The organism is Paenibacillus sp. J22TS3, from assembly GCF_018403205.1.
Lineage (GTDB): Bacteria > Bacillota > Bacilli > Paenibacillales > Paenibacillaceae > Fontibacillus > Fontibacillus tuaregi.
Genome location: NZ_BOSF01000013.1, coordinates 1 through 57,146, shown reverse-complemented (window position 1 = coordinate 57,146; position 57,146 = coordinate 1). Strand labels below are relative to the sequence as shown.

Here is a 57,146-nt window from a genome sequence, read left to right as displayed (position 1 = left end):
CCGGCTGTTCATCGACCACGGGATGGGGGTTGTCATTGGCGAAACTTGCGAAATCGGGGACGATGTGGTTATCTATCAGGGAGTTACCCTCGGAGGAAGCGGCAAGGAAAAAGGAAAGAGGCACCCGACTATTGGGAATAATGTGGTTATCGGTTCAGGGGCTAAAATTCTGGGTTCCTTTACTGTAGGGGACCAGAGCAATATTGGGGCCAATTCGGTTGTGCTTAAGGAAGTGCCTCCAAACAGTACGGTGGTAGGCATCCCGGGTAAAGTCGTCAAGCAGGGCGGCAAACGGATGGACCGCCTCAGCCATCAGCTTCCGGATCCGGTCGTTGATACGATGCGGGTGCTGCAGCGTGAGATTGAAGAGCTTCAAGAAGAGCTTAGAGAGCTCAAGAAGGAACGGGCTAAAGCGCAAGAGGAAGATAAGGTCCTTGTTCAGGGGGATAAAGGGTAACAGATCTATGTAAAACGAAACTGGAAACTGTAGAATTTACTGATCTTAGTGAGGAGGGCGAGTGATTCTAAAGAGCGGATAATCCACCTTTGTCTTTTGGAACGTCTGACTGAATATTTATTTTAAGCATTTAAAGACAATAGTGGTCGTTAGAATACTCGACATCACAACGCCCGAGAGGTGCAACTTTGATTAGTTTATTTTAAATAGAGACAGATTACGCCTGGCTCGTCCGGGCATATATGAGAGCGATGAAAGGATGTTAGTATGACACTTCACATCTACAACACACTAACCCGTAAGAAAGAGGAGTTCGTCAGTCAGGAGCCGGGAAAAGCGAAAGTTTACGTCTGCGGACCAACGGTATACGGGTATATCCATATCGGGAATGCACGGCCGATGATCTTCTTCGATGTTGTGCGGAGTTATCTGGAGAATCAGAAATATGACGTAAACTATGTCGTGAATTTTACCGATGTCGACGACAAGTTGATCCGCAAAGCCGAAGAGATGAAGACTACGGTTCCGGAGGTCGCGGAAACGTTCATTAAAGCGTATTATGAGGACCTCGATGGACTTGGCATCCCCCGTGCAACTTCCAACCCTAGGGTGACCGAGAACATGACGATCATCATCGACTTCATCAAAGAGCTGGAGCGTAAAGGCTATGCCTATGAGTCGGGCGGAGATGTCTTCTACCGTACTGGAAAATTTGAGGATTACGGTAAGCTGTCTCATCAGAATCTGGATGAGCTTCAGTACGGCATCCGCATTAATGTGGATGAGCGCAAGGAGAATCCGCAGGACTTCGTGCTCTGGAAAGCGGCAAAGCCTGGAGAGATCTACTGGTCCAGCCCTTGGGGAGACGGCAGACCGGGCTGGCATATCGAGTGCTCGGCCATGGCCCGTGATCTGTTGGGCGATACGCTGGATATTCACGGGGGTGGGCAGGATTTGCAGTTCCCACACCATGAATGTGAGGTGGCCCAATCCGAAGCGGTGACCGGCAAGCCGCTGGCTAAATACTGGATGCATAACGGGTTTATCAACATCAGTGGCGAAAAAATGTCGAAATCACTCGGCAATGGGGTTCTAGTCAAAGACCTTCGTAATATGTACAAGCGCGAAGCCATCCGTTACTTCATGCTTTCCAGCCACTACCGCAACCCGCTGAACTTCTCGGAGGAGACGATGGAGCAGGCGGAGAAAAGCGTGGAGCGGATTGCGAATGCGGTAGGGAATCTTAACCACCGGCTTCAAGCGGTGGGGGAAACAGGCGGAGAGGTTTCGCCGGAGCTGAAGGATAGACTCGTGGAGATTCGTCAATTGTTCCACGACAAAATGCAGGACGACTTCAACACGCCGGATGCAATTACGGCTGTCTTTGAATGGGTGAACGAAGTGAATGCGCTGCTGAAGCAGCCAGTAGTCAGCAGCGCTGATCTTCTGGCTGCCAAAGCGCTGTTCGATGAGATGAACGGGGTGCTGCGCATCTATACCGAGGAGAGCACCGAGCTTCCTTCGGAGGATATCGAGCGTCTCGTGGCCGAGCGAACCGAGGCCCGCAAGAACAAGAACTGGGCCCGGGCCGATGAGATTCGGGACCTGCTCGACGCACAGGGAATCGTGCTTGAGGATACCCCGCAGGGCATGCGGTGGCGGCGCAAATGACGGGGAACGATATGAACAGCGGCAGCTCTATGCCGCCGCTGTGGTTCCCGTATCCGTCATCCAAACCGGCCCGGCTGCTCCCTCCGCTGGCGCTCGCCTATATGGGCGACGCCATCTTTGAGGTCGCGGTCCGGCAGTATGTCATTTCGCGCCCGAACCTGCGCCCGCACCACCTTCACCAGCAGTCGACGAAGTTCGTCTCCGCCAAGGCCCAAGCCACGCTGCTCTCTCTGATCGAGCCGCAGCTTACCGAAATGGAGCACGATGTCGTGCGCCAGGGCCGCAACGCCAAGTCCGGCAGCGTCCCGAAGAACGCAAACGTGATCGATTACCGTCACGCCACCGCTTTGGAGGCGCTGATCGGTTATTTATACTACAATCATGAACAAGAACGAATGATATATCTGATTACACATGGCCTTGACCAGATGGTCTCCGCTCCAAAGTCCTAACCGGACAAGCTCGTCTGCGCGAACGTAAGCGATTCCCACAGGGAGAGCGGCTTACAGCACGAAGTAACACCACGAAGCACCAAAGCACCGCCTCAGTGCTTTGCGCCAAACGCAAGCGCATCCCGCAGGGAGAGCGGCTCGCAGCACGAAGTAACACTAAGAAGCATCAAAGCACCGCCTCAGTGCTCTGCACAAACGTAAAGCGCATCCCGCAGGGAGAGCGGCTCACAGCACGAAGTAACACCAAGAAGCACCAAGGCACCGCTCTAGTGCCCTGCACTAAACGCAAAGCGGATCCCATAGGGAGAGCGCTCGCAGCACAAAGTTACACCAAGAAGCATCAAAGCACCGCCTCAGTGCTCTGCGCCAAACCTAAGCGAATCCCGCAGGGAGAGCGGCTCACAGCACGAAGTAACACCAAGAAGCACCAAGGCACCGCTCTAGTGCCCTGCACTAAACGCAAAGCGGATCCCATAGGGAGAGCGCTCGCAGCACAAAGTAACACCAAGAAGCACCAAGGCACCGCTCTAGTGCCCTGCACTAAACGCAAAGCGAATCCCGTAGGGAGAGCGGCTCATAGCACAAAGTCACACCGTGAAGCATCAAAGCACCGCCTCAGTGCCTCGCGCCAAACGCAAAGCGAATCCCGCAGGGAGAGCGCTTCAAGCACAAAGTAACACCAAAAATGCGGCAAACGCAGTACCCACAGCCCAGGCAGGAGCGCACATGTAGAGCGGGCCCCAAAGGGGCGACAAGCGGCTAACCGCACGCTGCCCGCCCGGGAGCTCCACACCCTGCGCTCCCGCCAACGGAAACAGGCAACCAAACACCGCCGCAAGTCAAGCGGGTCCCGCAAGGGACGGCAAGCGCTCCTCCCACCCAGCTGCTAAACACCGCCTCTGCCCCAACACTCGTTATTCCAATTCCGGGTGTCCAGAGGGCGGAGCCCTTGGGGCCCTCCCTTAGGCAAGGGAGGGTTTGGGAGGGTTGTGAAAGGCTGGTTTGGGAGGGTTGTGAAAAAAAATTAAAGGGAGTCCGAGGCCCCCCTCGGAAAATCCTACTCTGGAGGATACACAGGTGGAAACTAACAACAACGAAGATTGGATTGGCGGCAAGCACTCCTTGCTTGAGGCACTGCGCGCCGGCCGTACGATAAACAAAATTTTGATAGCGGAAGGTGCGCAGAAGCATCTCACACAGCCTATTATCGCAGAAGCGAAAAAGAACGGGATCGTCGTTCAGCATGTCGACAAACGGAAGATTGATCAGCTGGTGCCTGATCTGCAGCACCAGGGCGTAGTGGCCCAAGTGGCCCCATACGCTTATGCGGAAGTGGAAGACCTGCTGGCCAGTGCGGCCGAGAAGGGGGAAGCCCCCTTTTTAGTTATACTTGACGAAATCGAGGACCCTCACAACCTGGGTTCTATTCTGCGGACGGCTGAATGCACCGGGGTTCACGGGGTGATTATTCCAAAGCGCCGCTCGGCATCCGTGACGTCTACGGTATCCAAAACCTCAGCTGGTGCGGTGGAGTATGTGCCGGTAGCCCGCGTGACCAATCTTGCCCAGACCATTGATCAGCTTAAGGAAGCGGGCGTATGGGTAGTCGGAACAGACGTAGGCGCACGTGAAGAAATCTATGATAACGGAGTATTCACCGGCCCGGTTGCCATTGTCATCGGGAACGAGAACAAAGGAATGGGCCGTCTGATCCGGGAGAAATGTGATGTCCTTCTAAAACTGCCGATGGTTGGCCGGCTTAATTCACTGAATGCTTCCGTTGCCGCGGGGGTCATTATGTACGAAACGCTCCGCAAACGGAAGCTTCAAGGATAGCCCTGTTATGGGGGAGATGCGGGATGTTCTCCTTGTGGATGGCTACAATATGATTGGAGATTGGCCGGAGCTGACCAAGCTCGCCAAGGTGGGACTTGAGGAAGCGAGGGACAGGCTTCTGGAGCGGTTAGCTGATTATCAGGCCTACAGCGGCCGGATGGTAATCGCGGTGTTTGACGCATACCGGGTGCCGGGCCTTGGGAAATCTTTTGCCCAGAACAAGGTTCAGGTTTATTTCACCCGGGAGAAAGAAACGGCGGATGAATGCATAGAGCGTTTGGTCCGCGAGCTCAGCCACCGCAGGCGCCAAATCTATGTTGCGACCAGTGACCTAGTAGAACAGCATGTGATCTTCGGGCAGGGCGCACTGCGTGTTCCTGCCAGGGAATTACTCACCCAGGTGGAAGAGAGTGAGCGGGAGATTCAGTCGAAAATTGCCGAGGATCGGCTTGGCTCAAGCCGAAATACGCTCGGTGGCAAGCTGACTCCCGAGATGAGAAAGATGTTTGAACGCTGGCGCAGAGAGTAAAAAGGCACATTTGCGATTTGCTTCCAAAAGCTCTTGACAAAGTTCGACTTTACAAATTTTAGGACTTATGTGGTTGACGCTGTTACATGCCATCATATATACTGATCGTATACTTGATTGAAGTAACGGGGCACTGTGCGTTGCAGCCGGAGGGATTGTGGTGAGTGTCGACCTCAAAGTAATGATTAAATTTGACTATGAGATTCAAAGCGATGAAGACATTGTTGAGGCAGTCCGGGAAGGCGATAGCGAAGCACTGGAGTACTTGATCAACAAGTATCGCAGTTTCGTCAGAGCCAAAGCGAGGTCCTATTTTCTGATTGGAGCTGACCGGGAAGATATCATTCAAGAAGGCATGATCGGTCTGTATAAGTCGATCAGGGATTTTAAGGGTGATAAGCTGGCTTCTTTTAAAGCATTTGCCGAGCTGTGCATTACCAGGCAGATCATCACGGCAATTAAGACGGCGACCCGTCAGAAGCATATTCCGCTGAATTCGTACGTTTCGCTGGACAAGCCCATTTATGATGAGGACTCCGACCGTACCCTTTTGGATGTTATATGCGGTTCACAGGTATCTGATCCCGAAGAACTCATTATCAATCAAGAAGAGTTCGTGGGCCTGGAAGACAAGATGTCCGAGATTCTCAGCGACCTGGAACGCAAAGTTCTGATGCTGTATTTGGACGGAAGATCTTATCAGGAAATTGCAGTGGATTTAAGACGGCATGTGAAATCAATTGATAATGCGCTCCAACGGGTCAAGCGTAAGCTTGAACGCTATTTGGAAGTACGAGATGGACTATAGAGAATGATGGTAGAGAAGAGACTCAAGAGGAGTCTTTTTTTCTTTTTATATCAATGATTCTAGTTTCTCCAGTAAATAGGGTAGGCTATGGATTCCTACATGTGGGAGAGGTTTAGAGCAGGGATGATGGGTCCATACTTAAACATAAATGTGAAGCAGCTTGGCAGTGGAAAAAGAATACATCGACAAGGGTCCCCGCACGGCCCAGAATAAGGCCATTCTTTCGTTGACATGGCTATACCCTTGTGATAAAGTGTTTTAGGTAGGCCGAATTTCGCGCTTGCTTTTTTTGAATTAAGGAGATTTAAGTATTTGCTTATTATTTCCTTAAGTTAAGATGAGCAGATGCGGACTTGGTCTCTCTGAACGGCTCGGTTAACTACCGAGATCAATATAGAGACTTCTGATAAGAAAGAATGTCTTCGGGAGGTGCACATCATGCGGGTAATTATCACGTTGGCTTGTACGAACTGCAAACAAAGAAACTACACGACAACGAAAAACAAGCGTAACCACCCCGACCGCATGGAGATGAAGAAGTATTGCAAGTTCTGCAACGAGCAAATTCCTCATCGCGAAACCAGATAGTCTTTGGAGGTGTAGGTGCGGATGAAACGTAGTTTCAAGTCGATGTTTTCTTTTTTCTCTGAAAGCTGGGCTGAGCTTAAAAAGGTTCGCTGGCCTAATCGTAAAGAGCTGACTAATTACACGCTGATTGTGCTCGGTACAATCGTAGTTGTCGCCATTTATTTTTGGGTTCTTGACATCGGCATCTCCGCTGTGATCAACGCGATTATTTAAGAAGGGTCCCAGGTGGCTTGATATGGAAAAAAGATGGTATGTTGTTCATACCTACTCCGGGTATGAGAATAAAGTCAAAGCCAATTTGGAAAAACGCGTTGAGTCTATGGGCATGGAAGACAAGATATTCCGGGTTCTTGTTCCGATGGAAGAAGAAATTGTAAACAAAGACGGTAAGAAGAAAACCGTTATGCGTAAGGTTTACCCTGGTTATGTCTTGGTGGAAATGATCCAGACTGACGATTCTTGGTATGTTGTCCGCAATACACCGGGAGTTACAGGTTTCGTCGGCTCGACAGGTTCCGGTTCCAAACCGACGCCTTTGCTTCCTGAAGAAGTGGAACAGATTCTGAACCACATGGGAATGGAAGAACCGAAGCCGGTAATTGAGTTTGAACTCAAGGAGTCTGTGCGTATTAAAGTTGGTCCTTTTGCTAATTTTGTTGGATCTGTAGAAGAAATTCTCACCGACAAGAGCAAGGTCAAGGTTCACGTCAACATGTTTGGACGGGAAACCCCGCTTGAGCTTGACTATACTCAAGTGGAGAAGATATAGGTTTCTTCTGGTTTTCTGTGGGAGGGATTATGTTCGGTAATCCCGGGTACCACTACTAGTGCAAGGAGGTGTTTTACATGGCTAAAAAGATCATTAAAGTTGTAAAACTGCAAATTCCTGCGGGGAAAGCGAATCCAGCACCTCCGGTAGGTCCAGCGCTGGGTCAAGCGGGTGTCAACATCATGGCATTCTGTAAAGAATTCAACGCTCGTACTGCCGATCAAGCTGGTTTGATCATTCCGGTTGAAATTTCGGTATTTGAAGATCGTTCTTTCACTTTCATTACCAAAACTCCACCGGCTGCAGTATTGCTTCGTGTAGCTGCTAAGATCGAGAAGGGTTCAGGTGAACCTAACAAGAAGAAAGTAGCAACTGTGACTCGTGCAACTGTACGTCAGATCGCAGAACAAAAAATGCCTGACCTTAACGCAGCATCCGTTGAAGCGGCAATGCTTATGGTTGAAGGTACTGCCCGCAGTATGGGTATCACTGTTCAAGACTAATCGTCTGAACGCACTGGACAGGTTGTCTGGTTAACAAGTGGGAGGAATATCCGCTAATACCACAAAGGAGGAAATTTAAATGGCTAAACACGGTAAGAAATACCTTGAAGCTGCCAAGCTGATTGACAGCGAAGCAACTTACGAGCCTGCTGAAGCCGTTGAGCTGGTTAAGAAGGCAGCTACTGCGAAATTCGACGAAACTGTTGAAGCTGCAGTACGTTTGGGTGTAGACCCTCGTAAACAAGACCAGGCTGTTCGTGGCGTTGTTGTACTGCCGCACGGTACTGGTAAAACTCAACGCGTTCTTGTATTCGCTAAAGGTGAGAAAGCAAAAGAAGCGGAAGCTGCTGGCGCTGACTATGTAGGCGATCAAGACGTAATCAACAAAATCCAACAAGGCTGGTTCGAGTTCGATGTTTGCGTAGCAACTCCGGATATGATGAGTGAAGTTGGTAAATTGGGTCGTCTTCTCGGGGGTAAAGGTTTGATGCCTAACCCTAAAGCCGGTACAGTTACGTTTGACGTAGCTAAAGCGGTTCAAGAAATCAAAGCGGGTAAAATTGAGTACCGTCTTGATAAAGCAGGTCAAATTCATGCACCAATCGGCAAAGTATCTTTTGATGCTGACAAGCTGAATGAGAATCTTAAGACTCTCATCGATGCATTGAACCGCGCTAAACCAGCGGCTGCTAAAGGCGTATACTTGAAGAATATCGCGATTTCTTCGACGATGGGACCAAGCGCCCGTGTAAACACTGCTGCTTACAGATAAGAAATGTTGCCTCTGGCAATAATTTCAGGGTTGACTCTTGAGACGACCCTCTGGTATAGTAAAGTGGTTGCACTACGCTTTAACTAAATTTGAATATGCTTACCGTAGACAGTAGGTGCCGCAAGGCTTAATTTCCTACCGAGGTGTTGTGATAGAAATTCGGAATTTGCAGTATTCTGTAAATGATGATTTATCAGGCCTTCGTGATTCTACGGAGGCTTTTTTAATGGTTTCAGACGGGTTTCTGTTAACTTAACAGCCTAGGTTCGAATCATTAAAAAATCTTCCTCATATATACGGCTGGCCCGTTATTGCAGGAGAGCACCGGTGTTTTTTGTACGGAATAAAGGCCGGCAGCTCAGAAAATCTATCAGGAGGTGTACAGTTTGGCAAATGCAAAAGTGATTCAAGCAAAACAAGATGCCGTTGATGTGGTAACTTCTAAACTGCGCGAAAGCGTAACAACTGTTGTTGCTGACTACCGCGGTCTGAATGTTGCTCAAGTGACTGAACTTCGTAAACAGCTTCGTGAAGCTGGGATCGAATTCCAAGTACTGAAGAACTCGCTCGTTCGCCGCGCAACTGCAGCTGCAGAATTGTCTGAACTTGATGAAGTTCTGACAGGTCCTACAGCAATCGCATTCAGCACGGACGATGCCGTAGCTCCAGCTAAAATTCTTAGTGATTTCGCTAAGAAGAATGATGCTTTGGAAATTAAGGGTGGCGTGGTTGAAGGCCGTGTAGTCGGCGTTGACCAAATCAAAGCTCTTGCGGATCTTCCATCCCGCGAAGGTCTCCTCTCTATGCTCCTCAGCGTACTTCAAGCTCCAGTTCGCAACTTCGCGCTTGCAGTTAAAGCCGTTGCGGAGAAAGAGGAAGGCGCTAGCGCGTAAGAGAATTCTTGATCCAGTGATCTGAATTAACAAAAACTATAAAATTATATAACGGAGGTTCTACCATGAGTAAAGAAACAATTTTGGAAGAAATCAAAGGTATGACTGTTCTTGAGCTTAACGATCTCGTTAAAGCAATCGAAGAAGAATTCGGCGTAACTGCAGCAGCTCCAGTAGTTGTAGCAGGTGGCGGCGCTGGCGAAGCAGCTGCTGAGCAATCCGAATTCGACGTAATTTTGACAAGCGCTGGCGCTTCCAAAATCAACGTAATCAAAGTGGTTCGCGAAATCACTGGCCTTGGCTTGAAAGAAGCAAAAGACCTGGTTGACAACGCACCAAAACCATTGAAAGAAAAAGTATCCAAAGAGGATGCTGAAGCGGTTAAAGCTAAATTGGAAGAAGCAGGCGCTTCTGTAGAAGTGAAGTAATTCTTCCTTACCGCGCAAACCCCTTGAAGAAATTCAAGGGGTTTGTTTTATATAAAGTGAGAGGGTCTTGTTCTTCTGAATGAAAGGATTCTGATCGAGGGAATCTAGGAAGAACTGATCCGAAATTTAAGGCTGGAGGGAAAGCATGCCCGATCATTATTATTCCAGTAAGCCGGAAACGGCGCATGACCGTAAAGTGTGGGAAGCCACGCTCCGGGGCAAGATCTTTAAATTTGTAAGCGATGCGGGTGTATTCTCTAAGCAAGGAGTAGACTTTGGAAGCCGTGTGCTGATTGAGGCTATGGAGATGCCGGAGAATGCACGTGTTTTGGATGTAGGTTGTGGATACGGCCCGATTGGGCTTGCCGCTGCAAGACTTGCTTCTAGAGGACAGGTAACCATGATTGACGTGAATGAGCGTGCAGTTGAGCTTGCCAAGGAGAACGCGGCGGGTAACGGCATTACGAATGTTACCATTCTGCAAAGTGATCTGTATCAAGAGCTGGGGGACCAGACCTTTGATGTAGTTCTGACGAATCCTCCGATCCGTGCAGGCAAGCAGACGGTACATGCTGTATTCGAGGGTGCGGCTGAGCGGCTTCATGAAGGCGGATCTCTCTGGGTGGTTATTCAGAAGAAGCAGGGGGCGCCATCGGCCAAGGAGAAGCTGGAGTCTTTGTTTGCCCAAGTGGACGAAGTGACAAAGGACAAGGGGTATCGGATTTTTAAAGCTACAAAATAAATCCGGAGAATTCTCGAAAAAAGTGAGGAAGGCTGTTGACTCGGGTCTTCTGGTGTGATATTATTATAAAATGTCAGTATTAGGATGCCCTACATGGCTTTAGCGCGCTGAAATGTCAAGCATAAATTCGCAAGCCGAGGTTTTCGAATCTCCTGCAAACGTATATTATGCCCAATTTTGGCAAATCTACTGAGTATGAGGACATCGACAGGAAAGGCACTAATAATGATGCTCTTTTTTCGATAGCATTCGATAAGGGCTTTTCTTTATTTGTGCGTGAATCCGTTTCTATGGACTTATTATATAGGGACAAACACGGGTTCGCAATGAAATTTTTAAGTGAGTAGACATGAGGGGTGAGTTTAAGTTGGCAGGACATCTTGTTCAATATGGTCGACGCACTCGGCGTAGTTATGCGCGAATTAACGAGGTACTCGAGGTTCCGAACCTGATTGAAATCCAACAAAAATCATATGAGTGGTTTTTGGAGGAAGGTCTTCGGGAAATGTTTCAGGACATCTCGCCGATCCAGGATTTTACCGGCAATTTGATTCTGGAATTTATCGACTACAGTCTTGGTGAACCAAAGTATACCGTGGACGATGCGAAAGAACGTGACGTTACGTATGCAGCACCACTTAGAGTAAAAGTCCGGCTCATTAATAAAGAAACCGGCGAAGTCAAAGAGCAGGAAGTGTTCATGGGGGATTTCCCGCTGATGACCGAAACCGGCACCTTCATTATCAATGGTGCAGAACGGGTTATTGTCAGCCAGTTGGTCCGCTCCCCTAGCGTCTATTTCAATACAAAAATAGATAAGAACGGTAAGAAGACTTACACGGCGACGGTAATTCCTAACCGCGGTGCGTGGCTCGAGCTTGAGACGGACGCGAAGGACATTATTTATGTCCGGATCGACCGCACACGCAAAATCCCGGTAACCGTGCTGCTTCGCGCACTCGGGTTCGGGACGGACGCTGAAATTCTGGATCTTCTCGGTAACGATGAATATATCCGCAATACACTCGACAAAGACAACACCGATTCTACTGAGAAAGCTCTCATTGAAATCTATGAGCGTCTTCGTCCGGGTGAGCCTCCTACACTGGATAATGCAAGAAGCTTGCTGGTTGCCCGCTTCTTCGATCCAAAACGCTATGATCTGGCGAATGTAGGTCGCTACAAAATCAACAAGAAGCTTCATATCAAGAACCGTTTGTTCAACCAGCGTCTTGCTGAATCCCTGATTGATACAACAACAGGTGAGATCATTGCAGAAGCGGGTCAAATGGTTGACCGTCGTTTGCTGGATGAGATTCTTAAGAATCTGGAAGAAGGCGTCGGCTTTAAGACTTACCATGTTGCTAATGGTGTTCTGGAGTCCGAGGATGTACCTCTTCAGACGATTGATGTATTCTCTCCGATTGAAGACGGCAAAGTAGTTAAAGTGATTGCAAACCGCAATATTGATAAATCGGTGAAGCATATTACTCCTGCTGATATTATCTCCTCAATCAGCTATTTCATTAATCTGCTGCACGGAATCGGAAGCACGGATGATATTGACCATCTGGGTAACCGTCGTCTGCGCTCTGTAGGTGAGCTGCTTCAGAACCAGTTCCGTATCGGTCTGTCCCGTATGGAACGTGTAGTTCGTGAGAGAATGTCGATTCAGGATGCCAATGTGATCACACCGCAGGCTTTGATCAATATTCGTCCGGTTATTGCCTCGATTAAAGAGTTCTTCGGCAGCTCCCAGTTGTCCCAGTTTATGGACCAGACGAACCCGCTTGCTGAGCTTACGCATAAGCGCCGTCTGTCTGCACTCGGACCTGGTGGTCTGACGCGGGAACGCGCGGGCATGGAAGTGCGTGACGTTCACCACTCTCACTATGGCCGTATGTGTCCAATCGAGACGCCGGAAGGACCGAACATCGGTCTGATCAACTCCTTGTCTACATTTGCCCGCATTAATGAGTATGGCTTTATCGAAGCTCCTTACCGCTGGGTTGATCCTAAGACAGGAAAAGTCACAGATCAAATCTCTTATCTGACTGCAGATGAAGAGGATAACTATGTTATCGCACAGGCGAACGTTGAACTGACCGAAGACGGATCATTCAAAGATGATATGGTTATCGTTCGTTACAACAAACAGTCCGATAACATCTTGACGATGCCTAGTGACCGCGTCGATTATATGGACATCTCTCCTAAACAGGTGGTGTCGGTTGCGACCGCTCTTATTCCGTTCCTGGAGAACGATGACTCCAACCGCGCACTCATGGGATCGAACATGCAGCGTCAGGCGGTACCGCTTCTGATTCCTAAAGCGCCTCTCGTAGGTACAGGGATGGAGCACAAGTCCGCTAAAGACTCCGGTGTATGTATTGTTTCCAAGTATGACGGGATTATCGAGCGTTCCGCAGCAAATGAAATTTGGCTGCGCCGTGTGGAAACTGTAGATGGCAAGGAAGTTAAAGGCGATCTTGTTAAATATAAATTACACAAATTTATGCGTTCGAACCAAGGAACATGCATCAACCAGCGTCCGATCGTTAAGAGAGGCGATATCGTCAAGAAGGGTGATATCCTGGCTGACGGTCCTTCCACAGAGATGGGCGAATTGGCACTGGGCCGCAATGTGGTCGTAGCCTTCATGACTTGGGAAGGTTACAACTATGAGGATGCGATTCTCCTTAGCGAGAAGCTCGTTAAGGAAGATGTATACACCTCCATCCACATTGAGGAGTATGAATCCGAGGCGCGTGATACGAAGCTTGGACCAGAAGAGATTACCCGTGACATCCCGAACGTCGGGGAAGAAGCGCTCAAGAATCTCGACGAGCGTGGAATTATCCGTGTGGGTGCCGAGATTGGAGCAGGCGACATTCTGGTTGGTAAAGTAACACCGAAAGGGGTTACCGAGCTGACTGCGGAGGAACGCCTCCTGCATGCGATCTTTGGTGAGAAGGCCCGCGAGGTTCGCGATACCTCCCTCCGTGTACCGCATGGTACGGATGGTATTGTCGTTGATGTTAAGGTGTTCACCCGTGAGAACGGCGATGAGCTGCCACCGGGTGTGAATCAGCTTGTTCGTGTATATATTGCCCAGAAACGTAAAATTTCCGAAGGTGACAAGATGGCCGGCCGACATGGTAACAAGGGTGTCGTTGCACGGATTCTGCCTGAGGAAGATATGCCGTTCCTGCCTGATGGCACACCGGTACAAGTCGTGCTCAACCCGCTTGGGGTACCATCGCGGATGAACATCGGACAGGTGCTGGAGATTCATTTGGGTATGGCCGCCATGCGTTTGGGTATCCATGTTGCCACTCCGGTATTTGATGGCGCGAACGAGTATGACGTGTTCGATACGATGGAAGAAGCGGGAATGCAGCGTAACGGTAAGACTGTGCTTTATGACGGACGTACTGGGGACCGTTTCGAGCGTGAAGTAACTGTAGGTGTCATGCATATGATCAAGCTGGCGCACATGGTTGATGATAAAATCCATGCCCGTTCTACGGGACCATACTCTCTCGTTACTCAACAGCCGCTGGGTGGTAAAGCCCAATTCGGTGGACAGCGTTTCGGGGAGATGGAGGTTTGGGCGCTCGAGGCCTATGGTGCTGCGTATACCCTGCAGGAAATTCTGACCGTCAAATCCGATGACGTGGTAGGCCGCGTGAAGACCTATGAGTCCATTGTCAAAGGCGAGAACGTGCCGGAACCGGGCGTACCTGAATCCTTCAAAGTTCTGATTAAGGAACTGCAAAGTTTGGGTATGGACGTTAAAATCCTGAGTGAGAACGAAGAAGAAATTGAAATGAGAGAAATTGACGATGATGAGGACACCGCAGGCGACAAACTTAGTTTGAACCTGGAAGGCTCCGAAGTCGGCGTAGAATAGAAGTACAAATCAGGATTTGGTTAAGGAGGGATGCTCTTTGTTGGACGTCAACAATTTCGAGTTTATGAAAATTGGGCTTGCTTCCCCAGATAAAATTCGTTCTTGGTCCCGCGGAGAAGTGAAGAAACCGGAGACGATTAACTATCGTACGCTGAAGCCGGAGAAAGAAGGGCTCTTCTGCGAGAAAATTTTCGGTCCTACAAAAGACTGGGAATGTCATTGCGGTAAGTACAAGCGTGTGCGTTACAAAGGCGTTGTCTGCGACCGCTGCGGCGTAGAGGTCACACGCGCCAAAGTGCGCCGTGAGCGTATGGGCCACATTGAACTGGCTGCACCTGTTTCACATATATGGTATTTCAAAGGGATTCCTAGCCGGATGGGATTGGCTTTGGATATGTCCCCTAGATCCTTGGAAGAGATTATTTACTTTGCATCATATGTTGTCACAGATCCTGGCGATACGCCGCTTGAGAAAAAGCAGCTCCTGTCCGAGAAGGAATACCGCAGCTACCGTGAGAAATACGGTTACGGTTTCCAAGCCGGCATGGGTGCCGAAGCTGTCAAGAAGCTTCTGCAGGATATCGACGTGGAGAAAGAACTTGATTTCCTGAAGGAAGAGCTGCGCACGGCCCAAGGCCAGCGCCGCAACCGGGCAATCAAGCGTCTTGAAGTCATTGAGGCCTTCCGCAATTCCGGCAACGAGCCGGAGTGGATGATTCTGGACGTTCTTCCGGTCATCCCTCCGGAACTTCGTCCGATGGTTCAGCTCGATGGTGGACGTTTTGCAACGTCTGACCTGAACGATCTGTACCGCCGCGTAATCAACCGGAACAACCGGTTGAAACGCCTTCTTGACCTTGGCGCACCGGATATCATCGTTCAGAACGAGAAACGCATGCTTCAGGAAGCGGTGGACGCCCTGATCGATAACGGCCGCCGCGGTCGTCCAGTAACTGGTCCGGGTAACCGTCCGCTCAAATCTCTCAGCCATATGCTGAAAGGTAAGCAGGGCCGTTTCCGTCAGAACTTGCTCGGTAAACGGGTAGACTATTCTGGTCGTTCCGTTATCGTAGTAGGTCCTTATCTGAAGATGTACCAGTGCGGTCTGCCTAAAGAAATGGCACTGGAGCTGTTCAAGCCTTTTGTCATGAAAGAGCTTGTGAATAAAGGCTTGGCCCATAATATCAAGAGTGCTAAACGCAAGGTTGAACGCGTAAGCCCTGAGGTATGGGATGTGTTGGAAGAGGTAATCAAGGAGCATCCGGTTCTTCTGAACCGTGCACCGACGCTTCACCGTCTGGGTATCCAGGCATTTGAACCGATCTTGGTAGAAGGTCGTGCGATCCGTCTTCACCCGCTCGTATGTACGGCGTATAACGCTGACTTCGACGGTGACCAAATGGCGGTACACGTTCCTCTGTCAGCTGAAGCTCAGGCCGAAGCGCGCATTCTGATGCTCGCATCTGGTAACATCCTGAACCCGAAAGACGGTAAGCCGGTTGTTACACCATCCCAGGATATGGTCCTTGGATCTTTCTATCTGACGATGGACGATAACAAAGCCAAAGGTTCCGGTATGATTTTGGGCAGTGTGAACGAAGCCGTATCCGCTTATCAGCGCGGCGTAGCATCCCTGCATGCACGTGTTGTTATTCCGGCCAAAGCTTTGAACAAAGACGGATTTACACCTGAACAGCAAAAGGCGCTGCTTGTTACTACAGTCGGTAAGATTATTTTCAACGAAATCTTCCCATCCAGCTTCCCTTACATCAATGAAGCTACCCGGGATAACCTGTTCAACGGGACTCCTGACAAGTACTTCGTTCATGAGAAAGGCGCTGATCTGGCGGAACGCATTGCCGATCCGGCCATTGCAAGCGCTGTGGGTAAGGAATATCTGGGATCGATTATCGCACGCTGCTTCGAGACCTATCACACGACAGAAACGTCTGTGATTCTGGATAGAATCAAACAGCTTGGCTTCACGTACTCCACACGCGCCGGTGTAAGTATCGCCGTATCCGACGTTGTAGTGCCTGAAGAAAAAGCAACCATCATGCGTGAGTCCGATGAGAAGGTACGTGTGGTTACCAACCAGTACCGCCGCGGTTTGATTACGGATGAAGAACGGTATGACCGCGTAATTGATATCTGGTCCAAATCCAAGGATCAGCTTACAGACGTCCTCATGAAATCGATGGACCGCTTCAACTCCATCATGCTCATGGTTGACTCCAAAGCGCGGGGGAACAAATCGCAGATCACCCAGCTGGGCGGTATGCGGGGTCTGATGGCAACGCCATCCGGACGGATTTATGAGCTTCCGATCAAAGCGAACTTCCGTGAAGGACTTACCGTCCTCGAGTACTTTATCTCGACACACGGAGCCCGTAAAGGTCTGGCGGATACAGCTCTTCGTACAGCCGATTCCGGTTACCTGACACGCCGTCTGGTAGACGTTGCGCAGGATGTTATCGTTCGTGAAGACGACTGTGGTACGGATAAAGGGATTACTGTATCCCGGATTCAAGACGGTAAAGAGATCATTGAAGATCTGTTTGACCGTATTGAAGGACGCTATTCCTTCGAAACGATTAAACATCCGGAGACCGGGGAGATCATCGTTGCGCGCAACGAGCTGATTGATACCGATCGTGCGAATGCGATCGTGAAGGCTGGCGTTGAGAAGCTGCAGATCCGTTCTGTTCTCAGCTGCCGTGCACGTCACGGGGTATGTAAGAAATGTTACGGACGCAACCTGGCAACAGGCAAGTTCGTGGAAATCGGTGAAGCGGTGGGTATCATTGCCGCCCAATCCATCGGGGAGCCGGGAACCCAGCTCACGATGCGTACGTTCCATACCGGGGGCGTTGCGGGTGACGATATTACACAAGGTTTGCCGCGTATCCAGGAGCTCTTCGAAGCACGGAATCCGAAAGGTCAGGCTACCATAAGTGAGCTTGACGGTGTAGTTAAGGAAATCCGTGAAGCGAAGGACCGCCGTGAAATTGAGATTCAAGGTGAAGCCGAGACGAAGGTGTACTCCGTAACTTATGGCTCCCGTCTGCGCGTAAGCGAAGGACAGGAGATCGAAGCTGGGGATGAGCTGACAGACGGTTCCATTGACCCTAAAGAAATTCTGCGCATCAAAGGTATCCGCGGCGTACAGAACTACATTTTGCAGGAAGTACAGCGCGTATACCGTAACCAAGGCGTAGAAATCAACGATAAACACATTGAAGTTATGATCAAGCAGATGCTTCGTAAGATCCGTATTGTGGATGCCGGGGATACAGCACTTCTTCCGGGTTCATTTGTGGATATTTATGAATACGAGACAGCCAACAAAGAGGCCATCCTGTCGGATAAAGAGCCTGCTGTGGCCAAACCGGTTCTGCTGGGTATTACCAAAGCTTCCTTGGAGACAGACTCCTTCTTGTCTGCGGCTTCCTTCCAGGAAACCACACGGGTACTTACCGACGCTGCCATCAAAGGTAAAGTCGACAAGCTGCTCGGACTTAAGGAGAACGTTATTATCGGTAAGCTGATTCCTGCAGGTACAGGTATGAACCGTTACCGCAGCGTTCAGTTCGATGATCAAGAGGAAGATGGCGTTTCTGAAGAAAGTCTTGAGCCGGTATCGGTAGAGTAATAGCCGTCCGGGTTGACGCCGGAGCAGTCATATGTGGAGCTATAACTCCACTTACGGCTGCTTCGCCGTTTTATTCATTTAATTGCTTGACATCGCCCATCTGGGATGCTAATATAGCAAAGGTGCGTGAGTAGAGGTAATTCCCTGTATTTTTGGAGGAATCGAAAGATGTCTAATGATAGAGGACTACAGGATGCTCATGTCAAGATTGGCGCCAAGCAAGCGACGAAAGCCGTGGAACTTGGGAATGCCGAAGAGGTTTACATCGCACAAGATGCAGATCCACGTGTTACGTCAAAGATCATAGGGCTCTGCAATAAGGCTTCGATCAAACTGACTTATGTTGATACCATGAAGGAACTCGGCAAAGCTTGCGGGATTGAGGTTGGAGCAGCTGTGGTTGCGATAGTAAAACAATAATCGTATGAAACGTTTTTGCATTAGGGTGAATGCCCGAGGCAAAAACTTTCCTTTGCTTTTTTATGAACCGCCTGGGTCTGTGGGCTTAATTAATTGGTTTGTAAAGATGCGTAAACATTGAGGAAGGGGGTGGCAACAACATGCCAACAATTAACCAACTAGTTCGTAAAGGACGTCAAGCTAAGGTCTACAAGTCCAAATCGCCAGCTCTTCAAAGAGGGTTCAACGCCCTGAAGCGTGAGGCTACTGATTTGAGCGCTCCACAAAAACGTGGTGTCTGCACTCGTGTAGGTACTATGACTCCGAAGAAACCGAACTCAGCGCTTCGTAAATATGCCCGTGTTCGTTTGACGAACCGCGTAGAGGTGACTGCTTACATTCCGGGTATCGGACACAATCTGCAGGAACACAGTGTCGTGCTGATTCGTGGAGGCCGGGTAAAAGACCTTCCAGGGGTACGTTATCATATCGTACGCGGAGCTCTTGATACTGCAGGTGTTAACAACCGTATGCAAGCCCGTTCTAAATACGGTGCGAAACGTCCTAAGGCTAAGAAGTCTTAAGATTAACGAATAACATTAATTGAATGAACTATTACTGAAAGGGGGATAATCCATGCCACGCAAAGGTCCTGTTACAAAGAGAGACGTGCTGCCGGATCCGGTGTATAACAGCAAGCTTGTTACCCGCCTAATCAACCGCATCATGCTCGACGGAAAACGCGGAGTTGCTCAAAGCATCCTGTACAATGCGTTCAACCTGATTCAAGAACGTACTGGTAATGATCCAATGGAAGTGTTTGAAGCAGCTATCAAGAACATCATGCCGGTCCTTGAAGTTAAAGCTCGCCGTGTAGGTGGTGCGAACTATCAAGTGCCTATCGAAGTTAAACCAGAAAGACGTACTTCCCTTGGTTTACGTTGGCTCGTGAACTACTCCCGCAATCGCGGAGAGAAAACTATGGAAGAGCGTTTGGCTGCTGAGATCATCGATGCATCCAACAACACTGGCGCTTCGGTTAAGAAACGCGAAGATACGCACAAAATGGCTGAAGCAAACCGTGCGTTTGCTCACTATCGTTGGTAGGATAAGGCCGAAACTAATAACTTCAATTTTGAAGGGAGACTTTATTCATGGCAAGAGAGTTCTCCTTGAAAAATACACGTAATATCGGGATCATGGCACATATTGACGCCGGTAAGACAACTACCACTGAGCGGATCTTGTTCTACACAGGCCGTACGCACAAAATCGGGGAAGTTCACGAGGGTGCTGCGACAATGGACTGGATGGAGCAAGAGCAGGAGCGCGGGATCACAATTACGTCCGCTGCAACTACCGCTCAATGGAAAGGTCACCGCGTTAATATCATCGATACCCCAGGGCACGTTGACTTCACAGTTGAAGTAGAACGTTCCCTTCGTGTATTGGACGGGGCAGTAGGCGTTTTCAGTGCGAAAGAAGGCGTGGAGCCACAGTCTGAAACTGTATGGAGACAGGCTGACCGTTATGGCGTTCCACGGATCGCATATGTTAACAAAATGGATATTATCGGTGCTGACTACCTGAACGTTGTAAAAGATATGCGTGATCGTCTGCAAGCGAATGCGGTGGCTATCCAGCTTCCAATCGGTGCAGAGAACGACTTTACCGGTATCATTGATATCGTTGAAGAAAAAGCGTATATGTACAAAGACGATCTGGGTCAAAACATCGAAGAAACCGAAATCCCTGCGGAATTCAAAGACCAAGTCGAAGAACTTCGCAGTGAACTGATTGAGAAGGTTGCAGAACTTGATGAAGAACTGACTATGAAATACCTTGAAGGTGAAGAGATCACAGTAGCTGAGATCAAAGCAGCCCTTCGTAAAGGTGTAGTAGAAGTTAAGATCTTCCCAGTTATCTGCGGTTCTTCTTACCGCAATAAAGGGGTTCAGCTTATGCTGGACGCAGTTATTGATTACCTGCCAGCTCCGATCGACGTGCCGGACATCAAGGGTCACCTTGACGATGGAACTGAAGCGATTCGTAAGTCTTCGGACGAAGAACCGTTCTCGGCATTGGCATTTAAAATCATGACAGACCCTTATGTGGGTAAATTGACATTCTTCCGTGTGTACTCCGGTGTTCTTCAATCCGGTTCATACGTACTGAATGCTACAAAAGGCAAACGCGAGCGTATCGGTCGTATCCTTCAGATGCATGCGAACAGCCGTCAAGAGATCACTGAAGTTTACTCCGGTGATATCGCAGCTGCCGTAGGTTTGAAAGATACTGGTACAGGTGATACACTGTGTGATGAGAAGCATCCGGTTATTCTTGAATCGATGAACTTCCCTGAACCAGTTATCGAGATCGCGGTTGAACCTAAAACCAAAGCCGACCAAGATAAGATGAGTGTTGCTCTTGGTAAGCTCACTGAAGAGGATCCAACTCTTCGTGCGTCTACTAATGAAGAAACAGGTCAAACGATCCTGGCGGGTATGGGTGAGCTTCACCTTGATATCATCATCGACCGTATGCGTCGTGAGTTCAAGGTTGAAACGAACGTAGGTAAACCACAGGTTGCTTACCGTGAGACTTTCCGTGAAGCTGCACGCGTTGAAGGTAAGTTCGTGCGTCAATCCGGGGGCCGTGGTCAATACGGTCACGTATGGGTTGAATTCGAACCGCTTGAACCAGGCAGTGGCAACCAATTCGATAGCAAGATTGTCGGTGGTTCGGTACCAAGAGAATATATCGGACCGGCACAACAAGGTATCGAAGAGCAAATGAAGAACGGTGTCCTTGCTGGATTCCCACTCGTGGATGTAAAAGCGACAATCGTCGATGGATCATACCATGATGTTGACTCCAACGAGATGGCGTTCAAAATTGCAGGTTCTATGGCTCTGAAAGCGGCTAAAGAGAAGTGTAAGCCGGTCATTCTTGAGCCAATTATGAAAGTTGAAGTAACAGTCCCTGAAGAGTACATGGGTGACGTTATGGGTATGCTGAACTCCCGCCGTGGCCGTATCGAAGGTATGGATTCCCGTGGTGGAGCTCAAATCATCCGTGCGAAGGTGCCTCTCTCCGAGATGTTCGGATATTCCACAACTCTTCGTTCTGGTACACAAGGACGCGGTGTGTTCTCAATGGAAATTAGTCACTACGAAGAAGTTCCTAAATCCATTCAGGAAGAGATCGTATCCAAAGCCAAAGGTACAGACTAATCTGTTTTTAACTGCTGGAAGGAAGTCTTTCTTCGGAAAGGCATTCCGGACGGCCCAAACATAACAATCCCATATTTTAAGGAGGAACTGTTTAAAATGGCAAAGGCTAAATTTGAACGTACAAAACCGCATGTTAACATCGGTACAATCGGTCACGTTGACCATGGTAAAACTACCCTGACTGCTGCAATCACTACTGTATTGTCCAAGACTTATGGTGGTGCTGCTGTAGCATTCGACCAAATCGATAAAGCTCCAGAAGAGCGCGAGCGCGGTATCACAATCTCAACTGCACACGTTGAGTATGAAACTAACAACCGTCACTATGCACACGTTGACTGCCCAGGTCACGCCGACTATGTTAAAAACATGATCACTGGTGCTGCTCAAATGGACGGAGCAATCCTGGTTGTATCCGCAGCTGACGGCCCAATGCCACAAACTCGTGAGCACATCCTGTTGTCCCGCCAAGTAGGCGTGCCTTACATCGTTGTGTTCCTGAACAAATGTGACATGGTTGAAGACGAAGAGCTCTTGGAACTGGTTGAAATGGAAATCCGTGACCTTCTGAACGAATACGAGTTCCCTGGTGACGACACTCCAATCACTCGTGGTTCTGCTCGTGAAGCTCTTCAAAACCCAGACGGCGACTGGGCTAAGAAAATCGTTGAAATGTTCGAAATCATCGACACTTACATCCCGCTTCCAGAGCGTCAAACTGACAAGCCTTTCCTTATGCCTGTCGAGGACGTATTCTCCATCACTGGCCGTGGTACAGTTGCTACAGGTCGTGTAGAGCGCGGTACTGTTAAAGTGGGCGACGAGATCGAAATCGTGGGTATCACTGAAGAAACTAAGAAATCCGTTGTAACTGGTGTTGAGATGTTCCGCAAATTGCTGGATTCCGCTCAAGCTGGTGACAACATCGGTGCTCTTCTTCGCGGTGTAGACCGTAACCAAATCGAGCGTGGTCAAGTATTGGCTAAACCAGCTTCCGTTAAGCCACACACTGAGTTCACTGCTCAAATCTACGTTCTGACTAAAGAAGAGGGTGGCCGTCACAAGCCTTTCTTCACTGGATACCGTCCACAGTTCTACTTCCGTACAACTGACGTAACTGGTATCATCAACCTTCCAGAAGGTTCTGAAATGGTTATGCCTGGTGATAACATCACTGTTACTGTACAACTGATCTCCCCAATCGCGATTGAAGAAGGAACTAAGTTCTCCATTCGTGAAGGCGGACGTACAGTAGGTGCAGGATCCGTAGCAACAATCCAAAAATAATCAAGCTGTCAAAGCTTGGTTTGAACAATAAAGCAACATTGTGATGGAACGAGCAACAGTGTGATGTAAACGAAAGAAGAGAAGGTTCGTCTCTTGGAGGCGAACCTTTTTTATTTATAATAGAAGAAAGCCGTATTGGGTGACTGGAAGCGTTAAGTACACTGGTAAATTTATCATTTGTGGACTCGCAAAGTTTTTTGTATATTATGCTTGCATTCAGCCTATGGATTCTATATAATAATGAATGTTGTTCTGTGACGTTGCGATGATGTGAGAGGTTACCGACACACCCGGCCCCTTTGCCATGAGGCAGTGTGATTGGAAAATTTTCACGGAGTATGTCCGATAATAAATTGGGCGATAGAAGGAGGGACTAAAAATGGCAAAGCAAAAGATTCGTATTCGTTTGAAAGCTTACGACCATAGAATTCTTGATCAATCCGCTGAGAAAATTGTTGAAACTGCAAAACGTTCGGGTGCTGGCGTATCTGGACCGATTCCACTTCCAACAGAAAAACAAGTTATTACTATTCTTCGTGCGGTACACAAGTACAAGGATTCTCGGGAGCAGTTCGAACAACGCACACACAAGCGTCTGATCGATATTGTGAATCCGACTCCACAAACTGTGGATGCCTTGATGCGCTTGGATCTGCCGTCCGGTGTAGATATCGAAATCAAACTGTAAGTCAATAAAATGCATTGTGATTAGGAAAGGAAATGAGGTGTCAACATGAAAGGTATCTTAGGAAGAAAGCTTGGAATGACTCAAGTATTTACCGCTGAAGGTAATGTAATCCCTGTAACTGTAATCGAAGCAGGCCCCAATGTTGTTTTGCAGAAGAAGGATGCTGAGAACGACGGTTATGAAGCGGTACAGCTTGGTTTCTCTGATAAGAAAGAGAAAGCAGCCAACAAACCAGAAGCAGGACATGCCAAAAAGGCTAACACTGCACCTAAGCGCTACGTTCGCGAAATTCGCGGTATTGATTTGGCAGGATATGAGGTTGGCCAAGAGGTTAAAGCTGATGTCTTTGCTGAAGGTGAATTTGTTGACGTAACTGGTATTTCCAAAGGTAAAGGTTTTGCCGGCGTTATCAAACGTTGGGGACAAAGCCGCGGACCAATGGCTCACGGTTCCCGTTACCATCGTAGACCGGGTTCCATGGGTTCCATTCAAGCGAACCGTGTTCCTAAAGGTAAACACCTGCCAGGACATATGGGTAGCGAAACGGTTACGATTCAAGGACTTGAGATCATCAAGGTTGACGTTGAACGTAACGTGCTGCTCGTGAAAGGTTCTGTACCGGGTCCTAAAAAAGGCTTCGTGAAAATCAAAGAAACGGTGAAGAAATAATTCTTCTGAAGAAAGGAGGAACAAACAATGCCTAAAGTAGCACTTTTTAATGTCAGTGGCAGCCAAGTTGGCGAAGTTGAATTGAACGATGCGGTATTCGGTATCGAGCCGAACGTCCATGTCCTTCATGATGCTGTTGTTATGCAGCGTGCATCCCTTCGTCAAGGCACTCACAAAGTAAAAGGACGTTCTGAAGTACGTGGCGGTGGTCGTAAGCCTTGGAAACAAAAAGGTACTGGCCGCGCTCGTCAAGGTTCGATCCGCGCTCCACAATGGGTAGGTGGCGGTATCGTATTCGGACCAACACCACGCAGTTATGCATTCAAACTTCCTAAGAAAGTTCGTCGTTTGGCGATTAAATCCGCGCTTTCTTCGAAAGTTGTTGATAACGACATTATCGTACTAGATCAATTGAGCTTTGGTGCACCGAAGACTAAAGAATTCGCAGCTATCTTGAACAACCTTAAGGTAGAACGCAAAGCTTTGGTTGTAGGATCCAGCTACGATGACAACGTTGCGCTTTCTGCCCGTAATATTCCGGGTGTGAAATTTGTAGCAGCTGATGGCATCAATGTTCTTGACGTACTTACGTACGACAAACTGATCATTACGAAAGAAGCAGTTCAGAAGGTAGAGGAGGTGCTCGCGTAATGAAAGATCCTCGTGATGTTATCAAACGTCCAGTGATCACAGAACGTACGGCTGAATACATGGGTGAACAGAAATATGTGTTCGAAGTGGATATCCGTGCGAACAAAACTGAGATCAAACAAGCGATTGAAGCGATCTTTGGCGTGAAGGTAAGCAATGTTAACACCTTGCGTGTCCCTGCGAAGCCAAAACGGTACGGACGTCATTTCGGATACACTTCCGAATGGAAGAAAGCGTTCGTAACACTTACGGCCGATAGCAAACCGCTGGAGTTCTTTGAATCGGTATAAGAATTTTTCACAGTTAGGAGGGAAAACAAGTGCCAATCAAAAAGTATAAACCGACATCCCCGGCAAGACGCGCTATGTCCGTGTCTACTTTTGAAGAAATCACAACAAATGTGCCGGAGAAATCCTTGCTTGCGCCGCTTAGCAAAACTGCTGGCCGTAACAACCAAGGTAAAATTACGGTTCGTCACCACGGTGGTGGACACAAACGTAAATATCGTATCATCGACTTCAAACGGAACAAAGATGGAATACCGGGCCGCGTTGCTACAATCGAGTATGACCCGAACCGTACTTCCAACATCGCTTTGATTCACTATGCAGACGGTGAGAAGCGTTACATTCTTGCTCCTAAGGGCTTGAAAGTGGACGACGTAGTAGTATCTGGTGCAAATGCCGACATCAAAATCGGTAACGCGCTTCCTATGGAGAACATTCCAGTAGGTACAGTTATCCACAACATCGAACTTCAACCAGGCAAAGGCGGACAGCTTGTTCGTGCAGCTGGTACTGAAGCTCAACTTCTTGGTAAAGAAGAAAAATATGTCACAGTTCGTCTTTCTTCCGGTGAAGTGCGTAAACTTCTTAAAGTTTGCCGCGCTACAATCGGTTCCGTAGGTAACGGAGACCACGAGCTTGTGAAAATCGGTAAAGCTGGCCGCAGCCGTTGGTTGGGTCAACGTCCGGAAGTCCGCGGGGTAGTTATGAACCCTAACGATCACCCTCACGGTGGTGGTGAAGGTCGCGCTCCGATCGGTCGTAAATCGCCATTGTCTCCTTGGGGCAAACCAACCCTTGGTTACAAAACGCGTAAAAAAGGAAAAGCTTCTGATAAATACATCGTTCGCCGTCGCACGAAGTAATACGCTTAGGCGCATTACTTCTCCGGTTAACGGGTTAGAGACTTATAAAGGTTTCATGAAGGGAGGATTCAAGCTATGGGTCGCAGTTTGAAAAAAGGGCCATTCATCGATGGCTACCTGCTTAAAAAAGTGGATGAAGTGAACGAAAGTAACAAAAAAGTTGTGATCAAAACCTGGTCCCGCCGTTCCACCATTTTCCCACAGTTTATCGGACACACTTTCGGCGTATACGACGGCCGCAAACACGTACCGGTATATGTAACTGAAGATATGGTAGGACACAAGTTGGGCGAATTCGCACCAACCCGTACCTACAAAGGTCATACGGACGACGATAAGAAAACAAGACGCTAAAATGAAGTTCTTCGTTTGAGAGGAGGTAACAAACATGGAAGCAAAAGCACATGCAAGATCCATTCGTATTGCTGCTCGTAAGGTTAAGCTCGTGGTTGACCTGATCCGCGGCAAGCAAGTGGGTGAAGCTATCGCCATTCTTCGCCACACTCCTAAAGCTGCTTCGCCAGTAGTGGAGAAGCTCTTGAACTCGGCGATTGCGAATGCTGAACATAACTATTCTATGGATGTAAATAAATTGGTTATTTCGGAAATCTTCGTTAACCAAGGTCCGACAATGAAACGTTTCCGTCCTCGTGCTATGGGACGTGCAAGCCGGATCAACAAACGCACCAGCCACATCACTTTGGTGGTATCCGAAAAATAAGGAGGGAAAACGTGTGGGCCAAAAGGTAAATCCCGTCGGATTGCGGGTAGGTATTATCCGTGATTGGGAATCTAAATGGTATGCAGGCAAAGATTTCGGTGATCTTTTGCTGGAAGATGTAAAAATTCGTGAACACCTTAAAGGTAAATTGAAAGAATCCGCAGTATCTCGTATCGAGATCGAAAGAGCGGCTAACCGTGTGAACGTAACTATCCACACTGCGAAACCAGGTATGGTTATCGGTAAAGGTGGTTCTGAAGTTGAGAACCTTCGCAACGAGATTACTAAGATCGCTGGTGGCAAGAAAGTTCATATCAATATTTCTGAAATCAAACACCCTGAGCTCGATGCAATTCTGGTCGCAGAAAGCATTGCACAACAATTGGAACGTCGCGTTTCTTTCCGTCGTGCTCTGAAACAAGCGATTCAAAGAACTATGCGTTCTGGCGCGAAAGGGATTAAAACAGCAGTTAGCGGCCGTCTTGGCGGTGCTGAAATTGCTCGTTCGGAAGGCTACAGTGAAGGAACTGTTCCACTTCATACGCTTCGTGCTGATATTGACTACGGTACAGCTGAAGCTCATACAACTTACGGCCGTATCGGTGTAAAAGTATGGATTTATCGTGGAGAGGTTCTTCCTACGGCTAAGAAACAAGCTGCTCAGGAAGGAGGCAACTAATCATGTTGGTACCAAAACGTGTAAAACACCGCAAACAACAACGCGGTAGTTTGAGAGGTCAAGCTAAAGGCGGCACTGAACTGAACTTCGGTGAATACGGCCTGCAAGCAACTGAACCATCTTGGATCACGAACCGTCAGATTGAAGCAGCGCGTATTGCAATGACGCGTTACATCAAACGTGGTGGTAAAGTATGGATCAAAATTTTCCCGGATAAGCCGATTACTCAAAAGCCTCTTGAGGTTCGTATGGGTAGTGGTAAAGGTAACGTTGAGAAATGGGTTGCAGTTGTGAAACCAGGTAAGATCATGTTTGAACTTGCTGGTGTATCGGAGGAAATCGCACGCGAAGCGATGCGTCTTGCCGCTCACAAACTGCCTGTTAAAACTAAGTTTGTGAAACGTGAAGAATTGGGTGGTGAAGCAAATGAAAGCTAATGAACTTCGCAACTTAACCACTGTTGAAATTGAACAAAAAATCGCCGGGTTTAAAGAAGAACTCTTTAATCTCCGTTTCCAACTGGCTACTGGCCAGCTTGATAACCCGACTCGCATCCGTGATGTGCGTAAGGCCATAGCTCGTGCTAAAACCGTTTTACATGAAAGAGAACTTGGTATTACTAGCTAAGTTACACAGCGACGCAGCTTATAGCAGCGCCTGAATTCAGGAAGGAGGCTAACCATGAGCGAACGCAATGCCCGTAAAGTGCAAATTGGTAAAGTTGTCAGCGACAAAATGGATAAAACCATCGTAGTAGCTGTTGAAACTTACAAAAAGCATGACCTGTATCATAAACGCATTAAATACACTAAGAAATTTAAAGCGCATGATGAGAACAACACTGCGAAAATTGGTGACACGGTGAAAATCATCGAAACTCGCCCGCTTTCCAAAGATAAACGCTGGAGACTTGCAGAAGTCGTTGAACAAGCGGTTATTATCTAATTGCTCGTCAGTGAAGTCGAAAGGAGGATACTAGAATGATTCAACCATTTACACGATTGCATGTTGCTGACAACTCTGGAGCGAAGGAACTGATGTGTATCCGCGTTCTGGGTGGTACTGGTCGTCGTACAGCTCAAATCGGTGACTTGATCGTTTGTTCTGTAAAACAAGCAACACCAGGCGGCGTTGTCAAAAAAGGTGACGTTGTTAGAGCGGTTGTTGTTCGTACTAAACGTTCGGTTCGCCGTAAAGACGGTTCTTACATCGCTTTCGACGAGAACGCAGCTGTAGTAGTTAAAGAGGACAAGAGCCCACGTGGTACTCGTATTTTCGGACCTGTTGCACGCGAACTGCGTGACAGAGATTTCATGAAGATCGTTTCCTTGGCTCCGGAAGTTATCTAAAGAAAGAGTCCCTTATATTCATGCAACCGGGAGGTGTAATAAATGCCTAGATTGAAAAAGATTCTGGAGTCCCACAACAATAAACTGCACGTCAAAAAAGACGATACGGTGATCGTAATCAGTGGTAAAGACAAAGGCAAGAAAGGCCGCGTCATCGCTGCTTACCCTCGTGAGAACCGTGTGCTTGTGGAAGGCGTGAACATGGTAAAGAAACATCAAAAGCCAAATCAGCTGAACCCACAAGGCGGAATTATTGAGCAAGAAGCTCCGATTCACGCATCGAACGTTATGCATGTCGATCCTAAGAGCGGAAAAGTAACCCGTATCGGTTACAAAGTATTGGATAACGGCAAAAAAGTTCGTGTAGCTAAGAAATCCGGAGAAGTGATCGACTAATCCAGTAAGAAAGAAAGGAGGTCCATGATTCATGGCAGCAAGATTGAAAGAGCGTTTCTTGAATGAAGTAACCCCAGCTTTGATCCAAAAGTTTAACTATACAACGGTTATGCAAGTGCCTAAAATCGAGAAAGTGGTCATCAACATGGGTGTTGGTGAAGCAGTAGCTAACTCGAAAGTACTTGATTCTGCGGTGAATGATCTGCAGCTGATCTCTGGTCAAAAGCCAGTTATCACCCGTGCGAAGAAATCCATCGCTGGATTTAAACTTCGTGAGAACATGCCGATCGGTGTGAAAGTAACACTTCGCGGTGAGCGTATGTACTACTTCCTCGACAAGCTGTTCAATGTAACCCTTCCACGTGTCCGTGACTTCCACGGTGTATCTAACAAAGCGTTTGATGGACGTGGCAACTACACACTCGGCCTCAAGGAACAATTGATCTTCCCTGAGATTGAGTATGACAAAGTAGATAAAGTGCGCGGTATGGATATCGTAATCGTAACTACGGCTAAAACCGATGAAGAGTCGCGCGAATTGTTGGCCGGACTCGGAATGCCTTTTGTAAAGTAAGGAAAAATTCGATTCTTGGAATCGATCAGGAGGTGTCAGGCTAAGTGGCAAAAACTTCAATGAAAGTTAAACAACAACGCACACCAAAGTTCAAAGTACGTGCATATACACGTTGTGAGCGTTGCGGTCGTCCACATTCGGTACTGCAAAAATATAAAATCTGCAGAATTTGTTTCCGTGAATTAGCTTATAAAGGCCAGATCCCTGGCGTGAAAAAAGCAAGCTGGTAAACAATCAACAACGGGAAGGAGGTTTACACGAATGACTATGTCAGATCCAATTGCTGATATGCTTACACGTATTCGTAACGCGAATGTAGTGCGTCACGAAACTGTGGAAATGCCTGCATCCACGATCAAAAAACAAATCGCTGAAATCTTGAAGCGTGAAGGTTTTATCCGTGATGCAGAATATATCGATGACAATAAACAAGGGATTATCCGCATTTTCTTGAAATACGGATCCAATAACGAGCGCGTTATTTCCGGATTGAAAAGAATCAGTAAGCCTGGCCTTCGCGTGTACACGAAGAGCAACGAAGTTCCACGTGTGCTCGGCGGTCTAGGTATTGCGATTATCTCCACATCTAAAGGTGTTATGACCGACAAGGAAGCTCGTCAGGCTAAAGCCGGCGGCGAAGTTGTCTGCTACGTTTGGTAATTAAAGTCACAAAACAAGGAGGTGCAGCAAATGTCTCGTATTGGTCGCAAACCAATTAACGTACCAAGTGGTGTTGATGTTAAAATCGACAACTCGGTAATTACGGTAAAAGGACCGAAAGGTACATTGACTCGTGAACTTCACAAGGACATCAAAGTTTCTGTGGAAGAGAACGTAATCAATGTAGAACGTCCTTCTGATAATAAACTTCATCGTTCTCTTCATGGTACTACGCGCAGCGTGGTGAACAACATGGTGAGCGGTGTAACCGACGGATTCTCCAAATCCCTTGAGCTGGTTGGGGTTGGATACCGTGCAAGTAAATCCGGTGACAAGATCGTCCTGAACGTGGGTTACTCCCACCCGGTTGAAATCACTCCGGAACCAGGCATCGAATTCGAAGTTCCTGCGAATACAAAGATCATCGTTAAAGGAATCGATAAAGAGCGCGTAGGTGCATACGCTGCTAAAATCCGTTCCGTACGCGAGCCTGAGCCTTATAAAGGTAAAGGGATCAAGTATGAAGGCGAACGTATTATTCGTAAAGAAGGTAAAGCTGGTAAGAAGAAGTAAGCTTCTTACAGGTAATAACCCGATTGCGGCTTGAATTGAAACGGCTTGTATGGTAAACCGAAGGGAGTGAAATGGAAGTCATGATTACAAAAGCGGATAAAAACAAAGCGCGTCTGAAAAGACACCTGCGTGTGCGTAAAAAAATCCAAGGAACGGCTGAACGTCCAAGACTTAACGTATACCGTTCTTCCAAACATATCTATGCTCAATTGATCGATGACGTAGCTGGCGTAACTCTTGCGTCTGCTTCTACAATTGATAAAGAGCTTAGCGCAAGCATCAACAACGGCGGTAGTGTTGAATCTGCCCGTCAAGTTGGCGAACTGATTGCAAAACGTGCTCAAGCTAAAAACGTTAAAAACGTGGTATTTGACCGCGGTGGCTACTTGTACCATGGACGGATTCAGGCTCTTGCTGACGCAGCTCGTGAAGCTGGTCTTGAATTCTAAGATTATTTCTAAAAGGAGGTTAACGACTTGCGTATAGATCCTAACGCTTTAGAACTGACTGAAAGAGTTGTAAATATTAATCGTGTAGCTAAAGTTGTAAAGGGCGGACGTCGTTTTAGTTTCAGCGCACTGGTTGTTGTCGGCGACGGCAAAGGCTGGGTTGGTGCTGGCATCGGTAAAGCGGGCGAAGTTCCAGAAGCAATTCGCAAAGGTATCGAAGATGCGAAGAAGAATCTGGTACACGTTCCGCTTGTTGGAACGACTATTCCTCACCTTGTAACAGGACACTTTGGCGCTGGCCGCGTTCTTTTGAAGCCGGCTTCCGAAGGTACTGGAGTTATCGCTGGCGGACCAGTTCGTGCAGTACTTGAACTTGCTGGTGTAGGCGACATTTTGACAAAATCCTTAGGTTCTTCGAATTCCATGAACATGGTCAACGCGACTTTGGAGGGCTTGTCCCGTCTGAAACGTGCTGAAGATGTTGCGAAATTACGCGGTAAATCCGTCGAAGAACTTCTCGGTTAAGGAGGGAATCTCATGGCAAAACTTCAAATTACCCTCGTACGGAGTTTGATTGGCCGTCCGGAGAACCAACGTACTACCGTGAAAACTTTAGGACTTCGTAAAATCAACCAACAAGTGGTTCACAACGACAATCCTGCTATTCGTGGTATGGTTAATCAAGTGAGTCATTTGGTATCTGTACAAGAAATTCAAGAGTAAGACAACATAAAGCTTTAGCCCACAATTATGAAGGAGGTGCAACGAACGATGAAGTTACATGAGCTTTCCCCAGCTCCTGGTTCCCGCAAAGAGCGCAAACGCGTGGGTCGCGGACCAAGTAGCGGTATGGGTAAAACATCTGGACGTGGTCACAAAGGTCAAAACGCTCGTTCCGGCGGTGGTGTTCGTCCGGGCTTCGAAGGTGGACAAAACCCACTGTATCGTCGCTTGCCAAAACGTGGTTTTGTTAACCCAACCCGTAAAGAGTATGCGATTGTGAACATCGAGGAACTTAACAACTTTGCGGCGGATACAGAGGTTACTCCTGAGCTGTTGTTGGAACAAGGTATCGTGAAGAACGCGAAGAGCGGAATCAAGATTCTTGGCAACGGCGAAGTTACAGTGAAATTGTCTGTAAAAGCAAATAAGTTCTCTCAATCTGCGGTAGAGAAGATCGAGGCTGCCGGCGGTAAAACCGAGGTGATCTAATGTTTAAAACCCTCAAGAATATATGGAATGTGAAGGATCTACGCAACCGAATTTTGTTTACTCTGTTTATTTTCTTGATCTACCGGATTGGTACATTCGTACCGGTTCCGGGTGTTAACACGGATGTGTTCACGGCAACGAATCAAGCAGGTAATGCACTGTTCGGTCTCCTGAACACGTTCTCGGGCGGCGCATTGAAGCAGTTCTCAATACTTGCGCTTGGGATCTATCCATATATCACGGCTTCCATCATCGTTCAGCTCCTGTCCATGGATGTCGTTCCAAAGCTTGCGGAATGGGCCAAACAGGGTGAGATGGGGAAAAAGAAATCAGCACAGCTCACTCGTTATTTAACGATTGCGCTGGGTGTGATTCAAGCCTTTGCAATGTCCATCGGTTTTAACCGGATCTACGGTACTCAAATGGTTCCAAATGCTACATTTGCGGACTATGCTCTGATTGCCCTCGTGCTGACAGCGGGAACAGCGTTCCTGATGTGGCTCGGGGAACAGATTACGGAGAAGGGTATTGGTAATGGTATTTCATTGATTATCTTTGCAAGTATCATTGCGGGTATTCCAGGACACATTCAAAGCTTGATCAACTCTGATTTCATTGCGGAAGGCCAAACCTTCCTGAATATCACTAAATTTATAATCATTGCCTTGGTTGTAGCGCTGATTATTGTCGGTGTTATTTACATCCAACAGGCGATCCGCAAGATCCCGGTGCAGTATGCAAAACGGGTGGTTGGCAACAAGATGTACGGCGGACAAAATACGCATATCCCATTGAAAATCAATGCGGCTGGCGTTATCCCGGTTATCTTTGCTGTTTCCCTCCTCCAGTTCCCATCAATCATTGCTGGTTTCTGGTCTACGCATGCTTGGGCTCAGTGGATCATTGACAATTTCTCCATGCAAAAGGGCGCACCGCTCGCTATGGTGCTGTATGTCATAATGATTATTGGTTTTACGTTCTTCTACACCTTTGTTCAGATGAATCCGACTCAAATGGCGGATCAGATGAAGAAGAACGGGGGTTATATTCCGGGAGTTCGCCCAGGGAAAACAACGGCAACTTACCTCACACGTGTTATGACACGTCTGACGATGACCGGTGCAATCTTCCTGGCACTAATTTCACTGCTTCCGATAGCCTTGGGCACTTGGGCTGGATTACCTAGCTCAATTCAAATTGGGGGAACATCTCTTCTGATCGTAGTCGGTGTTGCACTGGATACCATGAAGACGATTGAAAGCCAGTTGATGAAGCGCCATTACAAAGGGTTTATTAATAAGTAGGCGATAGGTTCCGGCCGGGCTCTTCTAGACTCGAACCGGCACCTATTGTTATGTTCTTGCACTCAAGCTAGTTATGGAGGGAGTGACAGACTTGAACATCTTAATTATGGGGCCCCCTGGGGCAGGAAAAGGAACACAAGCGGAAGTCATTGTTGGTGAATTCGGCATTCCTCACATTTCGACAGGTGATGCATTTCGTCTGGCGATCAAACAAGGAACTCCCGTAGGGATTAAAGCTAAAGAATACATCGACCAGGGTCTGCTGGTACCTGATGATGTGACTGTGGGGATTGTTCGTGAGCGTCTTCAGCAGTCCGATTGCGAAAAAGGTTTTTTACTGGATGGTTTTCCAAGAACCCTTTCGCAAGCGGAAGCGCTGGAGCAGCTGTTAAGCGAGCTAGGAACTAAGCTGGATCATGTCGTCAACCTGAAAGTGGATCGCAACAAGCTGCTGGCGCGTCTCACCGGACGCCGCATTTGCAAGTCTTGCGGATCTACTTATCATGTGCTCTTTAACCCTCCTAAACAGGAAGGTGTATGTGATAAATGCGGCGGCGAGCTGTACCAGCGTTCCGATGATAATGAAGAGAGCGTGGGCACTCGGCTCGACGAGTATATCTCAAAAACTGCACCGCTTCTTACGTTTTATGAACAAAAAGGTTTGCTGCGCGAAGTCGACGGCGAGCTTGAAATTGATACGGTTTCTGAGAAGATCGTATCACTACTGCGAGGTTAACTGAATGATCATTTGTAAATCCGAAACGGAACTAGGCTATATGAGAGAAGCAGGGCGGATTGTTGCGGAAACGCACCGGATCTTGGCACAAGCGATCGAGCCCGGTATTACGACGGGAGAGCTTGATCAAATCGCTGACAAGTACATTCGCAGTCAAAACGCAGTGCCGTCTTTTAAAAACTATAACGGTTTCCCCTACAGCATATGCGCTTCGACTAACGAAGAGCTGGTTCATGGATTTCCTGGCAAGCGCAAATTAAACGAAGGCGACATTATCAGTCTTGACATCGGAGCGGAGTACAAGGGTTACCACGGTGACTCAGCCTGGACGTATCCAGTAGGCAAGATTACGGATGAAGTTCAAAGACTTCTTGATGTAACGGAGCGTTCACTGTACGCTGGTCTCGCACTTGTCAAGCCGGATGTCCGCTTGTTTACAATCTCGCATGCGATTCAACAAGTCATCGAGGAAGCTGGATTCTCTGTAGTCAGAGAATATGTGGGACACGGAATTGGAGCCAAGCTCCATGAAGAACCGCAAATTCCTAACTATGGTGTTCCAGACCGCGGTCCAAGACTCAAACCTGGAATGGTGCTTGCAATAGAGCCGATGGTCAATATCGGAAAGCGTTACGTCAAGACGCTGGAAGATAATTGGACGGTTGTCACGGTGGACGGTTCATGGTGTGCTCACTTTGAGCATACAGTGGCTGTAACTGCTGACGGCCTCGAAATTCTTACAAAACTGGATGCGTAGGTGAACCTCTTGACACACCGCACAGACCCGCAGATCGGTCAAATTGTAAGGATTCTCAAAGGCAAGGATGCCGGAGGGATCGGTATTGTTGTGGAAGTACTGGATGACAGGTTTGTCCGGATTGCGGATGGCGGCAAACGAAAGTTTGATCAAGCCAAACGGAAGAACATTCAGCATCTTGAATGTACGGATTGGATCAGCAGTGAAGTTGTGAATAGTTTGAATGAGAGCGGCCGGGTAACGAACGGAAAACTGCGTTATTCAGTAAGTAAGTTTAAAGAATCCAATTTAACCAATGCTGAAGAGAAAGGAGACTGACTATGGCTAAGGAAGATGTCATTGAAGTGGAAGGTACGGTCATTGAGCCGCTGCCGAATGCTACTTTTAAAGTTGAGCTTGAGAACGGCCATCAGATTCTCGCTCATGTTTCCGGTAAGCTGCGGATGCACTTTATCCGTATTCTGACAGGGGACAAAGTGGTTGTACAGTTATCACCTTATGATCTGACTAAAGGTCGTATAACGTACCGTAAATAGATTCCATACCGCAAGAGAACAATTTCGTGGTATGATAGCAAAGTTGGGTTTTTCTTAGTAAAAACTTTTACTTTGGAGGTGGGTCTGAAGTTTGGGCCAGCCGTATGCTTTCGAAATATGTTTTACTCCGGTAAAACGTTTAGGAGGTAATTGATATGAAGGTAAGACCTTCTGTAAAGCCAATTTGCGAAAAATGCAAAGTCATTCGTCGTAAAGGCAATGTAATGGTAATTTGCGAAAATCCGAAACACAAACAAAAACAAGGTTAATGAAGGGGGTGTAGCGTAAAATGGCTCGTATAGCTGGTGTGGATTTGCCACGTGATAAACGCGTTGAGATCGCCTTGACTTATATTTTCGGAATCGGTAAAACGACTTCCCAGAAAATTCTGAGCGAAACAGGCATCAGCCCGAACACTCGCGTTCGGGATTTGACAGAAGATGAGGTTAGCAAACTCCGTGAATCGATCGACAAAACGGTCAAAGTGGAAGGCGACCTGCGTCGTGAGATTTCTTTAAATATTAAACGTCTTATCGAGATCGGTTGCTACCGCGGTGTTCGTCACCGTCGTGGATTGCCGGTTCGTGGACAACGTACTAAGACGAATGCCCGTACTCGTAAGGGTCCTCGTCGTACTGTAGCGAACAAGAAGAAGTAAGAAGGAGGGATAACAGACAATGGCTAAACCAAAAAAAGTCGTACGTACTAAACGTCGTGACCGTAAAAATATTGAATCTGGTGTGGCACATATCCGCTCCACGTTCAATAACACTATCGTAACGATTACGGATCCACACGGAAACGCGATCTCCTGGGCAAGCTCCGGTGGTCTTGGTTTCAAAGGTTCCCGTAAATCGACTCCTTTTGCCGCTCAAATGGCTGCGGAATCCGCTGCTAAAGCTGCGATGGAGCATGGTATGAAATCCGTTGAAGTCATGGTTAAAGGTCCTGGCGCCGGCCGCGAAGCTGCAATCCGCTCGCTTCAAGCTGCAGGACTCGAGGTTAACATGATTAAAGACGTAACTCCAGTTCCGCATAACGGATGTCGTCCTCCAAAACGTCGTCGTGTCTAATGAAGTCAACCTCTAGTGTGGTATAAGCGTATCGCAACTTGGAAAGAATGGTTGTTTAGGCATACTACATGACAGACTCACAAAAAGGTGACAGTTTCAGAAGAAGCGACGTTTCGAAGGAGGGTATTGCAGTGATAGAAATCGAAAAGCCAAAAATTGAGACCGTAGACGTTAACGATGAAGGCACCTACGGGAAATTTGTAGTAGAACCACTAGAACGGGGATATGGCACGACTCTCGGGAACTCGCTTCGCCGGATTTTGCTTTCCTCGCTTCCAGGTGCAGCCGTAACCTCGGTTCAAATCGACGGTGTTCTGCATGAGTTCGCTACGATCCCTGGTGTGATGGAAGACGTTACGGAAATCATTCTGAACTTGAAGGCTCTTTCGCTTAAGATTCATTCGGATGAGGAGAAAGTGCTCGAGATTGATGCTGACGGCGAGGGAGCAATCACTGCAGGTGATATCCGTGCGGACAGCGATGTAGAGATTCTGAATCCAGAACTTCACATTGCGACCCTGGCACCGGGTTCAAGACTCCATATGCGTATCTTTGCCAACCGTGGTCGCGGTTATGTTCAAGCTGATAAGAACAAACGTGAAGACCAGCCGATTGGTGTGATACCTGTTGATTCTATCTATACCCCGATTTCCCGTGTGAACTACACCATCGAGAATACGCGTGTTGGTCAAGTAACCAACTATGACAAGCTTACGCTTGAAGTATGGACCGATGGCAGTATCAGACCGGAAGAAGCGGTTAGTCTCGGCGCAAAAATTTTGACCGAGCATCTTTTCTTGTTCGTGGGCCTCACGGATGAAGCGAAGGACGCTGAAATCATGGTAGAGAAAGAAGAAGACAAAAAAGAAAAAGTGCTTGAAATGACGATAGAAGAGCTTGATCTTTCCGTTCGTTCTTATAACTGCCTCAAACGTGCTGGTATCAACACAGTACAAGAGCTGACAACGAAAACCGAAGAAGACATGATGAAGGTCCGCAACCTCGGACGCAAGTCTTTGGAGGAAGTTCAGGAGAAGCTAGAGGAACTCGGTTTAGGACTCCGTACAGAAGAATAGCCTGCTAGCGTTTAGTAAAGGAGGGGAAAAACATGGCTTATCAAAAATTAGGACGTGATTCCAGCGCTCGTAAAGCATTGTTCCGCGACTTGGTAACTGATCTGTTCTTGTATGAACGCATTCAGACTACTGAAGCTAAAGCGAAAGAAGTTCGCTCTATTGCGGAAAAGCTGATTACGAAAGCAAAACGTGGTGACTTGCACGCTCGTCGTCAAGTAGCTGCATTCGTACGCCGCGAATCCGTAGACGGTGAACAGGATGCAATCCAAAAGCTGTTCTCGGAAATCGCAACTCGTTACTCTGAGCGTCCAGGCGGATACACTCGTATCCTGAAACTGGGACCTCGTCGTGGTGACGGTGCACCTATGGTTTACCTTGAGTTGGTAGACCGCGCATAACATTTGAGTTGACCCCCTAAATCCCCCTACTAGGGGGACCCCAAAGGGCGGTAGCCCTCTGGACACCCGCAAGTTTCTTGTGGATGGATTAGGGATACTCATAGAGAGCGACTTTCGCGGTGGAGCCCGGCTCATTCCCGCGGCTTTCAGCCCCGGGCGAGCCTTCTGGTTTGCGCGGGGTTTGCTCTATATTAGAGCTGCTCCTATGTGGTACAAGTGTAGCTCCGAAGCTAAGTTACTCTCTGTCAGCGGGCCCTGTGGACCCGGCTTCCAGAGAGTTTTAGTTTGTCTGGGGCTATTCTTCGAAGGAAGGCCCCCGGTCAGCGCGTCCTAAGGCCCCGACTTCCCGGAGGGGCAAGCCTGTGAGGGCGGACTCGAAGGAGAGTAGCTCCCAGCTCAGCGCGTCCCATGGGCCGCGACATCCTGGGGCGAGAGGCTGTGGACAGTTCGAAGAAGTAGAGCGGGTCCCGGAGGGACGGCAAGCGGCTTGCTATACCCAAGTCACTTCTAACCGCACAACATCTCTCCCTCTGCCAAAGATCAGCTTGTATCTAAACGCCACCATCCCAAGCGGGTCCCCGGAGGGGACGACAAGCGAATCCCAGCACGTACTCACCAAACACCGTCTCTGCCCTCTCTAGTCACTCATCCAGGTGTCCAGAGGGCGGAGCCCTTGGGGCCCTCCCTTAGGCAAGGGAGGGTTTGGGAGGGTTGTGAAGGTTGGTTGTGAAAGATTTTTTACCGATCTTTTTTAAAAGTCGTGTCCAGAGGGCGCAGCCCTTTGGAATCCCCCGCTGGGGGACTAAGGAGGATACAGCTTTGCGCAATCTCTGCATGACCGTTAGCTTTGACGGCACGAATTACTATGGCTTTCAATCCCAGCCTGACGGGAACACCATTCAAGACTATGTGGAGAAGGCTATCCATCAGTTAACCGGCGAACAGATTAAAATTATTGGTTCGGGTAGAACAGACGCAGGGGTGCACGCCTACCGGCAAATGTTCAATTTTCATACAGAGTCTGCGATTCCCATAGAGCGCTGGTGTCTTGCGTTGAATGGCCGTTTGCCGAAGGATATTGTTATTCTTGAAGCAAGAGAAGTGAAGCCGAATTTTCATGCCCGGCACTCAGCTAAGAGGAAGACTTACCGATACACCATTAATGCCAACCAATTTCCTGATGTGTTTCATCGTCATCTTCAGCTGCATCACCCAGGCGTTCTTAACGTGGAAGCCATGAAAGAAGCGGTAACATTTCTGATAGGAACACATGACTATACGTCGTTTGCCTCCCGTCATTCCACGAAGAAAAGCCACGTGCGTACGATCTATGATGCTCATATTGAAGTGGATGCATCCAAATGCCGTCCTGGGCATGCCAGGGATCAAGGTGTAATCGAGCTCTTCATTACAGGCAATGGATTTCTACAGCATATGGTTCGGATTATTGTCGGCACCCTACTCCAGGTGGGTGAGGGGAAGCGTACGCCTGCGGATATGAAGCGGATCCTTGAAGCTAAAGACCGAAGTGAAGCTGGACCTACTGCTGAAGGCAAAGGTTTGATGCTGTGGAATGTGGAATATGACTTTCTGGAGGATCAGCCTGAACCGCCATCTTTTCCCGTGGACGATGAAGATATATCGGAGTGAAACTTAGAGCGTGCTGAAACGTAACGATAAGGATAACTACGTTAAACTCTAAGGAGGCTAATGATATGTATTGTCCGTTATGTGATGGTGTTCAGCTGCGTGAGGTAGAGAAGAATGGGGTTTTAATTGATGTCTGTCCAAGCTGTAAAGGAGTATGGCTCGACAGAGGGGAATTGGACAAGCTGATGAGTCAGGTTAATGAACAGCGCCCCGCTTATGACGAATGGGTAGGCCAGCGTGAGCGGGATGATTACCGTAGACCACAGGACACTAATTACAGACCGGAATACGGCAAAGACCGGCATGACTCCCGCTATCCTAACCAAGGGGGACATGGGTCGCACGGACATTATCACAAGAAGAAGAAGTCTTCGGTATTCGACGTATTCGGTGACCTGTTCGACTAAGAAAACTCTGCAAAAAAACTTGATTCTGCGTACGAAAAATTGCTTGCGTAATATTCTCGTATCCTGTAGAATAAAAGTTGTGTTTTCTTGATGGCTATCCCACAGCCCCCAATCAGGAAGACCGCCAAAGATGTTTTATCAAGCAGTATTAACTACGACAAATGAACAACGAACGAAGATATATATGATGGAAATGAAGAGCTGGAAGAGCGCCATTTGTATCATAGTAACTTAGATTTCGGATGAGAATGAAGGAGGATCTTTTCATGCGTACCACCTATATGGCTAAGCCAAACGAAGTAGAGCGCAATTGGTACATCATTGATGCTGAAGGCAAAACTCTGGGTCGTCTGGCCAGTGAAGCTGCTGCTCTGATTCGCGGCAAGCATAAGCCACAATTTACACCGCACGTTGACACTGGTGATTTCGTTATCGTTATCAACGCTGACAAAATTCATTTGACAGGTAAGAAGATGGAGAACAAGAAATACTATCGTCACTCCCTGCACCCAGGTGGTTTGAAAGTGACAGTAGCTCAGGACCTTCTCAAGAACAAACCTGAACGTATGATTGAATCTGCAGTTCACGGTATGCTTCCAAAAACTCGCCAAGGTGAGAAAATGAAGCTGAGACTGAAAGCTTACGCTGGCACTGAGCATCCACATGCAGCACAAAAACCTGAAGTTTACGAACTTCGCGGATAATTAAAAGGGAGGACAGTTTCATGGCACAAGTACAATACTATGGGACAGGTCGTCGTAAACATTCGGTAGCTCGTGTTCGCCTTGTACCGGGTGAAGGACGCATTGTCATCAATAAACGTGATATCAATGAATATTTCGGTTTGGAAACACTCAAACTGATCGTTAAACAACCTCTTAACCTGACTGAAACACTGACTAACTATGATGTAATTGTTATTGCACATGGTGGCGGTATTTCCGGTCAAGCGGGTGCAATCCGCCACGGTATCTCCCGTGCTCTGCTGAAAGCAGACCCTGAGTTCCGTCCAGCTTTGAAGAAAGCCGGATTCTTGACTCGTGACCCTCGTATGAAAGAGCGTAAGAAGTATGGTCTCAAAGCCGCTCGTCGCGCTCCTCAGTTCTCGAAACGTTAATATCAGCAAAGCCCTTGGTCTTGTGGCCAAGGGCTTTTTTTTGCGTTTTTAACTGCAGCTGCATGAAGTTTGAACTTTACATAACTTTACACTCATTTTGAAATTAAGTTAAGTTTTTACTTATATAGACAGCAGCCCGTACATTTCTGCGTAACCCCCTTAACATACAGTCATTAAATTAATAATACGGGGCGAACTCCGTATAGTAACAGTACTCAAGAAGGGTGGAAAACAACGAATGGTATTAAATATTCGAAAAGGCCTCAGGAAAGCGGCGATCAGCTCGCTTGGACTCTGTGTACTTTCTACGCAGTTCCTGCTTGGGAGTGTGCACGCTGCGGCAACGGCTGAAATTGGAGCTGTGTCTTCACAGAAGGTATCTACAACGGCTGCAGCAGGCACGCAAGCTTCGGCGCGTTCTTTTGTTATTAGCAATCCTTCCATGACAACGGTTGGAGGGGTTAAAGCAACAGTACAAGTATCTCCTACCAGCAATCCGCATGATGGGGAAGAGGCTGTGGTATTTGAACTCTTTAACGGCACTACCCCTGTCGGTATTGCGGCTATGCAAAAAGATATTATTTCACCTGAGAAGTTGACAGTTCATTTTAATACAACAGGAAGCAACTTAAGTATGAAAGTCTATGTAGTTGATTCCTACTCGGGAGACTTAAATCAGGTTGGCAATAGCTTAGCTGACCCACTCGCCATTTCAGGATCGCCGGTAACTTCTAATGCTCTGAAGCTAAGAATTATGGAGACTACTGACATCCATACAAATTTAATGGCCTATGACTATTACAAGGATCAAGTATCTCCAACCGTAGGTTTGGTTAAGACGGCAAGCTTAGTTAAGCAGGCCCGGGATGAAGTGAAGAATACGCTGCTTGTAGACAACGGGGACCTGATTCAAGGTACACCACTGGGAACTTACGTCGCCAAAGTGGACGGGCTTAAGGATACAAACGCCGTTCATCCAGTATACAAAGCTATGAATTTGATGAAATATGATATTGCCACTTTTGGTAATCATGAATTCAACTATGGGCTTGATTTCCTTGAGAAATCCATCAAAAGGGCAAGCTTCCCGTATGTCAATGCCAATGTCTATGTGGATGATCACGACAACAACCCGGATAATGATCAGAACAAGTACACTCCATATAGAATTTTGGACAAAACCTTTATTGATGAAAAAGGAGTGGCCCAAACCGTCAAAATTGGTGTGCTTGGTTTAGTAACTCCTCAGATTATGGATTGGGATAAAGCCAATCTTGAAGGTAAAGTTACAACCAAAGATATTGTGGCAACTGCAGAGAAATTTGTTCCTCAAATGAAGGCCGAGGGTGCTGATATTGTCATTGCCCTAACCCATTCCGGCTTTGACGCGAATGCGAAGGCAAATACGCTGGCGGAGAATGCTATTTTGCCGTTAAGCAAGGTGAAGGATATTGATGCCATAACATTCTCTCATACCCATAAAGTGTTCCCAACCGGGGATAACAAGTCCTTGGATGTGATCTTCAAAGACGCGAATGGAAATCCAGTAGCAGGCGTGGATAATGTCAAAGGAACCATCAATGGTGTGGCAGCAGTACAAGCCGGTTATGGTGGTGCAGAGCTTGGGCTTATCGACTTGACGCTGGTGAAGGAGAATGGGAAGTGGAAGGTCTCCGACTCACAATCTTCTAATCGCGAAATTTATGACAAGGCAAGCAAAAAGGCACTGGTTGAAGCAGACCCAACCATTGAAAATGCGATTAAAGCGGAACATGAAGCCACTATTAAATATGCTAACGGGCCCATTGGGCAAACCACGTCACCGATTTACAGCTATTTTGCATTGGTGAAAGATGACCCGTCTGTCCAAATTGTAACCAACGCTCAAAAATGGTTTGTTGAGAAATATATCAGCACCAATGTTCCTAAATACAAGGATCTGCCAATTCTCTCAGTTGGAGCTCCATTCAAGGCGGGACGCAACGGACCGGAAGAATATACAGATATTAATGCAGGGCCAATCGCCATTAAGAGTGCCAGCGACTTGTATCTCTATGACAATACCCTTAAGGCAGTTAAAGTCAAAGGTTCTGTGGTCAAAGAGTGGCTGGAAATGTCAGCAGGTATGTTCAATAAAATTGATCCGGCTAAGACCGATGAGCAGCCTTTGCTGAATCCGCTGTTTGCTGTGTTTAATTTTGATGTCATTGATGGGGTAACTTATCAGATTGATGTAACGAAGCCGGCAAAATACAAAGCTGACGGTTCGATCAATGACGCCAACTCAAGCCGTATTGTTAATCTGCAATTTAACGGCAAAGCAATTGATCCAAACCAGGACTTCATCGTAGTTACGAATAACTACCGTGCCGGTGGAGGAGGTAATTTCCCTGGACTCAAAGGTGCAGAGCTGGTTGTGGATTCGGCGGATGAGAACCGTCAAATTCTGATGAACTACATCACGGAGCAGAAGAACATTAATCCTTCAGCAGACCATAACTGGTCGATTTCCCCGATTAATGACAAAGTGAATGTCACTTTCACTACGTCACCGGGGGCAGTTAAATATCTGAACGATCATAAGGATATTACGTATACCGAGAAGACCAATGATAAAGGCTTTGGTGTGTACAAGCTTTCCTTGGCGGATGGGAACACCCCTCCCGTGGACCCAGGTAATAAAAATGTAAAAGTTCAAATTTTGGGTATTAATGATTTCCATGGACAGTTGGACACCACGTCTAACTTTGGCGCGGGTGATGTGGGAAGAGCAGATTATCTGGCTGCCTATCTGAAGCAAAGAAAAGCCACTAATCCTAACACGCTGTTAGTTCACAACGGGGATTCCGTGGGGGCCAGCGCACCTGTTTCTTCTCTGGATCGGGATAAGCCTACTTTGGATTTCTTGAATATGATGGAATTTGATGTAGGTACGCTTGGCAATCATGAATTCGACCAAGGGGTTCCTGCGCTGCTTGCCCAGGTGAATGGTGGCAAGGATCCGATCAAACCGGAAATTGAATTTAACAAACTGAATTTTGATGTAATCAACGCGAATGCACTTTATAAATCTCCTACTGCAACGGACGATACTTATAATCCTATCGTTAAGCCTTATGTAATTAAAGAGATTGGCGGGGAGAAGGTCGGATTCATTGGAGTCGTTACAATGGCTACAGTGACCAAGGTATCCCCTAGCGCGTTAGCAGGAGTAAAGCTGGTTGACCAGGCTCCAGTCGTGAATGCGGCGGTAAAAGAACTGCAAGCTCAGGGTGTCCATGCCATTGTTGTACTGGCTCATGATCCGGCTAGTACCAAGAATAGTGTGACTACTGGCGAAGCTGTTGACTTGGCGAATGCGGTTGATCCGGATGTTGATGTGATTTTTGCGGGCGATAACCATGCCAAAGTCAACGATACGGTGAACGGTAAACTGATTGTTCAGGCTTATTCTTATGGAACGGCCTTTGCTGATATCGATTTGGAGATTGATCCGACTACTCACGATATCGTCAAGAAACAAGCCGATATTGTTGATGTTAAGCAGGATGGAATTACACCTGATGCGGAAGTTACTAAATTTATTGAAGATGCCTTAGCCAAATACCCGATCTTGGCTAAACCCGTGGGGACAACAACGGAAGCTATTACAAGAACGGATGCCTATAACGCTGAATCCGCATTAGGTAATCTCATTGCTGATGCAATGCGGGTTACTATGAATAGTGACTTTGCCTTTATGAATCCTGGTGGAATCCGTGCGGATCTCCCTAAAGGCGACATTAAGTTCTCAGATTTGGCGAAGATCCAGCCTTTCGGTAACTCGCTTGTCAAGCTGGAAGTGACTGGCGCCCAAATTAAAAAGCTTCTTGAGCAGCAATGGGGCTCGAAGCCAGATGGCAGCGCTGATACCAAAACACTTCAAATTTCCGGTTTGAAATACACTGCGGATTTCAGCAAGCCAATTGAGGGACGGGTGACCAAGCTGGTAAAAGCGGATGATCAGGAAACGCCGATTACTGATGACGGGATTTATACGATTACGGTGAATAACTTCATGGCGGCTGGCGGAGACAATTACAAGGTTCTAACAGAAGCCAAAGATATTACTACTGGGAATACGATTAACGATCTTGATGCCTTCTATAACTACATTGTCGATACATTTAAGGGCGGAACAATTACCTCAGAGCTGCAAGGACGGATAACTAACCTTAAATAATCAGAACTTTATTTCGGATATCGGACCTGAGATTACATATCTCAGGTTCGGTAACTTATTGGAAAGGGGCATTTATACTTGAGGAAGAACTCAATTAAATTCGTATTGTTGGGCCTTCTGCTTACAACCTCGTTCCCCGCAACCATTTATGCGGATAATCAGCTTGTGCAGACGGATAAAGTTACGTTGAATTCACTCAGTGGTTCTTATCAGCGCGGAGGTTTGGTGACTATAGCAGGTAAGACATCTTTAACCGAAGTGACAGTAAAAGTCTTGGCACCGGATGGAACTATACTGTTCTTTGATGTTGCTCCGGCAGCAAGTGGGGCTTTTAGTACCTCATTCACCCTTCCGGATACATCGGTCTTTGGCACTTACCAGGTGGCGGTAGGTAAAGGAAACGAGGTTAGCAGTGCAGCATTTAATGTGATCCAGAATGGTGGCTCCGGTGGTAATAATGGAGGAGGCAATTCCGGGGGCGGCAGCAACGGGGGCCAGCCATCCGCAAGCACTGGCACCAACAATGGTAAAGGCACAACTACAACACCGAGTGTGAACTCAGCAATTGAAGTCAAGGCTGCGGATATTCCAAAACCGCAAAACGGTGTAGTTACGATTAAAGTGGCTATCCCGCAAAGTCAAAGTGCGGGAGAAGTGCTGCTGCCGGCGAATCTCGGCCAACTAACCGGAGACAGCAAGGTTGAGTTGATCTGGGATACAGCTTCCATCGTTATCCCGAAAGAAGTTGTTCAAAGCTTGTCCAATTTGATTCCCGCTGACAAGCAAAACGGATCTTATATCGTTCTGCAGGTTGGAAGTCTAAAATCAGAACAAGTTAAACCGATCACAGATTCGAACGGCACAAAGGGAGCTTCTTACCAATTGGCGGGTGCAGCTCAGGAACTGTCCCTGGTGGTTAAAGACAGCAGCGGGAAAACCACCAAGCTGGACCAGCTCAGCCAGCCAGTGACCGTTAGCTTCCAATTGAACAGTCAAGCGAATCAAGCCTTGGCGGGAATTTATTATATAACCGATCAAGGGAAACTTGAGTATGTAGGCGGGAAGATCTCAGGGAACACCATTACAGCAGAAGTTCCCCATCTCGGCCAATATGGCGTTTTTGCTTATGAGAAGAATTACAGTGATATCCCTGCTTCCCACTGGGCATCCAAAGTCATTCAAGAGCTTACAGCTAAGCATGTCATCCAAGGCGTCACGGAGACTTCTTTTGCTCCGGAGAAGGACGTAACCCGGGCAGAATTTGCCGCCATGCTTGTTAGACAGCTTAAGCTGAAAGCAACTACTCCGGTTCAATTGGAGGATGTGAAGCCAGGCAGCTGGTATGCCGATGCTATTGCTGCAGCGTATAGCAGTGGACTGGTAAAGGGAATCAGTGATACGAAATTTGGTCCAGATCAGAAGATCACCCGTGAAGAGATGGGTGTGATGATTGTCAAGGCACTGAGTCTGGCGACAGGTAAGACGGGGGGAAGCGCCGAGCTTTCTTTTGCAGATAATAAAGAAATTAGCGGCTGGGCTAAAGATGCGGTTAGCACGGCTCTTAGCGAAGGTCTAATGAAAGGAAGATCCGCAGGTAATTTCGCTCCGAAGCAGCGGGCTACCCGGGCGGAAGCCTCCCAAGTCATCTACAATCTGATTAACAAACAGCAGTAACAGAAACAGCTTTAAGAAACCCCTCCAGGTCGTGAAGACGATCAGAGGGGTTTTTGCTCCTATTTAAAATAAGCCTAATTCGATTAATTCCTGGTGGAATTCCTGTATAAGCCATTGACATCATAAGTAAAAGATTTATACTATTAACAGTAATTCTTATTCGTTTAGTTGGTTTTTATCGCTTTATTTCTTTATTACATTAAACTTTGGGGGTACGACATATGAATCTGATGGAGAAAGAGGACTTGGTCAAGGTTAAGGCTGAAGAGCTGGAGACAGCCTCGCCGCAGGAAATTATCGCTTGGGCTGTTGAGACCTTTCCTAATATTACGTTTGCCTGCAGCTTTGGGGCGGAAGATGTCGTATTGGTGGATATGCTCCGCAAGATCAGCACTACCGCAGATATTTTCTATTTGGATACCGATTTCCACTTCAAAGAGACATATGAGACCCGTGATAAACTTGCTGAGCATTACAACATTGATTTTGTTCGTGTATCTCCTAAGCTGACTCCAGAAGAACAGGCTAAGGAGCATGGGGATCAATTGTGGCTTAGCGATCCTAACGCCTGCTGTAATATCCGCAAGGTGGAACCGTTAACCCGTGTACTATCCAATTATGAAGCCTGGATTACCGGAATCCGGCGGGATCAGGCTCCGACCCGTGCCAATGCGAAGAAGGTTGAATACGACTATAAATTTGGTCTGATCAAATTTAATCCAATTGCGGACTGGACCACCGAGGATGTATGGAACTATATCCGCGAGAACGAGATCATTTATAACCCGCTTCATGATCAGAACTTCCCAAGCATCGGCTGCGAATACTGCACACGGGCCGTAATGCCGGGTGAAGACCCACGTGCCGGACGCTGGGCGAATTCTGAGAAGACAGAATGTGGACTTCATAAATAAACGATAGGAGAGAATGTCATGACAGCCATTTTGCCTCATGGAGGAACCCTCGTACAACGTGTTGTTGAAGGGGGAGAACGGGACAAGCTTTTGGAAACGGCCAAAGGGCTGAAGTCCCTGACGATTAACACGTGGACGATTTCTGACCTGGACCTGATCGGAGTGGGTGCATTCTCTCCACTGACCGGTTTTCTGAATGAAAATGATTATAAGTCGGTAGTAGACCGTATGCGTCTGGCTGACGGAACGGTATGGAGCATCCCGATTACCCTTTCCGTTGAGCCCTCAGATGCGGCGGGACTTGCGGTTGGGGATAGAGTAGCTCTCAAGGGCGAGGACGGGGTCATTTACGGGTTGATTGATGTGGAGAGCATCTATACGGTCGATCAGGCCGAAGAGGCGCGTAAAGTGTTCAAAACCGATGATCCCGAGCATCCCGGAGTTAAGAAGCTGTTTGACAGATCCTCCACTTATGTGGGTGGACCGATTCAGGTGCTGACCCGTCCTAAACCAGGGAAGTTTGAAGAGTTTTATTTTGATCCGGTACAGACCCGGCGGATTTTTGCCGAGAAGGGCTGGAGAACGGTAGTTGGCTTCCAGACCCGGAATCCGGTTCACCGGGCGCATGAGTATATTCAGAAGAGCGCTATGGAAATCGTGGATGCTCTGTTCCTTAATCCATTGGTGGGTGAGACGAAATCGGACGATGTGCCTGCCAATGTACGGATGAAGAGCTACCTGGTGCTTCTTGAGCATTATTATCCGGCGGATAGAACCTTCTTAGGCGTATTTCCTGCAGCGATGCGGTATGCCGGTCCGCGTGAAGCGATCTTCCATGCCATGGTACGGAAAAACTACGGCTGCACCCATTTCATCGTCGGCCGGGATCATGCCGGGGTAGGTGATTACTATGGCACCTATGAGGCACAGGAGATCTTCTCCAACTTCACTGCCGAAGAGCTTGGCATCTCACCGCTGTTCTTCGAGCACAGCTTCTTCTGCACCAAATGCGGCAACATGGCTTCAAGCAAGACCTGCCCGCATGCGAAGGAAGATCATATGACCTTGTCGGGTACGAAGGTACGCGGACTCCTGCGTGACGGAGTATGTCCGCCGCCGGAATTTACACGTCCTGAAGTGGCACAGGTGCTGATTGAAGGCTTGAGTGAGCCTGTAAATTCTTAAGGTTATATTTGTCCATCTCCGCCCATATAGATGATTAGAATCATTTATGGGACGGGGGTGGACTTTTTTTGTATGAGCCAAGATAAGAAGAATGTGACCGTCTGGATACCGATCAGCTATATCAAGCGGGCCCTTATCGGACTTGCCCTAGTTGCGGTCATTGCCGGGGTTGCGGCCTATGAGGTTCCCGCATCAAAGGTGTGGAATTATTGGGGGCTGCCGCTTGCCGGACAAGTTATTGCCCTGGATGCGGGCCACGGCGGGGTGGATGGCGGTGCAGTGAGTAAGCAGGGAGTCATTGAGAAGGATATCAATTTAGCCGTGACCTTGTATTTAAGAGATTATTTGCAGCAGGCTGGGGCCGTGGTTGTTCTAACCCGGGAAGATGACAGGGACCTCGCTAACCCTGATACCAAGGGCTATAGTAAGCGTAAGACCGAGGATCTGCAGCAGCGCCTTCGTTTTATCCAGGGCAAGGAAGCAAAGCTGTTTGTCAGTATCCATATGAACAGTATCCCTTCAGAGCGGTGGAGCGGGGCACAGACGTTCTATCCCAAGGGCAATCAGGACGGCAGTACCCTAGCTGATCTTGTACAGCAGGAGCTCAGAAGAAACTTGGAGAACACGGACCGGGTGGCCAAAAGTGCGGATCACATCTATCTGCTGCAATCTCTAAAGATCCCTTCCATCCTCGTGGAGGTAGGTTTCCTATCACACCCGGCTGAGTCCAAGCTTCTTGCAGATCAGGAGTATCAGAGAAAAGTGGCATCCTCGATTTATAAAGGGATTCTCAGGTACAGCTCGGGAGAGAAGCCAAGCTCTTCCACAGACAGCGCCTCATAGTGGTATAATGGACTTGGAACTAAACCTAAGGCATATATCTCACAAAATAAAGTCGAGGTGCTACTATTGTTATCAAGAGAACAAGTTCTGGAACAGCTTCGCCCTCTAATTGAGCCTGCGACGAAGAAGACGATGGTTGACCTGCAGTGGATCCGCGATATTATGGTCAAGGAAGACCGTGTATCTTTAACTGTAGTGAATGCAAGCATGGACGAGCAGACTAAGCTAAGCTTTGAACGTCAGATCAAGGAGCTTATTGGCGAGGCTGGCGTTGCCGATGTCCATATTCGCTTTAGGGACGCCTCTGAACGCGAGTTGGAAGAAGCCGGGATCAAACATCCTGAGCAATCCGGGGAGCGCTTTAAAGGACGCGGAGAAGGTCTTGAGGCCCTGCCTTTGCTTGATCCTGCTTCGAAGGTGAACTTCATTGCTGTTGCCAGTGGTAAAGGTGGTGTGGGCAAGTCTACCGTCACTGTTAACCTGGCTGTCGCTTTGGCCCGTCAAGGGAAGAAGGTTGGCTTGATTGATGCCGATATATATGGATTCAGCGTGCCCGATATGATGGGCATTGAGGAATCCCCAGTCGTTGTGGAGGGAGCAATTCAGCCAGTTGAGCGCTTTGGTGTAAAAGTCATGTCTATGGGCTTCTTCATTCAAGAGAACAGTCCGGTGATTTGGCGTGGGCCTATGCTCGGCAAGATGCTTCGCCAGTTCCTTACTGATGTGCAGTGGGGAGAACTGGATTATCTTCTGCTTGATCTTCCGCCAGGAACAGGGGATATTGCGCTGGATGTACATCAGATGCTGCCTCAGAGCAGAGAGATTATTGTAACCACCCCACATGCTACCGCCGCATTTGTTGCTGCGCGTGCTGGCGCGATGGCGGTACAGACCCAGCACGAGGTACTGGGTGTCGTTGAGAATATGGCATATTATGAATGCTCCGATTGCGGCAAGCGTGACTACATATTCGGCCGTGGGGGCGGGGCCAAGCTAGCAGAGAATCTCCATTCCGAATTGCTGGCTCAAGTTCCGCTTGGAGCGCCTGACAACCATATTTCCGAAGCCGATTACTCACCTTCGGTATACAAGGCGGATAGTGCCACCGGCGCAATCTATGCGGATGTGGCGGTACAAGTTATCCGTAAATGCGAACAAGACTGACCCTTGGGCCAGTCTTGTTTTTTTATACACATTACCTATAAAAAGAATTGACCATCCCCTTAGGGGTTAGCTTATCATTGTTTCGAGGTGATAAAATGCTAATAAAGGAAGCCTGTAGAAAAAGTAATCTTACGAAAAAGGCCATAGAATATTATGAAGCCAAGGGGCTGATTTCTCCTGGAATTCTTGAAAATGGCTATCGGGATTATAACGAAGAAGACATACTTACTTTGAAAGAAATATCGGTTTTGAGAAAGTGCGAAATAGGTGTTACGGATATTAAAAATATATTGAGGAGCAAAAATAAATCCGCCGCATTGGCAAAATGTAAGTACGTTACAGAAATAAGGCTGCAACGGCTTCAAACTGTTCAGCAATGTATGGGAAATCTGATTAGTAGTTACGATATTGAAAGAGAGTTTGACTATTTGCTATCCCATGATGAAGATTTGCTGACTATAAAAGAAAGACTCGTTTTGGCTTTTCCCGGTGACTATGGACTGTTCTTGTCATTGCATTTTGGCAGTTTCTTGTACGGAATTATTGATACAGATGACAAGCGTAAAGCCTACGATGAAATCATCGACTATCTGGATAGTGTGGAATTGTATTTACCTTCAGAATTATCTGACTACTTAGAAGAAACTTTCACGTTGAACGAAAGACTTAATGTCGAGCAATTTGTGGATACAACCAATAAAGCTATGGCTGAAATGTTAAATAATACAAACGATTATTTAACCCAGCACCATCAAGAGATCGAAGAATATCATGCTTATCTAAAGTCAGATAAATTTCTAAATTCCCCCGTAGCAGCCATGCAAAGAAAGTTACGGGATTTTCAAAAACAAAGCGGCTATTATGAACGGTTAGTCGATAATCTGAAGGTGCTTAGTCCGAATTATGCAAAATATCTTACGGAAGGGGAAACAGCGAATGAACAGTTTTTTCGCATATTCCCGAATTCAAAAGATATTTATGGTTTAAATTAACCCCAGACCCTCTTTGTTCTGCGGATATCCTATTATCTTGCCTCAGCCGCCCGAAAAGAACCAGTCGGAACGTCCAGCGCCTAAACGCATGAATAGTGTAACCGTTAAGCTTTTGACTGGCGTTTGTCGCTGCCATTCCGTGTTCTTTCGGGAGGCTGGAGATACGGAGAAGAAACGCGCAAAGCAGCTAGGGAAAAGGAATGAAGCAGCTATACGCTAATCACTTGGCTAGCTACCGCCCCCGCCTCCACCAGCTCCTTTACCGCCCCCGCCACTGCTTTCCTTGGACTGATTCTGTCCTTCTGATCCACCTTGACCGCCTTTACCCCCGCCCTCAGATTGTTTCTCAACTTTAGGGATTAACTGTTCCTGAACAACGGTCTTTAAGAGATCCATAACCTCCATTTTAAACAAGGGACTTTGCATGGACTCCTGCATCACCGTCATCGACTGTTTGCGGTAGTCCGGAGTTTTCATAAGATCCAGGAACATCTTCGAAATTTCCGGGGATTTCATGATTTCGCTAACGGACTTTTGATACGTCGGATCTTTGATTAAATCCATATGCAGCTGTTTGCTTTGAGTGTTGATCACCTTCGCGAAATCGCCGGCAAATTTCGGATCGGTCATGATCTTTTCGATTTCCTTTTTGTATTCTGGTGAAGTGATGGTTTCTTTTACGGCAGAGCGCACCTGATCCGCTGTTTGGGGAGCAAGAAGCATTTTAATTCCCATGCCGCCTCCCGATCCTCCGCTTGAACCTCCACTTGAACCGCCGCCTGATTCACCGCCTGAGCCGGAACCTCCACCGGAAGATCCAGAGCCTGAGCCGGATTCACCTCCGCCTCCGCCGCTTCCCTCGCTGCTTCCGCTGGTGCCTGAGCTGAGTGCTTCCATGATGGCTTTTTTGCCGTCATCTGTTTTGAGAATATCCAAAACCATGCTTTTGGTGTCTTTGTATCCTCCGCCTTGTGAGGAAGAAGAGGAGCTTTGTTCAGAACCGCATGCAGTCAGCGGAAAAATGATCATACAGAGCGTGCACAATAATAGGCGGAATCTCGTCCGTTTCATGGTTCCTTTCCTCCTTCTGAGAATGATTGTGTGTAGTATGTGAACTGCAAAAAGGAATTATGTCGGGAAAGGAATGGTTTTTTATTATAAACGTTGGTAAAATAAATCGGAGTGGGGGGCGAAACGACATTGAATCTGAAAAGATGGCTGTATTTATTTTGGACAACGCTTGCAATCGGGGCGCTTTGCTCGTTAATCGCAGGTGAAATCCTGAAGCTGAGTCAAGGCGGAGGCTTCAAGGACACGGCAGATTTCTTTATTTATGTGGGTATCCTTTTAGGTGTGGGGATCATGGTGAGTGTGTACTCACAAATGGGCTTTTTTGCTTACCTTATGATGAATTACATGGGTACCGGTGTGTTCTCCAGAAGGACATGGCAATATGTTCAGCTGTTCTTGACCGCACTAGCTCTGCTTGAGCTGATGTTCTTCCGGATTTTTGTCAGTGGGGATAACGGTGGAATTTCAGATATTCTTTTAGGTGTTCTTATCCTGGCGGTGGCCGTTGTTGTCTCTTATTTCAAGGCAAGAGCCACGAATGCAAGTGCATGGATTCCAACGCTCTTCTATATGATAGCGGGAACTATTGTGGAGATGGTGGGGGTACTCAAGATCCAGGTAAGCTTCGCAACCACATTAATCCTGGTTCCATTAATCGCCTGTAATGCTTATCAGATCCTGCTGCTGCATAGGATTGTCAAAAGAAGCTCTTAAGTCTAAACGTATCCAAGTCCGGCGGGCATGCCGGGCTTTTTTCATACCTGCCGGCCCATTCATAAAATAAAAAAAGGCCCTGATCATTTACAGGACCCTGGTTTTTCAGATGGAAGTTAGAAGCCTGCTGCAGTCTCAAGCTGCTGGTTCACCCAAGCCTGATCGCGAACCTCGGCACCTTTTGCACTAGATTGGTTTAGCAGCTCGGATACCGTGACGAACTCATAACCCTTCTTTCTCAGCTCGTCAATAATGATCGGCAGGGCCTCATGAGTTTGTTTGCAGGAATCACTTGCGTGTAGAAGGACGATGTCTCCTGGATGAGACTTGCTAACCACACGGTTTACAATCGTGTCCACACCTTTATTCATCCAATCCTGGGAGTCCGTGTCCCACTGAATCACCTTGTAGCCAAGTTCGTCTGCTGCTTTAAGCACCTTTTTGTCAAAATCGCCGTTGGGCAGACGGAGTAATTTGGGTTCTTTCCCTGTCAGATCGGTTAGAATAGAATGGGCAGTTTTGATTTGTTCTTTAATCTCCTCTTCTTTAAGACTGCTGTAGTTGACATGCTTGTGTCCGTGACTGCCAATCTCGTACCCTTGGGATTGAATGGCTTTTACAATTTCCGGATGGGTTTTGCTCCATGGTGAAGAAAGGAAAAACGTGGCATTCTGTACCCCCTTATCCTTCAGCACTTTAAGGATGGGCTCCGGTCTTTTCTCACCCCAACTGATGTCGAAGGTCAAGGCAATGATTTTCTTGTCCGTGGAGACACTGTATACGGCCGAAGGGCTGCCTCCTTCGGAGAAAACCGTGATATTATCACTCTCCACATAAATGACCCCGGCGGCGAACAGGGCAGCCGCGAAAACAAAGAAAAAACGCTTTATTTTCTTCCCGTTCAAGACATAGAAGAAATTGTTCATGCTTTCATAAACCCCTCTCGTCAACAGAATAATGAATTTCGCGCAGGGCTCTAATTCACTTTGTACAATCTATGCTCGTACCGCATGACTTTATTACTGCACGTACAAAAGACTAAGGAGGCAAAAAGCCATGTTATCATTACGCCAATTTGGCGCACATCTAAAAAACGCCAAAACACCTCTGATTTTTGGAGTTCTCCTCTTTGCGGTTGGAATCGCACTGGGGATGATGAATGCGGAGGCATTACAGCAGGTTGTGATCGGACAAATCGAGGGACTCCGGGAAACAAGTCAGAGATTAGCGAAGAATCCGAATCCGGAGTTCAGCTTCTTTTTGTTTATCTTTTTTAACAATGCCATAAAAGGCGTGTTGATGATTTATTTGGGTATGTTTGCAGGCATCATCCCCGCCTTTTTTCTGATCATTAATGGCATGGTGCTCGGTTATCTGATTGAGCTGCAGTCTGTACAAGGCGCGAGTATAGCCGACCTGGTTATTCGCGGATTGCTTCCTCACGGGATTATCGAAATCCCAGCTATAATTATTGCCTCTGCGATCGGGATGAAGTTTGGACTCATTTCGCTGCGCCGCTTAGGAGGAGCATTGTCTGGCCGCTCAGACAGGGGCCAAGGCGAGTGGAGGCAGTTTTTCAAGTCAACCCTGAATGTTTCCTTCTGGATTGTCATTCTTCTGTTTATTGCGGCGATTATCGAGAGCACACTGACCTTTCATTTAATGAAATCCTAAAATAAAAAGCAGCTTATTCATATTTTTCCATAAAATTGTGCATAACAGTAAAGCGGTTGCGGGAAAGAAGTTTATTAATAAGATAAGGATCGAACAAAGATGGTTTCCGATAGCGGAAGCTAAAACCCTTTGTTTAGTCTATACAAGCTGGAAGGAGCCTCATCCTCTATCCGACAAAGGTAATTCGAAGCGGTTGACTCTTGGTAATAGACGCACCCTTGTAACGGCAATAATCGAAATCTGCAGGATAAAGGAGCTGAGTGGTTATGTTGGGGATGCTATTTAACGAGAAGGAATGCAAGGAACTTGATTACGTTCTCCGTAAAGAACTGGACGAGATGCTTCTGGATATGGGGGATACCCGTCTTGATCAGGAGATACGTCACGCAATAGCCAGCCGCTACAAAACGGTTTTCCGAATGTATGCCCGTTTCGCTCCTTCCAAAGAGCTGTCGAAGTATGCATGGAAGGGCCGCTTTCCACAAGTCAAGCACTAACTGGGTACATCTGTTTATTGACTTGGATGTTTGGAATATGATAAGTTATTTCTCGTTCCGCTTTTGGCGGGACGGGAGTAACTGCAGTAGACTTTTAGAAGTTGAGAAAAAACTTTTAAAAAAACTATTGCAAAAAACAGTGAACCTATGATATATTATAAAAGTCGCCGCTGAGACAACGCGGTGATGAACAAAAGCGAGTTTGATCTTTGAAAACTGAACAACGAGTGAGATACAAGATTGAAGAACTTCGGTTCTTTGATCGAATGAGAATTAATTTTCTCGTCAGATTCAAAATGAGCAAGTCAAACACTTTATTGGAGAGTTTGATCCTGGCTCAGGACGAACGCTGGCGGCGTGCCTAATACATGCAAGTCGAGCGGACCTAATGGTTTCCTTCGGGAAACCGTTGGGTTAGCGGCGGACGGGTGAGTAACAC

Annotated in this window: 68 protein-coding genes, 1 rRNA gene and 1 other annotated feature (1 of these 70 running past the window's edge); of the genes, 67 read left to right on the top strand and 2 right to left on the bottom strand. The window is 47.6% G+C overall.

Annotated features, from left to right (window positions below; translation table 11 throughout):
- From epsC to KJS63_RS25045, 63 genes are all read left to right on the top strand, one after another.
- A protein-coding gene (epsC, locus tag KJS63_RS25355; protein ID WP_068620459.1) for a serine O-acetyltransferase EpsC crosses the window boundary here: on the top strand, positions 1–457 show its 3' portion. 227 nt of this gene lie to the left of the window's left edge; 457 of the gene's 684 nt are visible here — the last part of the coding sequence; its start codon lies off the left edge, out of view; it ends in the stop codon at positions 455–457.
- A 267-nt stretch (positions 458–724) separates the two neighbouring features.
- Complete coding sequence (gene cysS, locus KJS63_RS25350; protein ID WP_213621581.1) at positions 725–2,128, top strand: cysteine--tRNA ligase; 1,404 nt, start codon at positions 725–727, stop codon at positions 2,126–2,128.
- A complete protein-coding gene (locus KJS63_RS25345) occupies positions 2,125–2,580 on the top strand; it encodes a Mini-ribonuclease 3 (protein WP_213621580.1) in 456 nt (151 codons plus the stop codon). Before cysS ends, KJS63_RS25345 begins: the two co-directional genes overlap by 4 nt.
- Before the next feature lie 1,077 nt (positions 2,581–3,657).
- Positions 3,658–4,416, top strand: coding sequence for a 23S rRNA (guanosine(2251)-2'-O)-methyltransferase RlmB (gene rlmB / locus KJS63_RS25340; RefSeq protein ID WP_068620454.1), 759 nt, complete (start codon positions 3,658–3,660; stop codon positions 4,414–4,416).
- A gap of 7 nt (positions 4,417–4,423) precedes the next feature.
- Complete coding sequence (locus KJS63_RS25335) at positions 4,424–4,945, top strand: NYN domain-containing protein (protein ID WP_068620452.1); 522 nt, start codon at positions 4,424–4,426, stop codon at positions 4,943–4,945.
- A gap of 160 nt (positions 4,946–5,105) precedes the next feature.
- Positions 5,106–5,753, top strand: a complete 648-nt coding sequence (gene sigH / locus KJS63_RS25330) for an RNA polymerase sporulation sigma factor SigH (RefSeq protein ID WP_068620450.1) — start codon at positions 5,106–5,108, stop codon at positions 5,751–5,753.
- 438 nt (positions 5,754–6,191) lie between these two features.
- The gene (gene rpmG / locus KJS63_RS25325; RefSeq protein WP_068620448.1) at positions 6,192–6,341 is read left to right on the top strand and encodes a 50S ribosomal protein L33; all 150 of its coding nucleotides are present in this window, start codon (positions 6,192–6,194) and stop codon (positions 6,339–6,341) included.
- A 21-nt stretch (positions 6,342–6,362) separates the two neighbouring features.
- Positions 6,363–6,554 carry a preprotein translocase subunit SecE gene (gene secE / locus KJS63_RS25320; RefSeq protein ID WP_068620446.1) on the top strand — a complete coding sequence of 64 codons (192 nt, stop codon included), beginning with the start codon at positions 6,363–6,365 and terminating at the stop codon, positions 6,552–6,554.
- A 22-nt stretch (positions 6,555–6,576) separates the two neighbouring features.
- On the top strand, positions 6,577–7,110 hold the full coding sequence (gene nusG, locus KJS63_RS25315) for a transcription termination/antitermination protein NusG (protein WP_068620442.1): 534 nt from the start codon (positions 6,577–6,579) through the stop codon (positions 7,108–7,110).
- A gap of 77 nt (positions 7,111–7,187) precedes the next feature.
- Complete coding sequence (gene rplK / locus KJS63_RS25310) at positions 7,188–7,613, top strand: 50S ribosomal protein L11 (RefSeq protein WP_068620440.1); 426 nt, start codon at positions 7,188–7,190, stop codon at positions 7,611–7,613.
- A 79-nt stretch (positions 7,614–7,692) separates the two neighbouring features.
- Complete coding sequence (rplA, locus tag KJS63_RS25305) at positions 7,693–8,385, top strand: 50S ribosomal protein L1 (protein ID WP_068620437.1); 693 nt, start codon at positions 7,693–7,695, stop codon at positions 8,383–8,385.
- A gap of 84 nt (positions 8,386–8,469) precedes the next feature.
- Positions 8,470–8,619 (top strand) — a sequence feature (ribosomal protein L10 leader region).
- 152 nt (positions 8,620–8,771) lie between these two features.
- Positions 8,772–9,278, top strand: coding sequence for a 50S ribosomal protein L10 (gene rplJ / locus KJS63_RS25300; protein ID WP_213621579.1), 507 nt, complete (start codon positions 8,772–8,774; stop codon positions 9,276–9,278).
- 65 nt (positions 9,279–9,343) lie between these two features.
- Positions 9,344–9,706 (top strand): 50S ribosomal protein L7/L12, encoded by a 363-nt coding sequence (rplL, locus tag KJS63_RS25295; protein WP_213621578.1) that lies wholly within the window; start codon positions 9,344–9,346, stop codon positions 9,704–9,706.
- 145 nt (positions 9,707–9,851) lie between these two features.
- Entirely contained in the window at positions 9,852–10,448 is a 597-nt protein-coding gene (locus KJS63_RS25290) for a class I SAM-dependent methyltransferase (RefSeq protein WP_213621577.1), read from the top strand.
- 367 nt (positions 10,449–10,815) lie between these two features.
- Entirely contained in the window at positions 10,816–14,361 is a 3,546-nt protein-coding gene (rpoB, locus tag KJS63_RS25285; protein ID WP_068620429.1) for a DNA-directed RNA polymerase subunit beta, read from the top strand.
- Between the two features lie 37 nt (positions 14,362–14,398).
- The gene (gene rpoC, locus KJS63_RS25280; protein ID WP_068620427.1) at positions 14,399–18,013 is read left to right on the top strand and encodes a DNA-directed RNA polymerase subunit beta'; all 3,615 of its coding nucleotides are present in this window, start codon (positions 14,399–14,401) and stop codon (positions 18,011–18,013) included.
- 168 nt (positions 18,014–18,181) lie between these two features.
- The gene (locus KJS63_RS25275; RefSeq protein WP_068620425.1) at positions 18,182–18,433 is read left to right on the top strand and encodes a ribosomal L7Ae/L30e/S12e/Gadd45 family protein; all 252 of its coding nucleotides are present in this window, start codon (positions 18,182–18,184) and stop codon (positions 18,431–18,433) included.
- 140 nt (positions 18,434–18,573) lie between these two features.
- On the top strand, positions 18,574–18,996 hold the full coding sequence (gene rpsL, locus KJS63_RS25270) for a 30S ribosomal protein S12 (RefSeq protein WP_068620424.1): 423 nt from the start codon (positions 18,574–18,576) through the stop codon (positions 18,994–18,996).
- A 52-nt stretch (positions 18,997–19,048) separates the two neighbouring features.
- Entirely contained in the window at positions 19,049–19,519 is a 471-nt protein-coding gene (rpsG, locus tag KJS63_RS25265; protein ID WP_068620423.1) for a 30S ribosomal protein S7, read from the top strand.
- A 47-nt stretch (positions 19,520–19,566) separates the two neighbouring features.
- Complete coding sequence (gene fusA / locus KJS63_RS25260) at positions 19,567–21,645, top strand: elongation factor G (protein WP_068620422.1); 2,079 nt, start codon at positions 19,567–19,569, stop codon at positions 21,643–21,645.
- 96 nt (positions 21,646–21,741) lie between these two features.
- Complete coding sequence (gene tuf / locus KJS63_RS25255) at positions 21,742–22,932, top strand: elongation factor Tu (RefSeq protein WP_068620421.1); 1,191 nt, start codon at positions 21,742–21,744, stop codon at positions 22,930–22,932.
- A gap of 379 nt (positions 22,933–23,311) precedes the next feature.
- Positions 23,312–23,620, top strand: a complete 309-nt coding sequence (rpsJ, locus tag KJS63_RS25250; protein WP_009226637.1) for a 30S ribosomal protein S10 — start codon at positions 23,312–23,314, stop codon at positions 23,618–23,620.
- A gap of 45 nt (positions 23,621–23,665) precedes the next feature.
- Positions 23,666–24,289, top strand: a complete 624-nt coding sequence (gene rplC, locus KJS63_RS25245) for a 50S ribosomal protein L3 (protein WP_068620420.1) — start codon at positions 23,666–23,668, stop codon at positions 24,287–24,289.
- Positions 24,290–24,316: 27 nt separating this feature from the next.
- The gene (rplD, locus tag KJS63_RS25240) at positions 24,317–24,940 is read left to right on the top strand and encodes a 50S ribosomal protein L4 (protein WP_213621576.1); all 624 of its coding nucleotides are present in this window, start codon (positions 24,317–24,319) and stop codon (positions 24,938–24,940) included.
- A complete protein-coding gene (rplW, locus tag KJS63_RS25235; protein ID WP_068620416.1) occupies positions 24,940–25,230 on the top strand; it encodes a 50S ribosomal protein L23 in 291 nt (96 codons plus the stop codon). Before rplD ends, rplW begins: the two co-directional genes overlap by 1 nt.
- 29 nt (positions 25,231–25,259) lie before the next feature.
- The gene (gene rplB, locus KJS63_RS25230; RefSeq protein ID WP_068620414.1) at positions 25,260–26,090 is read left to right on the top strand and encodes a 50S ribosomal protein L2; all 831 of its coding nucleotides are present in this window, start codon (positions 25,260–25,262) and stop codon (positions 26,088–26,090) included.
- A 75-nt stretch (positions 26,091–26,165) separates the two neighbouring features.
- Entirely contained in the window at positions 26,166–26,444 is a 279-nt protein-coding gene (gene rpsS / locus KJS63_RS25225; protein ID WP_068620413.1) for a 30S ribosomal protein S19, read from the top strand.
- Between the two features lie 34 nt (positions 26,445–26,478).
- Complete coding sequence (gene rplV / locus KJS63_RS25220) at positions 26,479–26,811, top strand: 50S ribosomal protein L22 (protein ID WP_068620412.1); 333 nt, start codon at positions 26,479–26,481, stop codon at positions 26,809–26,811.
- Positions 26,812–26,824: 13 nt separating this feature from the next.
- Positions 26,825–27,490: a 30S ribosomal protein S3 gene (gene rpsC / locus KJS63_RS25215; RefSeq protein WP_213621575.1), complete on the top strand. Its 666-nt coding sequence runs from the start codon at positions 26,825–26,827 to the stop codon at positions 27,488–27,490.
- Positions 27,491–27,492: 2 nt separating this feature from the next.
- A complete protein-coding gene (gene rplP / locus KJS63_RS25210) occupies positions 27,493–27,927 on the top strand; it encodes a 50S ribosomal protein L16 (RefSeq protein WP_068620409.1) in 435 nt (144 codons plus the stop codon).
- Positions 27,917–28,117, top strand: a complete 201-nt coding sequence (gene rpmC, locus KJS63_RS25205) for a 50S ribosomal protein L29 (RefSeq protein WP_068620407.1) — start codon at positions 27,917–27,919, stop codon at positions 28,115–28,117. The genes rplP and rpmC overlap by 11 nt, the downstream gene beginning before the upstream one ends.
- A gap of 54 nt (positions 28,118–28,171) precedes the next feature.
- Positions 28,172–28,435 (top strand): 30S ribosomal protein S17, encoded by a 264-nt coding sequence (gene rpsQ / locus KJS63_RS25200; protein WP_068620405.1) that lies wholly within the window; start codon positions 28,172–28,174, stop codon positions 28,433–28,435.
- A gap of 35 nt (positions 28,436–28,470) precedes the next feature.
- On the top strand, positions 28,471–28,839 hold the full coding sequence (gene rplN / locus KJS63_RS25195) for a 50S ribosomal protein L14 (RefSeq protein WP_068620404.1): 369 nt from the start codon (positions 28,471–28,473) through the stop codon (positions 28,837–28,839).
- Between the two features lie 42 nt (positions 28,840–28,881).
- The gene (gene rplX / locus KJS63_RS25190) at positions 28,882–29,235 is read left to right on the top strand and encodes a 50S ribosomal protein L24 (protein ID WP_082927007.1); all 354 of its coding nucleotides are present in this window, start codon (positions 28,882–28,884) and stop codon (positions 29,233–29,235) included.
- Between the two features lie 31 nt (positions 29,236–29,266).
- The gene (rplE, locus tag KJS63_RS25185; protein ID WP_068620403.1) at positions 29,267–29,809 is read left to right on the top strand and encodes a 50S ribosomal protein L5; all 543 of its coding nucleotides are present in this window, start codon (positions 29,267–29,269) and stop codon (positions 29,807–29,809) included.
- 44 nt (positions 29,810–29,853) lie between these two features.
- Positions 29,854–30,039, top strand: coding sequence for a type Z 30S ribosomal protein S14 (locus tag KJS63_RS25180; protein WP_009226651.1), 186 nt, complete (start codon positions 29,854–29,856; stop codon positions 30,037–30,039).
- 31 nt (positions 30,040–30,070) lie between these two features.
- The gene (gene rpsH / locus KJS63_RS25175; protein WP_068620401.1) at positions 30,071–30,469 is read left to right on the top strand and encodes a 30S ribosomal protein S8; all 399 of its coding nucleotides are present in this window, start codon (positions 30,071–30,073) and stop codon (positions 30,467–30,469) included.
- Positions 30,470–30,499: 30 nt separating this feature from the next.
- Positions 30,500–31,042 (top strand): 50S ribosomal protein L6, encoded by a 543-nt coding sequence (gene rplF / locus KJS63_RS25170; RefSeq protein WP_068620398.1) that lies wholly within the window; start codon positions 30,500–30,502, stop codon positions 31,040–31,042.
- 80 nt (positions 31,043–31,122) lie between these two features.
- The gene (gene rplR / locus KJS63_RS25165; protein ID WP_082927147.1) at positions 31,123–31,491 is read left to right on the top strand and encodes a 50S ribosomal protein L18; all 369 of its coding nucleotides are present in this window, start codon (positions 31,123–31,125) and stop codon (positions 31,489–31,491) included.
- Between the two features lie 27 nt (positions 31,492–31,518).
- Complete coding sequence (gene rpsE, locus KJS63_RS25160; RefSeq protein ID WP_068620394.1) at positions 31,519–32,016, top strand: 30S ribosomal protein S5; 498 nt, start codon at positions 31,519–31,521, stop codon at positions 32,014–32,016.
- Between the two features lie 12 nt (positions 32,017–32,028).
- Positions 32,029–32,214, top strand: a complete 186-nt coding sequence (gene rpmD, locus KJS63_RS25155) for a 50S ribosomal protein L30 (RefSeq protein WP_068620389.1) — start codon at positions 32,029–32,031, stop codon at positions 32,212–32,214.
- Positions 32,215–32,262: 48 nt separating this feature from the next.
- Positions 32,263–32,703 carry a 50S ribosomal protein L15 gene (gene rplO, locus KJS63_RS25150; RefSeq protein WP_068620387.1) on the top strand — a complete coding sequence of 147 codons (441 nt, stop codon included), beginning with the start codon at positions 32,263–32,265 and terminating at the stop codon, positions 32,701–32,703.
- Entirely contained in the window at positions 32,703–34,007 is a 1,305-nt protein-coding gene (gene secY, locus KJS63_RS25145; RefSeq protein WP_068620385.1) for a preprotein translocase subunit SecY, read from the top strand. The genes rplO and secY overlap by 1 nt, the downstream gene beginning before the upstream one ends.
- Before the next feature lie 91 nt (positions 34,008–34,098).
- On the top strand, positions 34,099–34,743 hold the full coding sequence (locus KJS63_RS25140; RefSeq protein ID WP_068620383.1) for an adenylate kinase: 645 nt from the start codon (positions 34,099–34,101) through the stop codon (positions 34,741–34,743).
- Between the two features lie 4 nt (positions 34,744–34,747).
- Positions 34,748–35,500, top strand: coding sequence for a type I methionyl aminopeptidase (map, locus tag KJS63_RS25135; RefSeq protein WP_068620381.1), 753 nt, complete (start codon positions 34,748–34,750; stop codon positions 35,498–35,500).
- Positions 35,501–35,509: 9 nt separating this feature from the next.
- The gene (locus tag KJS63_RS25130) at positions 35,510–35,818 is read left to right on the top strand and encodes a KOW domain-containing RNA-binding protein (protein ID WP_213621574.1); all 309 of its coding nucleotides are present in this window, start codon (positions 35,510–35,512) and stop codon (positions 35,816–35,818) included.
- Positions 35,819–35,820: 2 nt separating this feature from the next.
- Positions 35,821–36,036, top strand: a complete 216-nt coding sequence (infA, locus tag KJS63_RS25125; RefSeq protein WP_006212898.1) for a translation initiation factor IF-1 — start codon at positions 35,821–35,823, stop codon at positions 36,034–36,036.
- A 155-nt stretch (positions 36,037–36,191) separates the two neighbouring features.
- Positions 36,192–36,305: a 50S ribosomal protein L36 gene (gene rpmJ, locus KJS63_RS25120; protein WP_003333770.1), complete on the top strand. Its 114-nt coding sequence runs from the start codon at positions 36,192–36,194 to the stop codon at positions 36,303–36,305.
- A 20-nt stretch (positions 36,306–36,325) separates the two neighbouring features.
- Complete coding sequence (gene rpsM / locus KJS63_RS25115; RefSeq protein WP_213621573.1) at positions 36,326–36,694, top strand: 30S ribosomal protein S13; 369 nt, start codon at positions 36,326–36,328, stop codon at positions 36,692–36,694.
- Positions 36,695–36,713: 19 nt separating this feature from the next.
- Positions 36,714–37,109, top strand: a complete 396-nt coding sequence (gene rpsK, locus KJS63_RS25110) for a 30S ribosomal protein S11 (protein ID WP_068620375.1) — start codon at positions 36,714–36,716, stop codon at positions 37,107–37,109.
- A 131-nt stretch (positions 37,110–37,240) separates the two neighbouring features.
- Positions 37,241–38,185, top strand: coding sequence for a DNA-directed RNA polymerase subunit alpha (locus tag KJS63_RS25105; protein ID WP_068620367.1), 945 nt, complete (start codon positions 37,241–37,243; stop codon positions 38,183–38,185).
- Between the two features lie 32 nt (positions 38,186–38,217).
- Complete coding sequence (rplQ, locus tag KJS63_RS25100; RefSeq protein ID WP_068620364.1) at positions 38,218–38,583, top strand: 50S ribosomal protein L17; 366 nt, start codon at positions 38,218–38,220, stop codon at positions 38,581–38,583.
- Between the two features lie 819 nt (positions 38,584–39,402).
- Positions 39,403–40,233: a tRNA pseudouridine(38-40) synthase TruA gene (gene truA, locus KJS63_RS25095; protein ID WP_213621572.1), complete on the top strand. Its 831-nt coding sequence runs from the start codon at positions 39,403–39,405 to the stop codon at positions 40,231–40,233.
- Between the two features lie 65 nt (positions 40,234–40,298).
- A complete protein-coding gene (locus KJS63_RS25090) occupies positions 40,299–40,640 on the top strand; it encodes a TFIIB-type zinc ribbon-containing protein (protein WP_213621571.1) in 342 nt (113 codons plus the stop codon).
- A gap of 266 nt (positions 40,641–40,906) precedes the next feature.
- Positions 40,907–41,344: a 50S ribosomal protein L13 gene (rplM, locus tag KJS63_RS25085; protein ID WP_213621570.1), complete on the top strand. Its 438-nt coding sequence runs from the start codon at positions 40,907–40,909 to the stop codon at positions 41,342–41,344.
- 20 nt (positions 41,345–41,364) lie between these two features.
- Positions 41,365–41,757: a 30S ribosomal protein S9 gene (gene rpsI, locus KJS63_RS25080; protein WP_068620356.1), complete on the top strand. Its 393-nt coding sequence runs from the start codon at positions 41,365–41,367 to the stop codon at positions 41,755–41,757.
- A gap of 238 nt (positions 41,758–41,995) precedes the next feature.
- Complete coding sequence (locus KJS63_RS25075) at positions 41,996–45,979, top strand: bifunctional 2',3'-cyclic-nucleotide 2'-phosphodiesterase/3'-nucleotidase (protein ID WP_244862771.1); 3,984 nt, start codon at positions 41,996–41,998, stop codon at positions 45,977–45,979.
- 78 nt (positions 45,980–46,057) lie between these two features.
- The gene (locus tag KJS63_RS25070; protein ID WP_213621569.1) at positions 46,058–47,653 is read left to right on the top strand and encodes an S-layer homology domain-containing protein; all 1,596 of its coding nucleotides are present in this window, start codon (positions 46,058–46,060) and stop codon (positions 47,651–47,653) included.
- Between the two features lie 221 nt (positions 47,654–47,874).
- Entirely contained in the window at positions 47,875–48,567 is a 693-nt protein-coding gene (locus KJS63_RS25065) for a phosphoadenylyl-sulfate reductase (protein WP_068620354.1), read from the top strand.
- An 18-nt stretch (positions 48,568–48,585) separates the two neighbouring features.
- Positions 48,586–49,752 (top strand): sulfate adenylyltransferase, encoded by a 1,167-nt coding sequence (gene sat, locus KJS63_RS25060; protein WP_213621568.1) that lies wholly within the window; start codon positions 48,586–48,588, stop codon positions 49,750–49,752.
- Between the two features lie 72 nt (positions 49,753–49,824).
- Positions 49,825–50,595 carry an N-acetylmuramoyl-L-alanine amidase CwlD gene (gene cwlD, locus KJS63_RS25055; RefSeq protein ID WP_213621567.1) on the top strand — a complete coding sequence of 257 codons (771 nt, stop codon included), beginning with the start codon at positions 49,825–49,827 and terminating at the stop codon, positions 50,593–50,595.
- A 66-nt stretch (positions 50,596–50,661) separates the two neighbouring features.
- A complete protein-coding gene (locus tag KJS63_RS25050) occupies positions 50,662–51,759 on the top strand; it encodes an Mrp/NBP35 family ATP-binding protein (protein ID WP_213621566.1) in 1,098 nt (365 codons plus the stop codon).
- Between the two features lie 77 nt (positions 51,760–51,836).
- Complete coding sequence (locus KJS63_RS25045; protein ID WP_213621565.1) at positions 51,837–52,751, top strand: MerR family transcriptional regulator; 915 nt, start codon at positions 51,837–51,839, stop codon at positions 52,749–52,751.
- Between the two features lie 228 nt (positions 52,752–52,979).
- Here the strand turns inward: KJS63_RS25045 and gerD are convergent, their stop codons facing one another.
- Entirely contained in the window at positions 52,980–53,822 is an 843-nt protein-coding gene (gene gerD / locus KJS63_RS25040) for a spore germination lipoprotein GerD (RefSeq protein WP_213621564.1), read from the bottom strand.
- Between the two features lie 129 nt (positions 53,823–53,951).
- On the opposite strand from gerD, the gene KJS63_RS25035 reads away from it, so the two are divergent.
- Positions 53,952–54,536, top strand: coding sequence for a KinB-signaling pathway activation protein (locus KJS63_RS25035; RefSeq protein ID WP_213621563.1), 585 nt, complete (start codon positions 53,952–53,954; stop codon positions 54,534–54,536).
- A 116-nt stretch (positions 54,537–54,652) separates the two neighbouring features.
- On the opposite strand, the gene pdaB is transcribed toward KJS63_RS25035, so the two are convergent.
- Positions 54,653–55,462, bottom strand: coding sequence for a polysaccharide deacetylase family sporulation protein PdaB (gene pdaB / locus KJS63_RS25030; RefSeq protein WP_213621562.1), 810 nt, complete (start codon positions 55,460–55,462; stop codon positions 54,653–54,655).
- A gap of 130 nt (positions 55,463–55,592) precedes the next feature.
- Here pdaB and KJS63_RS25025 point away from each other — a divergent pair, with 130 nt between their 5' ends.
- The 3 genes from KJS63_RS25025 to KJS63_RS25015 all read left to right on the top strand — a co-directional run.
- On the top strand, positions 55,593–56,210 hold the full coding sequence (locus KJS63_RS25025; protein WP_213621561.1) for a stage II sporulation protein M: 618 nt from the start codon (positions 55,593–55,595) through the stop codon (positions 56,208–56,210).
- Positions 56,211–56,476: 266 nt separating this feature from the next.
- On the top strand, positions 56,477–56,707 hold the full coding sequence (locus KJS63_RS25020; RefSeq protein WP_068620339.1) for a hypothetical protein: 231 nt from the start codon (positions 56,477–56,479) through the stop codon (positions 56,705–56,707).
- 314 nt (positions 56,708–57,021) lie between these two features.
- Positions 57,022–57,146, top strand: a 16S ribosomal RNA gene (locus KJS63_RS25015); the annotation flags it as partial.

Bases quoted from the DNA above. Each gene is read 5' to 3' on its own strand.
- sat (WP_213621568.1), top strand. From the start codon at position 48,586: ATGACAGCCATTTTGCCTCATGGAGGAACCCTCGTACAACGTGTTGTT.
- rplF (WP_068620398.1), top strand. From the start codon at position 30,500: ATGTCTCGTATTGGTCGCAAACCAATTAACGTACCAAGTGGTGTTGAT.
- rplV (WP_068620412.1), top strand. From the start codon at position 26,479: ATGGAAGCAAAAGCACATGCAAGATCCATTCGTATTGCTGCTCGTAAG.
- rpmG (WP_068620448.1), top strand. From the start codon at position 6,192: ATGCGGGTAATTATCACGTTGGCTTGTACGAACTGCAAACAAAGAAAC.
- fusA (WP_068620422.1), top strand. From the start codon at position 19,567: ATGGCAAGAGAGTTCTCCTTGAAAAATACACGTAATATCGGGATCATG.
- KJS63_RS25075 (WP_244862771.1), top strand. From the start codon at position 41,996: ATGGTATTAAATATTCGAAAAGGCCTCAGGAAAGCGGCGATCAGCTCG.
- rplO (WP_068620387.1), top strand. From the start codon at position 32,263: ATGAAGTTACATGAGCTTTCCCCAGCTCCTGGTTCCCGCAAAGAGCGC.
- secY (WP_068620385.1), top strand. From the start codon at position 32,703: ATGTTTAAAACCCTCAAGAATATATGGAATGTGAAGGATCTACGCAAC.
- pdaB (WP_213621562.1), bottom strand. From the start codon at position 55,462: ATGAACAATTTCTTCTATGTCTTGAACGGGAAGAAAATAAAGCGTTTT.
- rpsL (WP_068620424.1), top strand. From the start codon at position 18,574: ATGCCAACAATTAACCAACTAGTTCGTAAAGGACGTCAAGCTAAGGTC.
- KJS63_RS25275 (WP_068620425.1), top strand. From the start codon at position 18,182: ATGTCTAATGATAGAGGACTACAGGATGCTCATGTCAAGATTGGCGCC.
- KJS63_RS25345 (WP_213621580.1), top strand. From the start codon at position 2,125: ATGACGGGGAACGATATGAACAGCGGCAGCTCTATGCCGCCGCTGTGG.
- KJS63_RS25020 (WP_068620339.1), top strand. From the start codon at position 56,477: ATGTTGGGGATGCTATTTAACGAGAAGGAATGCAAGGAACTTGATTAC.
- KJS63_RS25065 (WP_068620354.1), top strand. From the start codon at position 47,875: ATGAATCTGATGGAGAAAGAGGACTTGGTCAAGGTTAAGGCTGAAGAG.
- rplD (WP_213621576.1), top strand. From the start codon at position 24,317: ATGCCTAAAGTAGCACTTTTTAATGTCAGTGGCAGCCAAGTTGGCGAA.
- nusG (WP_068620442.1), top strand. From the start codon at position 6,577: ATGGAAAAAAGATGGTATGTTGTTCATACCTACTCCGGGTATGAGAAT.
- rplP (WP_068620409.1), top strand. From the start codon at position 27,493: ATGTTGGTACCAAAACGTGTAAAACACCGCAAACAACAACGCGGTAGT.
- infA (WP_006212898.1), top strand. From the start codon at position 35,821: ATGGCTAAGGAAGATGTCATTGAAGTGGAAGGTACGGTCATTGAGCCG.
- rpsM (WP_213621573.1), top strand. From the start codon at position 36,326: ATGGCTCGTATAGCTGGTGTGGATTTGCCACGTGATAAACGCGTTGAG.
- rplL (WP_213621578.1), top strand. From the start codon at position 9,344: ATGAGTAAAGAAACAATTTTGGAAGAAATCAAAGGTATGACTGTTCTT.
- rplA (WP_068620437.1), top strand. From the start codon at position 7,693: ATGGCTAAACACGGTAAGAAATACCTTGAAGCTGCCAAGCTGATTGAC.
- tuf (WP_068620421.1), top strand. From the start codon at position 21,742: ATGGCAAAGGCTAAATTTGAACGTACAAAACCGCATGTTAACATCGGT.
- cwlD (WP_213621567.1), top strand. From the start codon at position 49,825: ATGAGCCAAGATAAGAAGAATGTGACCGTCTGGATACCGATCAGCTAT.
- secE (WP_068620446.1), top strand. From the start codon at position 6,363: ATGAAACGTAGTTTCAAGTCGATGTTTTCTTTTTTCTCTGAAAGCTGG.
- rpsJ (WP_009226637.1), top strand. From the start codon at position 23,312: ATGGCAAAGCAAAAGATTCGTATTCGTTTGAAAGCTTACGACCATAGA.
- rplW (WP_068620416.1), top strand. From the start codon at position 24,940: ATGAAAGATCCTCGTGATGTTATCAAACGTCCAGTGATCACAGAACGT.
- rplX (WP_082927007.1), top strand. From the start codon at position 28,882: ATGCCTAGATTGAAAAAGATTCTGGAGTCCCACAACAATAAACTGCAC.
- rpmJ (WP_003333770.1), top strand. From the start codon at position 36,192: ATGAAGGTAAGACCTTCTGTAAAGCCAATTTGCGAAAAATGCAAAGTC.
- rplR (WP_082927147.1), top strand. From the start codon at position 31,123: ATGATTACAAAAGCGGATAAAAACAAAGCGCGTCTGAAAAGACACCTG.
- KJS63_RS25335 (WP_068620452.1), top strand. From the start codon at position 4,424: ATGGGGGAGATGCGGGATGTTCTCCTTGTGGATGGCTACAATATGATT.
- rpsK (WP_068620375.1), top strand. From the start codon at position 36,714: ATGGCTAAACCAAAAAAAGTCGTACGTACTAAACGTCGTGACCGTAAA.
- KJS63_RS25090 (WP_213621571.1), top strand. From the start codon at position 40,299: ATGTATTGTCCGTTATGTGATGGTGTTCAGCTGCGTGAGGTAGAGAAG.
- rplN (WP_068620404.1), top strand. From the start codon at position 28,471: ATGATTCAACCATTTACACGATTGCATGTTGCTGACAACTCTGGAGCG.
- rplE (WP_068620403.1), top strand. From the start codon at position 29,267: ATGGCAGCAAGATTGAAAGAGCGTTTCTTGAATGAAGTAACCCCAGCT.
- KJS63_RS25290 (WP_213621577.1), top strand. From the start codon at position 9,852: ATGCCCGATCATTATTATTCCAGTAAGCCGGAAACGGCGCATGACCGT.
- rpmD (WP_068620389.1), top strand. From the start codon at position 32,029: ATGGCAAAACTTCAAATTACCCTCGTACGGAGTTTGATTGGCCGTCCG.
- rpsI (WP_068620356.1), top strand. From the start codon at position 41,365: ATGGCACAAGTACAATACTATGGGACAGGTCGTCGTAAACATTCGGTA.
- map (WP_068620381.1), top strand. From the start codon at position 34,748: ATGATCATTTGTAAATCCGAAACGGAACTAGGCTATATGAGAGAAGCA.
- rpsH (WP_068620401.1), top strand. From the start codon at position 30,071: ATGACTATGTCAGATCCAATTGCTGATATGCTTACACGTATTCGTAAC.
- rpmC (WP_068620407.1), top strand. From the start codon at position 27,917: ATGAAAGCTAATGAACTTCGCAACTTAACCACTGTTGAAATTGAACAA.
- rpsQ (WP_068620405.1), top strand. From the start codon at position 28,172: ATGAGCGAACGCAATGCCCGTAAAGTGCAAATTGGTAAAGTTGTCAGC.
- rpsS (WP_068620413.1), top strand. From the start codon at position 26,166: ATGGGTCGCAGTTTGAAAAAAGGGCCATTCATCGATGGCTACCTGCTT.
- cysS (WP_213621581.1), top strand. From the start codon at position 725: ATGACACTTCACATCTACAACACACTAACCCGTAAGAAAGAGGAGTTC.
- rplK (WP_068620440.1), top strand. From the start codon at position 7,188: ATGGCTAAAAAGATCATTAAAGTTGTAAAACTGCAAATTCCTGCGGGG.
- KJS63_RS25025 (WP_213621561.1), top strand. From the start codon at position 55,593: ATGTTATCATTACGCCAATTTGGCGCACATCTAAAAAACGCCAAAACA.
- rplQ (WP_068620364.1), top strand. From the start codon at position 38,218: ATGGCTTATCAAAAATTAGGACGTGATTCCAGCGCTCGTAAAGCATTG.
- rplC (WP_068620420.1), top strand. From the start codon at position 23,666: ATGAAAGGTATCTTAGGAAGAAAGCTTGGAATGACTCAAGTATTTACC.
- rplM (WP_213621570.1), top strand. From the start codon at position 40,907: ATGCGTACCACCTATATGGCTAAGCCAAACGAAGTAGAGCGCAATTGG.
- rpsG (WP_068620423.1), top strand. From the start codon at position 19,049: ATGCCACGCAAAGGTCCTGTTACAAAGAGAGACGTGCTGCCGGATCCG.
- gerD (WP_213621564.1), bottom strand. From the start codon at position 53,822: ATGAAACGGACGAGATTCCGCCTATTATTGTGCACGCTCTGTATGATC.